A 57,290-nucleotide genomic window follows, 5' to 3' on the forward strand; every position below is an offset into this window, starting at 1 on the left:
CTTTATCAACGCCGGCGCGCTGGTGATCTGCGACATCAACCAGTCGCGCTTCGCCGCGCCGGCACTGTCGATGCGCGACTTCGTCCGGCGCCTGTCGGGCAACCCCGAGGTGATGGTGGACAACCAGGTCGCCGAGTCGGAATACCAGCACCGCGCGCGCAACGCCGCGGCGGCCTACCTGATGCAGTCGTTCGGCAATTTCCACAACGAGGTGGAGGCGGTGCTGCGCAGCTATTTCAGCTGCTGCGCGCTGCGCATGAGCTGCGTCGACCTGGCCCGCGCCTTCGGCTTCCTGGCCAACCAGGGCTTCTGCCGGCACAGCGGCGAGCAGGTGCTGTCGCCGCGGCAGAGCAAGCAGATCAACGCCATCATGGCCACCAGCGGGCTGTACGACGAGGCCGGCAACTTCGCCTACCGGATCGGCCTGCCGGGCAAGAGCGGGGTCGGCGGCGGCATAGTCGCGGTGGTGCCGGGGCGTTTCAGCGTCTGCGTGTGGTCGCCGGAACTCAACGCCGCCGGCAACTCGCTGGCCGGGATGAAAGCCCTGGAGCTGCTCAGCCAGCGCATCGGCTGGTCGGTGTTCTAAGCCTTACTGCACCAAGGCGCCCTGGTGCGCGCGGCGCACCCTGCGGCCGCGCGTCGCCACGGCGCGCTACAGCAGCTTGCGGTACTGGACGAAACCGGAGCGCTCGCCGATGCGTTCGTAGAGCAGCATGGCCTGGCTGTTGCTCTCGTGGGTCAGCCAGTGCACCCGCGAGCAGCCGGCTTCGCGCGCCTGCTGGTAGACGTGCTGGATCAGCTGGCGGCCGATGCCGCCGCTGCGCTGGCCCTTGGCGACGAACAGGTCCTGCAGGTAGCAGTAGTCACCGACCGTCCAGGTCGAGCGGTGGATCACCCAGTGCACCAGGCCGACCGCCTCATCGCCCTGCCAGGCCAGCGCCGCGCCCATCGGCTCGGCCGGATCGAGAAAGCGCTGCCAGGTCACGGCGCTGGTCTCGGCGGCGATCTCGGTCATGTAGAAACGCTGGTAGCCCTGCCACAGCGGCAGCCAGGCGGCGTGGTCGGCGGCGCTGACGGGACGGATCTCGAGGCTCATGGCTTCCCTCCTGGTTGGCGTGAGGCGTCAGTCGCTCATCTCACCACAGAGATCGCGCGCCAGCCAGTGCTCCACCTCGGCCGGCGCCAGCCCGGCACCGAGCAGGGCGAACAGCTTGCCCAGCGCCGCCTCGCGGGTCATGCCGCCGCAGGACACCAGACCGGCCTCGGCCAGGCGGCTGCCGGCGGCGTACACGCCGAACTCGACATGCCCCTGCGGGCACTGGCTGATCGCCGCCAGCACCACGCCGCGGGCGTGCGCCTCGTCCAGGACCGCCAGCAGCTCGGCGTCGCCGGCCGGGCCGGTGCCGCTGCCGTAGCATTCCAGCAGCAGCCCCTGCACGCCGCTGCCCAGCAGGGCGCGCAGATGGGCGGCCTGCAGCGCCGGGTGCAGGGGCAGCACGGCCAGATTGGTCGCCCGCCGCGGCTGGCGATAGTCGATGCGCGCGTCGATGGCGGCGCGCTCGGCCTGGCGCCGACGCGGCAGCACCTGGAAGGCGTCGAAGGCGTCGCTGCGCAGCTTGGAGCAGCGCGCGCCGTGCAGCAGCTGGCCGTTGAAGTACAGGTGCACGCCCGGCGCCACACCGCGCCGCAACGCGCGCATGGCACCGAACAGGTTGGGCCAGGCGTCGCCACCGGCCACGCCGGCCGGCTGCATGGCGCCGGTCAGCAGCACCGGCACGCCCAGGCCGAGCAGCAAGAAGCTCAGCGCCGCGGCGCTGTAGGCCAGGGTGTCGGTGCCGTGCAGCACCAGCACGGCATCATGGCCGTCGACCTCGACGGCGGCGACTATGGCGTCGCGCAGGGCCAGCCAGTGGCCCGGGTTCATGTTGGCGCTGTCGATCAGCGGCAGCAGCTCGCGAAACTGCCACTGCGGCAGCTCGCCCTGCGCCTCCTCGGCCTGCTGCGCACGCATCCGCGCCTCGAAGCCGGAGGCCGGCGCCAGGCCCGCTTCGCTCATCTGCATGCCAATGGTGCCGCCGGTGTACAGCACCAGCAGTTTCTCAGGGGTCGCCATGGACTCTCCTCGCAAATCATGGGCAAAAGAAAGGGGGCCTTGGCCCCCTCCTTCCTTGCTTGGGTCAACTCAACGCTGGTGCACCCGGTCGCCGATCTCGGCCGGGTCCGCGGCGACGGCGGGCTTGGCCGCCTGGCCGGTCCACACCGCCGGGTCGAGGTCCAGGTCGGCGAACTGCTTGGCGTCGAATACCGGCGACTCTACACCAGCCTTGATCTGGCTGTCGTAGTCGCGCATCAGGCGCAGGCCGACCTTGAACAGCAGCGCCAGGGCCACCAGGTTGCAGATGGCCAGCAGGCCCATGGTGACGTCGGCGAAGGCGAACACGGTGCCCAGGTCCTGCACCGAACCCCACAGCACCAGGCACACCACCAGCACGCGGTAGACGATGACCGGCATGCGCTTCTGGCTGAAGAAGCCGAGGGCGTTCTCGCCGAGGTAGTAGTTGTAGATCAGGGTGGTGAAGACGAACAGCAGCAGCGCCAGGCTGACGAACACCCGGCCCCACTCGCCGACCACGGCCGCCAGGGCAGTCTGGGTCAGGACCACGCCGGCCATTTCGCCGCCCGGCTGATAGACGCCGGAGAGCAGGATGATCAGCGCGGTGCTGGTGCACACCAGCAGGGTGTCGATGAACACGCTGAGCGACTGCACGATGCCCTGCGCGGCCGGATGCTTGACCTCGGCCACCGCGGCCACGTTCGGCGCGCTGCCGAGGCCCGCCTCGTTGGAGAACAGGCCGCGCTTGACGCCCATCATGATCGCCGCGCCGATGCCGCCGGCGAAGGCCGGCTCCAGGCCGAAGGCGCTCTTGACGATCAGGGCGAATACCGCCGGCACCTCGGGCAGGTTCAGGCCGATCACCACCAGCGCCATGCCGATGTAGGAGAAGGCCATCACCGGCACCAGCACGTCGGCCATGCTGGCGATGCGCTTGATGCCGCCGAAGATGATCAGGCCGATCACCGCGGTCAGGATCAGGCCGCTGACGATGGTGGGCAGGCCGAAGGTGTCGTGCAGCGAGCTGGCCACGGTGAAGGACTGCACGGCGTTGAAGCCGAAGCCGAAGGTCACCAGCAGCAGGATCGACACCACGATGCCCAGCCAGCGCTGGCCGAGGCCGTGCTGGATGTAGAAGGCCGGGCCGCCGCGGTAGCTGCCGTCGGCTTCACGGCGCTTGTACAGCTGCGCCAGGGAGCACTCGAAGTAGCTGGTGGCCATGCCGACCAGGGCCACGACCCACATCCAGAAGATCGCGCCGGGGCCGCCGAGCATGATCGCCACCGACACGCCGGCGATATTGCCGGCGCCGACGCGGCCGGCCACCGAGAGCATCAGTGCCTGGAACGAGCTGAGCTGGCCGGGCTGACGCTGGAAGGCCTCGGCGAAGATGCGGAACATGCTGCTGAAGTAGCGGAACTGGACGAAACGCGAGGCGACGGTGAAGTACAGGCCGAGACCGATCAGCATCACGATCAGCAGCTTGCTCCAGATAAGGTCGTTGAGAAGATCGAGCATGGGAGGCTTTCTCTCTTGTTGTTCTGAATGGGAATGCAGCCCCGCCGGGCGGCTGGCGAATGGTTGGCGATAGGGGCCTTGCCAGACAATTTCGCGGGTCGCGGCAACCTGACGCGAGTTGATGCTAGAATCGCGTCACTTGCATCAGCCGGTACGCCCCCATGTCCGATGCCCTCGGCGCCAACCTGAAACTGCTGTGCAGCCACTACCGCTCGATCGCCGAGGTGTGCCGCAAACTGTCGCTCAACCGCGCCCAGTTCAACCGCTACCTGGCCGGGCAGAGCCGGCCGACCGCGCACAACCTCAAGCGCATCTGCGACTTCTTCGGCGTCGAACCCTTCGAGCTGGCCATGCCGAGCGAGCAGTTCGCCCGCCTGGTCGGTGCACGCAGCCCCGACGCTCAGGCGCAGGCCGGCAGCGACCCGCTGCTGGAACTGTTCGAGCCGCTGCGCCAGCAGGCCAGCCCGATGGGCCGCTACTGCGGCTACTACTTCGAGTACTCCAACTGCATGTCGGTGCCGGGCCAGGTGCTGCTGTCGCTGGTGCACCTGCGCGAGGAGCGCGGCAACTACCTGTTCGAGCGCCAGGAACGCCAGGAGCGTCAGGAACGCACCCGCGGCGGCGCCGAGGACTGGGTGCGCTGCCGCTACCTGGGCGCGGCCTTCTACCTGCAGGACCGGCTGTTCCTCATCGACTACGAGTCGCTGACCGGCAACGAGATCAGCCAGACCATCCTCATCCCCAGCTTCAAGAGCCGCATCACCCGCCTCAACGGCATCAAGACCGGGGTGTCCAGCGGCGACCGGCGCACCCCAGCCTGCACCCGCGTGGTCTGGCAATACCTGGGCAACGAGATCAACCGGGTCAACGCCTACCGCCAGCTGATGCTCTACGCCCCGGACGACGCGCGGATCGACGATGACATCCGCCAGCGCCTGTCCGGCACCCAGCTGCACGACGGCCTGTTCGTGCTGGAATAGCGCGGCGCCATGCGGTGATGGCCAGGATCGGCCAGAGCAGTGCTCGGCTGGCGTGGATAAGGGGTGCGCACGCCGCACCCGGCAATGCGCCGGCAAAAAAAGGGATGGCCGAGGCCATCCCTGAGGAGCGAGGCTGGTGAGGCCTCCTATGAAAATCGTCGTTCAGGCCGCGTTGTCGCTGTTGTAGACGTCGCGATCCAGCTCCTGCTCGCTACTACCCACCAGGGTGGTGGTCATCAGGTCGCCGGCGACGTTGACCGTGGTGCGCGCCATGTCGAGGATGCGGTCGATACCGGCGATCAGCGCCACGCCTTCCAGCGGCAGGCCGACCGAGGTCAGCACCAGGCCGAGCATGATCAGGCCGGCGCCGGGCACGCCGGCGGTGCCGATCGAGGCCAGGGTAGCGGTGAGGATGATCATCAGGTACTGACCGGCATTCAGGTCGACGCCGAAGGCCTGGGCGATGAACAGCGCCAGCACGCCCTGGTAGATGGCGGTGCCGTCCATGTTGATGGTGGCGCCCACCGGCAGCACGAAGCCGGCAACGCCCTGCGACACACCGAGGTTCTTGCGCGCGCATTCGATGGACACCGGCAGGGTGCCGGCGCTGCTCGAGGTGCTGAAGGCCACCGCCAGCGCCGGGGCGATGCCCTGGAAGAAGCGCAGCGGGCTGAGGCGCGCCAGGCCGCCGATTAGGCCGCCGTAGACCAGCAGCATATGGGCGATGCTGGCCAGGTAGATCACCCCGATCACGCTCGCCAGCGGCAGCAGCACCTCGATGCCGTGGGCGGCGACCACGCCGGCGATCAGCGCGAACACGCCGATCGGCGCCAGGCGCATCACCAAGTCGGTGAGTTTGTAGAACACCTCGGCCAGGCTGTCGAACAGCTTGACCGCCGGCGCGGCCTTGTCGCCGATCAGGTTCATGCTCACGCCCAGGGCGATGGCGAACACGATGATCTGCAGGATGTTGCCCTCGGCGAAGGCGGTGACCGGGTTGGTCGGCACCAGGCCCACCAGGATCTGCACCAGCGAGGGCGCCTGCTTGGCCTCCTCGCTGCCGCTGGCGACCATGTGCATGCCCTCGCCGGGGCTGAACAGGGCGCCGAACGCCAGGCCGATGCTCACCGCGAAGGCGGTGGTGATCAGGTAGATGGCGATGGTCTTGACGCTGATGCGGCCGAGCTTGGCGCTGTCACTCATGGCGGTGATGCCCGCCACCAGGGAGACGAATACCAGCGGCACGATCAGCATCTTGATCGCGTTGAGAAACAGCGCGCCGATTGGCGCCAGCGCCTGGGCGCCGCTCTTGGACAGCATGCCGACAGCGACGCCGAGGGCCAGACCGACGAGGATCTGCTGCCACAGCGGCACGCGCGCAAGGAGGGAGAGGGAAGCGGTATTGCTCTGACTCATGGTTATCACCCGGATTGTCGTTGTTGTGGGGCCGTCTGCGCGGCCTTGAGCGGTGCCGCCCGGCAGGCTAGGGCGGAAAGCAACGCGCCGCACTCGAACGAGGGCGGCGCGGGTGTTGCCAGGAAGATCAGCCCTGCAGCGGAACCAGGCGCGGGGCGATCATGTTCTCGGGGCGCAGGATGTCGGCCAGGGTGGCCTCGTCCAGCAGCTGCTCCTCGCGCACCAGTTCCAGTACGCCACGCCCGCTGTCCAGGGCGACCTTGGCGATGCGGGTGGCGTTCTCGTAGCCGATGTAGGGGTTGAGCGCGGTGATCAGGCCGATGGAGTTCTCCATCAGCGCACGGCAATGCGCCTCGTTGGCGGTGATGCCGTCGATGCACAGCTCGCGCAGCATGTCCATGGCGCGGGTCAGCAGGCGGATCGAGTCGAAGATCTTGTAGGCGATCAGCGGCTCCATCACGTTGAGCTGCAGCTGGCCGCCCTCGGCCGCCATGGTCAGCGCCAGGTCGTTGCCGATCACCTCGAAGGCCACCTGGTTGACCGCCTCGGGGATCACCGGGTTGACCTTGCCCGGCATGATCGAGCTGCCCGGCTGACGCGGCGGCAGGTTGATCTCGTTGATCCCGGTGCGCGGGCCGCTGGACAGCAGGCGCAGGTCGTTGCAGATCTTCGACAGCTTGACCGCGGTGCGCTTGAGCATGCCGGAGAACAACACGAAGGCGCCCATGTCGCTGGTGGCCTCGATCAGGTCGGCCGCCGGCACCACCGGGTGGCCGCTGATGATGGCCAGGCGCTTGACCGCCAGGGCCTGGTATTTCGGGTCGGCGTTGATGCCGGTGCCGATGGCGGTGCCGCCCAGGTTGACCTCGGTGAGCAGGGTCGGCGCCAGCAGCTTGAGGTGCTGCAGGTCTTCGCCGAGGGTGGTGGCGAAGGCGCGGAATTCCTGGCCGAGGGTCATGGGTACGGCGTCCTGCAGCTGGGTGCGGCCCATCTTCAGCACGTGGCCGAACTCCAGGCCCTTGGCGGCGAAGGACTGGATCAGCTTGTCCAGCGCGCTGAGCAGGCTGTCGTGGCCGAGCAGCAGGCCGAGACGGATGGCGGTCGGGTAGGCGTCGTTGGTCGACTGCGCCATGTTCACGTCGTTGTTCGGGTGCAGGTGCTGGTACTGGCCCTTCTCAAAGCCCATGGCCTCCAGCGCGATGTTCGCGATGACTTCGTTCGCGTTCATATTGGTCGAGGTGCCGGCGCCGCCCTGGATCATGTCGACCACGAACTGCTCGTGGAACTCGCCCTGGATGATGCGTGCGCAGGCGGTGCTGATCGCCGTGTGCTTGGCGGCGGACAGGTGGCCCAGCTCGCGGTTGGCGTCGGCCGAGGCCTGCTTGACCATGGCCAGGCCGATCACCAGTTTCGGGTAGTGCGACAGCGGCACGCCGGACAGGCGGAAGTTCTGCACGGCGCGCAGGGTCTGGATGCCGTAATAGGCATCGGCGGGGACTTCGAGGGTGCCGAGCAGGTCTTTTTCGACGCGAACAGATGCAGCAGAGGACATGATGGGGATGGCTCTTGGGAAATGCGGCGAGTGCCGCGATGCCCATAGAATATGGGCTCAGCCACTAGCTCGGCCAATGCCGTTGCTTGCTGCCCTATGCACAATCGGCATAATGTCGGTGTGACTGCGGGATGGCGGCAAACGTAGGGTGGGTTAGCCGCATGCTGCCATTGGCGAACATCACCTCGTTCGAAACGCGGCGTAACCCAGCATCGGCGCAACGTGATCCATCGCCTGGTGGGTTACGCGACGCACCACGGCAGCTGCGTCTGCCGAACCGCGTTCAGCGTCGCTAACCCACCCTACGCCTCGTGCAAGCCTCGGAAGCCTACGATGAACCTGGAAACCAAATGGCTGGAGGACTTTATCGTCCTGGCCGCCACCCGCAGCTTCTCCCAGGCCGCGGAAAAGCGCTTCGTCACCCAGCCGGCCTTCAGCCGACGTATCCGCAGCCTGGAAGCGATGCTCGGCCTGACCCTGGTCGACCGCTCCTGCACGCCCGTCGAACTCACCGAAGCCGGCCGGCTGTTTCTGGTCACCGCGCGCAGCCTGGTCGAACAGCTCGGCGAAGTGGTGCGCCACCTGCACAACCTGGAAGGCCAGCAGGGCGAGATGCTGTCGATTGCCGCCGCCCACTCGCTGACCCTGGGCTTCTTCCCCGAATGGATCGCCCGCCTGCGCCGCGAAGGCCTGCCACTGACCACCCGACTGGTGGCGACCAACGTCGGTGAGGCGGTGCACTCGCTGCGTGAAGGCGCCTGCGACCTGATCCTCGCCTACTACGACCCGGACGCCGCGCTGCAGATGGATCCGCAGATCTTCCCCTCGCTGCACCTGGGCGCCACCTCGATGCTGCCGGTGTGCGCGGTGAACGAGGCCGGCGCGCCGCTGTTCGACCTCGACGGCGGGCAGAGCGTGCCGCTATTGGCCTACAGCGCCGGCGCCTTCCTCGGTCGTTCGGTCAACATGCTGCTGCGCCAGCGCGCGCTGCGCTCGACCACGGTGTACGAGACCGCCATGGCCGACAGCCTCAAGAGCATGGCCCTGCAGGGCATGGGCGTGGCCTGGGTGCCACGGCTGTCGGTCACCGCCGAACTGGCCCGTGGCGAACTGGCGATCTGCGGCGGCGAGCACTGGCAGATCCCGCTGGAAATCCGCCTGTATCGCTGCGCCCTGGTGCGCAAGGCCGCGGTGCGCCTGCTGTGGCGCAAACTGGAGACGACCGAGGCGGGCGGCTGAGCGCCACACCAGGCGACACACGTCGGACCAGCCGCGAGCGCAGAATTATCAGGCGAACCAGATCGCCGATAAATTGGCGATTTCAAAATTAGCGCGCTAAGTTAAGCGCCATTCGTCTGAATATTGACGAAACACATAACTAAGGGCGCCATCCGGGCACTGCTCGCGATTGCCTTACCCCTCTGATTCATAGGGCTTTTCCCTCGCAGGCGGCACCTTTGCCCGGCGTAGCGCGGCCAGCCGCTGGCGACGACTGACGGACGGCAGGGCTAGCAAAGCACCAAGCTGACCTAGACTCAGCATACTGGCTCGAGGGCTCCCAGCGCTTTGCTGAACTCATTGAAAATTATCCTTATTTTGCTTTTTCGATGGCTCTGCTCGGCTCGTGCACTCGTCCGTACCCCTGTCGCCTCAACGTTCCAATACAGGGGAAGCGAGGAAGGAAATGGCAAACGGTACAGAACCAATACGCGTGATGCTGACGGACTGCCGACCTCTCGTACTGATGGGGCTTCACGATGTGATCACGGCGCAAAGACCCCGGATGGACGTTTGCGGCCAGGCCACGACCTATGCCAGGGCGCTGGACCTTGCCGAGCAACTGGATCCTGACGTCATTTTTTTCAGCTTCTTCCCGGACGCCCTTGACCCGCTGCAGGTCATCGCTCAACTCGCCCACACCGGCGCTGCCGAGGTGCTGGTGCTCAAGGGGCTTTACGAGGCCATCCCAACCGCCCAGGCGATCAAGGCGGGCGCACGCGACATAGTGCTGGCCGATGATCCGCCGGAATCGATCATTCGCGCCATCACCCAGCTCCAGCATCGCGACAACCGGGCGCGCATCGACGGGCGTAACGGCCAAAGGGTACAGCTGCGCCTGCCGGCGAAATCCCCGCGCGAGCCGAGCAAACCGGTGCAGCTGACGCTGCGCGAGAGGGAGCTGATTCGCGCCATCGTCGACGAACCCTCGGCCAAGTACATCAGCATCGCCGGGCAACTGGGCATCAGCGAACACACCGTGCACAACCACCTGAGCAACATCTATCACAAGCTCAATCTGGTTAATCGCATCGACTTGCTGATGTACGCAATGAAACACGGCATCACCGGCAGCGAAGACCCGCACCAACCCAGCTGGGCGGAGTCCGACTGAACTTCACGTCAAAACCAGACGATCTGCCCCCCCGTTGCGGCGCCCAGGCCGTCACCCTGGCTGTCGCTGGCCGGCCGCAGGCTGCCGATCTGGTTGTTGCCTGCCGGGTGAACCTGCAGGCCAGCCGCCGCGCTCTTCAAGCCTGGTGCTATTCGCGCCTTCGGCGTGGATGCGCGTGCAGATTGCAGCTGGAGCGGCCAGCGGCAATGCGCGGGTGGCCTCCACCACCCGCACAGCCGTTTACCCGCGCGATCCCTCAGGCAATGACAATGTCGCTGGGCACAAGGTCGACGCCGACCCCGGCGACGCCGACCACGGTGATGATGGTTGTCTGTCCGCCCGTCTCGAGAACCGTGACGATGCTGTCATCGCCGGCGTTGTTGATGCTGATGTTGCCCGGTGGGACGCTCGGGTCGCCAATGAGCACCAGGGAGTCGCGCAGACCGGGGCTCGCATTCGCATCGAAGCCGGTGACCTGGTACAGGTTCTCCAGACCCGACAGATCGATGTTGAAGGCATCGCGCTCACCGTCCGTGCCCGCCAGCAAGAAGTTGAAGGCGGCGCTGGCCGGTTCGTTGGCGAACAGCTTGGCGTCGAAGCTGCTGGTTGCCGTGTCCCCATCGCCGTCCGTCAGCGTCGCGCTGAACGCCAGCTGGATATCGCTGGCCAGGTTCTCGCTCTCCTGGATGAACTCGATCACCGGGATCTTGATCACCCCCAGGCCCATCGTCAGCTGCACCGCGTCGATCAGCTTGCTGCCCTCCCGCTCGATGAGGAAGGATGTCTGGCCTCCGGCCTCTGCGGTCAGGTCGGCGGCTTCAACCTTGATCTGCGCCGAGCTCGATTCGTCGGCGTAGAAGATCCGGTAGTACAGCTCTTCCGTTGCCGGGTTGTAGCCCTGCACCGAGTTGTCGATGAACACCTTCAGGCCCGTCAACAAGGTCTCCGGGTTGATGACGAAGCTCTCGTCGCCGGCATTGATACCGGCCGTGCCGTTGCCGTCCAGGTTGTTGTTGCCGATGCCGATGCCGGAGGTGCTGACGTTCATGTTCGCAGTGCCGAGGAAGGCAAACCCGCCAGCTTCTACCTGCGCTTCGCTGAGGTCGGGCGCTCCCGGCCCGATGGCGGTCAATATGTCAGCGGCGGAGGTGGTGGCGTTGACACCAAAGAAGACAATCTCCTCGGATGGCGAAGGAATGGTCGGCGGATCCTGCTCCGGGATCAGCAAGGTGCGCACCGGGTCAGGCCCGCCCGCACCCAGCGCACCATCGGCACTGCTGCGGACGACGGTCGAACTGAAGCCTTGAACCAGATCCAGCGCGTAGGTGCCATCGGCAAAGGCAGTCAGCGTGTAATCGATGCTGGGATCATCCGCTACCCCGTTGTTGTTGAAATCACCGCTCAGGGTTCCGGCGAATTGGTAGGCGCCATCCGGTGAGGGCGACTGCTCGGTGAGCGTGCCGCTGCCGGTGGTGGTGGTGCCGTCGGGCCTGACCAGGGTGACACTCTCCAGCGTGATATCCAGCCCAGCGGCCCCCAGCCCGTCGGCTCCGGCAGCCATGCTCCAGAAGCCATATTGCGCAAGGGTGGTCCCGGTGCCGATCAGGTTGCCGAAGGCGAGCGATGGGCCGTCGTCCTTGAACTTGAAGGCATCGCCGATATCGCGCGTGGCCGTGGCGGTGTCGCCGTCGCCGTCGGTGGCGGTCGCCGTCAGGGTCACCAGGCTGGCGGCCAGGAGGCCGGCTGCCGAGGCGCCGGGCTCATCCGGATCGAGCGGATCGTCGTGCACGATCGAACGGCTCTGGGTCAGCGTCACCGCGCCCGTATTGGTCACCACCGAGATGGTGAAGGCCACGGCGCCGGCCGGGTTGGCCAGGTTGTCGGCAGTGCCGACCCGGCCGACCACCGCGCCGCCTTCCAGGAACAGGAAGATCTTGTCGCCGCTCAGGGTGTCGCGCAGACCGCTGTCCGCGCCGTTGTCCGCGCTTACGCCAAGGGCGTAGGTGATGGCATCGGCGTCCTCCACGTCATCGTCGTCGCTGTCCTTGAAGCCATCCTCGCCGAAGTCCGCCACGCCGAACAGGCCGGCGAAGCTCACCGGGCCGTCACTGTCCGGGATGTTGGTGTCGTCGGTGGTCAGGGTCGGCACCGCGACGAGATTGGTCGCGATCGACGGACCATCGTCCTTGAACTTGAAGGCATCGCCGATATCGCGCGTGGCCGTGGCGGTGTCGCCGTCGCCGTCGGTGGCGGTCGCCGTCAGGGTCACCAGGCTGGCGGCCATCAGGCCGGCCGCCGAGGTGCCGGGCTCATCCGGATCGAGCGGATCGTCGTGCACCACCGCGCGGCTCTGCGTCAGCGACACCTCACCCGTGTTGGCCAGCACCGAGATGCGCAAGGCTTCGGCCCCCGCCGCATCGGCGAGGCCGCCGGCGGTGCCCACCCGGCCGACCACCGCGCCGCCCTCCAGGAACAGGAAGATCTTGTCGCCGCTCAGGGTGTCGCGCAGACCGCTGTCCGCGCCGTTGTCCGCACTTACGCCAAGGGCGTAGGTGATGGCATCGGCGTCCTCCACGTCATCGTCGTCGCTGTCCTTGAAGCCGTCCTCGCCGAAGTCCGAGTTAAACAGGCCGGCGAAGCTCACCGGGCCGTCACTGTCCGGGATGTCGGTGTCGTCGGTGGTCAGGGTCGGCACAGCATCGAGATTGGTCGCGATCGACGGACCATCGTCCTTGAACTTGAAGGCATCGCCGATATCGCGCGTGGCCGTGGCGGTGTCGCCGTCGCCGTCGGTGGCGGTCGCCGTCAGGGTCACCAGGCTGGCGGCCAGGAGGCCGGCTGCCGAGGCGCCGGGCTCATCCGGATCGAGCGGATCGTCGTGCACGATCGAACGGCTCTGGGTCAGCGTCACCGCGCCCGTATTGGTCACCACCGAGATGGTGAAGGCCACGGCGCCGGCCGGGTTGGCCAGGTTGTCGGCAGTGCCGACCCGGCCGACCACCGCGCCGCCTTCCAGGAACAGGAAGATCTTGTCGCCGCTCAGGGTGTCGCGCAGACCGCTGTCCACGCCGTTGTCCGCGCTTACGCCAAGGGCGTAGGCGATGGCATCGGCGTCCTCCACGTCGTTGTTGTCGGCATCCTTGAAGCCGTCCTCGCCGAAGGCCGAGTTAAACAGGCCGGCGAAGCTGGTCGGGTCGGTGCTGTCCGGGATGTCTGTGTCGTCGGTGGTCAGGGTCGGCACCGCGAGGAGATTGGCCGCGATCGATGGGCCATCGTCCTCGAAGATCATCTTCGAGCCGATTTCCGCGGTCGCGGTGGTGACCTGCAGCAGCCTGAAGCCACCGATATCGAAGTCGGCGTGGTTGTTGCCCTTGGCGTCGACGGCCGCGCCGTTCTCGATCAGCACGCGGTTGTGATCGGAGCTTGTGGAGTATTCGATCTGGTAGCCGGCCTTGACCCCGGTGATGCTCGCCACCCCGCCAACAAGGCTGATGACAATGCCCGGATCGTTCACCGATCCGTCGGAGTTTTCGATCACCTGCCCGGTGCTGAGGTTGATAACGCGAACACTCTCGATCGTAACCGGCGTGTCGTTGCCATAGCCGTCGATAAAGTCGACCCCGGGCTCTGCCGCCGTGGTGAAGGCGCTGATCTTGACCTGTGCCGTCTTGCCGCTTTGCAGTTGGACCACGTCGAACTCGGCCGAACGCGCATTGAACATGGCGGTGAAGTCGATATTGGCTTCGAGATCGGCTTCATTCTGATCCAGGTTGGGAATGGTCACATCCTGCCGGGCGCCGGTGACGAAGGTAAAACGAATGCCTTCCTGCTCCACGATCATCTGGTTGTTAGTGCCGAAGGTGGTCGGGCCACCCGCCTGGCTGGTATTGATGGTGTCGCCGGTGTTGATGTTGACGCCGGTGGACTGATTGGCCGGGTTCTTGCCGGTGGCGATGATGGTGGGATCCGTGATCCGCAGGACACCAGCGACCTCGACCACCTCCGGGGTCGCCGTGGTGAACATCAGAAACAGGTTCTGCCCGGAGGGCGCGTTGGCCAGGCTGAACTGCAGGTCCTGGCTGGTGCCGATAAACACCTTGTTGAGCAGGTTGAGCGCGTCATCGTGATTGCTGGCATCCGCATGCTTGAGCGGTTGGTAGAGCACGGTCCAGATCTTGCCGCCGCTGACCGGCGTACCGGTTTCTTCGATATAGGCGGCGAACACTATGGCGCCGGACGGATCGGCCACGTCGTCGCCTGGCGCGTCGGTCGGCCCCTCGGCGCCCAGGCGGCCGAGCAGGATGTTGTTGTTCGCGCTATCGGTGTAGAGAAAGATTTTCCGGCCATCGAGGGTCAGCAGCCCGCTGTCAGTGTCTTCGAGCGGCGCACCATCGCCGTCGACGAAGCTGACATCGGTGATGCTGCCACCGGGAGCCGGGGTAATGGTGAACGCCTCGCTGCCGGTGTTGCCCGGCGCGCCGTTATAGCCGCTCAGCGCCGCCTCCATGGCAGGGCCGGCGCTCAGCGCGGTCAAGCGAGAGGTGAAATCCGCCGGCAGCGACGCCAGCAGGATGTCGTTGTCGTTGGCGTCCTCGGGCGCGCCCGGCGTAACGTTGGCATTCTGCAACCCGTCGCTTTCGTCCAGCGAAACCGTTACACCGGTCGCCACGACGCCCGCCTCGCTGTCGGTGAACGAGGCGGTCGCCAGCAGGTCGTCGGCGCTGCCGAACACACCATCGGCGCCGGCGGCAGTGGCGCTGAGCAGGAAGGTCGCGCCCAGCGAGTCGTCGGGGTTGACGTACCAGGAGGTGGTGACGCTGCCGTTGACCAGGCCGTCGAGATCGCCGGCGCCGCCATCGGTCACCAGCCAGGGCTCGTGCCCGGCGCCGCTGCCGCTGTCGAGCACGTCGTCGGGCGTGCCCCACAGGCCGTCCGCACCGGGGTCGATGGCGTGATCCACCTCGAACTGCAGCAGGCTGCCGACGGGGAAGCCGCTGGCGGTGAGAATCGCGGTGCTACCGGGCGCGTAATCGGCCAGGTCGCTGCCGACACTCGGCGCGTACAGGCTCGACTGGTCGCTCATGTACAGCGGAATCCTGCCCTCGCTGGCCATGACGCCCTGGGCGATGTGCAACAGCGCGGTATCGGGGCGGCCGTGCGCAGCGAGCAGCGCCGGCAGCTCGCTGACGAAAGCGGGAATCCTGCCAAGACTGGCGGCGATGCCCTGACTGATGGGCAGCTCGTCGTCATCGCTGTGATCGGCAGGCGTGCTCAGCGATGGGGGGGTCTTGCGAGTAGCCATGACGTTCTCCGAAACAGTGACGGTCATCGAGGCCTGACCGCTGGCCGGTATGCCATCACTATGCGGAGGCGCCGAGAGGCTGCCCATCGACCGATACTCCCAGCCGGACTAGGAGTTTCGGACTACGAGGATACGAAAACGGGACGTGCCGGCAACGCCGTGGCGCCGCAATCCCGTCGGCGAGGCAGACGCCATCGTTCGCCCGCTCGGTCAACCTGCTGCTGCGCCAGCGCGCTGCGCTCGACCACGGTGTACGAGACCGCCATGGCCGACAGCCTCAAGAGCATGGCCCTGCAGGGCATGGGCGTGGCCTGGGTGCCACGGCTGTCGGTCACCGCCGAACTGGCCCGTGGCGAACTGGCGATCTGCGGCGGCGAGCACTGGCAGATCCCGCTGGAAATCCGCCTGTACCGCTGCGCCCTGGTGCGCAAGGCCGCGGTGCGCCTGCTGTGGCGCAAGCTGGAGGGTGGTCTGGCCATGTAGGTGTTCGGGGAGAAGCGGATATTGGGTGCGCGCGGCGCACCCTACGCCGCCGTGCAGCTCGGGCTTGCCGCGGCGCCCAGTTGGCCATCCAGAAACTCCAGCACGCGCCGGGCATAGGCCTCCGGCTGGGCGACATAGGCCAGGGTATGGTCGGCGCCCGGCACCTGCCAGAACTCGCACTGGGTGGCGGCGGTCAGCGCCGCGTGCAGTTGCTGGCCGTCCGCGAGCGGGGTGTGGCGATCCTCCTCGCCGTAGATCAGCAGCAGCGGCGGGCGGCCGACCAGGCGCTGCGCGGCATACAGCGGGCGCAGGCGGCGTTCGCCGGCCGGATAGAGCAGGCGGCTGAGCTGGATGCCCAGGCGCGGCAGCGGGTAGGGCCGCCAGAAGTGCAGCAGGGTGGGGAAGGCCGACTCCAGCACCGCCGCCTTGAACGGATGCTGCGCCAGCGCCAGGGCGCACAGGCCCATGGCCGCGCCCATCGAGGCGCCGAGCAGCGCCACCGGCAGGTCCGGGTAGCGCGCCTGCAGCGCCTGGCCGGCGGCGAGCACATCGAGCGGGTAGTCCATGGTGGTGGAACTGCTCTCGCCGAAGCCGTTGAGGTCGAACAGCATCACGTGATAACCGGCCGCGCGCAGCAGCTCGGCATGCCCGTGCTTGAGCCAGAAGCCCTTGGCCGCGGTGCCCATCGGATGACACAGCAGCACCGCGCCGCGCACCTGCCCCGCGCGCGCCTCGCCCAGCAGCGCGGCCAGGTTGGCCCCCGATTCGCTGGCCAGCGACAGGCGCTGCCAACGTGCGGCATCGACCTGCTCGGGCCAGCGCCAGGGCTTCATGAAGCGCCCGAAAAAGGGTTTTTTGAAGAGCCGGTAGGCTGTATGTTTCATCGCCGCTGTTCTCCTGCCTGATGGGTCGCGGGCCGCCAGTGGCGCCCGGGTGAGGCCATGCTAGGAAGCGCAGCGGCGCCTCACCATGGGCAAAAACGACCAATAACAGGCGGATAATTCCGCCAGCGGGGCGGGAAGGATGAAGGTCACGGTGGTGATGGCCGAGCGCTGCTCGGCCACCAGCGTCTCGGCGGCGCTGGAGTTTCTCGAATGCGCCAACGTGCTGCAGCGCTTTCTCACCGGCGCCCCGGCGGCGACGCCGTTCGAGGTGCACAGCGCCTCCCTCGACGGCGCCCCGGTCGAGTGCACCGGTGGCCTGCGCCTGACCCCGCAGCGAGCGCTGAGCGAGGTGCCGCACAGCGATCTGGTGATAGTGCCCGGCTTCATGTTCAACATCCTCGCCGTGCTGCCGGCCCTGGAGCCGCTGAGCGCCTGGCTGCGCGAGCGTCATGCGCAGGGCAGCTACATCGCCAGCATGTGCACCGGCACCTTCGTCACCGCCCAGGCCGGCCTGCTCGACGGTCGCCGCGCCACCACCCACTGGATCTTCAGCGAGCAGTTCGCCCGGCGTTTTCCGCGGGTGCTGCTGCAGGCTGAACGCAGCGTCACCGACGACGGCCAGCTGCTGTGCTCGGCCGGCTCGACCACCGGCAGCGACCTGCTGCTGCACATCATCCGCCGCTTCGCCTCGCCGCAGCTGGCCATCGAGTGTTCGAAGAAGCTCCTGGTCGACAGCGCCGAGCGCCTGCAAACGCCTTACATGAGCGCCTCGTTCAACAAGGCGCACCAGGACGCCGAGGTGCTCAGGGTGCAGATCTGGCTGGAGAAGCACAGCGCCGAGCGCATCGTCCTCGACGAGGTCGCCGCGCGCTTCGCCCTGAGCCCGCGCAACCTGATCCGCCGCTTCAAGGACGCCACCGGGCAGACGCCGGTGCAGTACCTGCAGAGCCTGCGCCTGGAGCGGGCCAAGCACCTGCTGGAGGCCAGCCAGGAGCACTTCGAGCGCATCACCCAGCAGGTCGGCTACGAGGACGGCAGTTCCTTCCGCCGCCTGTTCAAGGAGCGCGTCGGCCTGTCGCCGGGCGCCTACCGGCGACGCTTCAACCGCCTGGCCTGAACGCCCCGCCAGCGGGGCGCCCGGTCGCCGCTCACTTGCCCGACTTGATCGAGGTCCAGGCCCGCGTACGCACCCGCTCGATCTTCTGCGGCAGCGGCTGCACCACGTACAGCGACTTCTGCAGCTCCGGCGTCGGCGTCAGGTCGGCGTCGGCGGCAATCGCCTTGCCCACCAGCTGCATGCCCGGCACGTTGGGGTTGGGGTAGCCGAGAAAATCGCTGATCGGCGCGATCACCTGGGGCTCGAGCAGGTGGTTGATAAAGGCATGGGCCTCGTCGACGTTCTGCGCGCTCTTGGGAATGGCCCAGGTGTCGAACCAGATCGGCGCGCCTTCTTTCGGCAGGCGCCAGTTGATCACCACGCCGTTGCCGGCTTCCTTGGCGCGGTTGGCGAACTGGTAGAAGCTGCCGGAGTAGCCGATGGCCACGCAGATGTCGCCGTTGGCGATGTCGGTCATGTACTTGGCGGAATGGAAGTAGGCCACGTAGGGGCGCACCTTGAGCAGCAGCTCGGTGACCTTGTCGTAGTCGGCCGGGTTGGCGCTGTTGGGGTCCAGGCCCAGGTAGTGCAGGGCGATGGGGATGATCTCGGTGGGCGAGTCGAGCATGGCCACGCCGCAGGATTTCAGCTTCTCCATGTACTCGGGCTTGAACACCAGGTCCCAGCTGTTGACCGGGGCGTCTTCGCCGAGCGCGGCCTTGACCTTGTCCGGGTTGTAGCCGAGCAGCACGGTGCCGTACATGTAGGGCACGCCGTACTGGTTGCCCGGGTCGTTCTTCTCCAGCAGGCCAAGCAGCACCGGGTCGAGGTTCTTCCAGTTGGGCAGCTTGGACTTGTCCAGCGGCATGAACACGCCGGCCCTGATCTGGGTTTCGAGGAACTGGTTGGACGGGATCACCAGGTCGTAGCCGGAGTTGCCGGTGAGCAGCTTGGCCTCCAGCGCCTCGTTGGTCTCGAAGGTGTCCCAGGTCAGCTGGATGCCGGACGCTTTCTGGAAGTCCTTGGGCACCGACGGCAGGATGTAGTCGGCCCAGTTGTACACGCGCAGCTCCTTGGCCTGCAGCGCGCCGCTGAGCAGGGTGGCGCCGCACAGGGCCGCGCCGAGCAGGTGTTTGATCGTTGTCATCGTATTCACCCTTGCAGACGTTATGAAATAGAGAGGGTGGACCTGGCGCCGCCTTGCCCACCCTTGGGCGGACAGGCCGCCCTAGGCGCCCTCGAAGCCTTCCAGCACGTTGACCGCGTTGACGCCGATGGCCTCCACCGCGTAGCCGCCCTCCATGACGAACAGTGTGGGCAGGCCGAGCGCGGCGATGCGCCGGCCCATGGCCAGGTAGTCCGGGCTGTCCAGCTTGAACTGCGAGATCGGGTCTTCCAGGTAGGTGTCGACGCCGAGCGACACCACCAGCACCTCGGCACCGTACTCGGCGATGCGCCGGCAAGCCTGCTCCAGCGCCTGGTTCCACACCTCCCAGGAACTGCCCATGGGCAGCGGGTAGTTGTGGTTGCAGCCCTCGCCGGCGCCCTCGCCGTGCTCGTCGGCGTAACCGAGGAAGAACGGGAATTCCTCGGCCGGGTCGCCGTGGATGGAGGCGAACAGCACGTCGCCGCGGCGGTAGAAGATGTCCTGGGTACCGTTGCCGTGGTGGTAGTCGACGTCGAGTATGGCCACCTTGCTGCGGCCCTGGTCGATAAAGGCCTGGGCGGCGATGGCGGCGTTGTTCAGGTAACAGTAGCCGCCCATCAGGTCGCCGGCGGCGTGGTGGCCCGGCGGCCGGCACAGGGCGAAGGCGCTGCGCGCGCCGTTGGCGATCTCGGCCTGGGCACTGAGCGCCACCTGCGCGGCGCTGTAGGCGGCCTGCCAGGTGCCGGCGGTGATCGGCGCGCCGCCGTCGAAGCTGTAGTAGCCGAGCTGGCCGTGCAGGTCGTTGGGGGTGATCCGGCGCAGGGTGCGCGCCGGCCAGGTGAAGGGCAGCAGGTCGCCCTGGCCGCCCTGTTCCTGCCAGCGCGCCCAGGCACCCTGGAAGAAGTCCAGGTAGGCCTTGCTGTGGATGCGCTCGATGGGCGCCAGGCCGAAGTCCTTGGGCGCGCGGACGTCGCCGAGCTGGCGTGCCTTGACCCGTTGCAGGATATGGTCGGCGCGCTGCGGCTTCTCGAAGCAGGGCATCAGTTGCCCGTCGATCAGCTCGCATTTGCCGTGGTGCAGGTGGTGGTCGTCGCTGTAGTAGGTGAGCATGCGAGGCGGCTCCGGGCTTGTTGTTGTGCCGCAATTGTTCGCCCGCCGCGCCCCGGCGGAAAACGCTGGCAACGGCCAAAAGGGGATCGAAATGGCCAAACTGCGCTGGCCCTGCCGTCGTAGCCCGGATGCAATCCGGGAATGCCTGACACCCTGTCCCGGATTGCGGCCAGGGTGCGCCATGCGCGCCGATTGGTTCCAGGTGGATGACGCTCTTCTCATCCACCTTCCTTCACATGGCCCTGGTGGATGGATAAAGCGCCATCCACCCTACGCGCGAAAGCGACTCGGCGGCACGCCGCTCCAGCGCTGGAAGGCATGACGAAAGCTGGCGGTCTCGCTGAAGCCGAGCGCCTCGGCGATGCGGTACACCGGCCAGTCCTGCTGGCCGAGCAGGGCCTTGGCGCGCTCGAAGCGCAGCTCGTCGAGCAGGCCCTGGTAGCTGGTGCCCAGCTCCTGCAGGTGGCGGCGCAGGGTGCGCGGCGAGCAGTGTAGCTGCTGCGCCAGCGCCTCCAGCCCCGGCGGCGCGGCCAGCTGCGCGGCGAGCGCCTGGCGCACCCGCTCCAGCCAGGCCTGACGGCTGGTGAATTCGGCGTTCTGCCGGCGGCAGCGCTCGACCACCTCGCAGTGGGTCACCGGGTCGGCCAGCGGCAGGCGCCGAGTCAGCAGTTCGGCGGGAAAGGCGAAGGCATTGCGCGCGGCGTCGAAGCCCAGCGGGCAGTCGAAGCTCAGCTCGTAGCGCGCCACATAGGCCGGCCTGGCATGGCGGAACTCGGCGCGGGCCAGCGGCAGCGGCCGGCCGAGCAGCTCGTCGCCGATCAGCTTGAGCGAGGCCAGGCACATCTCCACGTTGAACACCTCCAGTTCGGCGGCGTCGCGGTAGTCGCCGGCACTGACCCAGGCCAGGCCGTCCGCCACCTGCAGTTGCAGGTCGAAGTAGGTGCCGAGCAGCGCCGGGTACTGCAGCAGCAGGCGCCAGGCGTCACCAAAGGTGGCAGCCGAGAGCGCGGCGTAACCGAGCAGGCCGTAGGACGACACATGCAGGCTGCGCCCCAGCTCCAGGCCGAGGTCGGCGCGCAGGGCCAGGGCATTGGCGCACACCTGCAGCTCCTGCACCCGGGTGATGCGCGCCTCGCCATTGCCCGGCTCGTCCGCGGCGATGCCGCTGCCTGCGAGCAGCCGGGGGATCAGCTCGGGCTGCGCGGCGAAGCGTTGCAGGATCAGGGCGACCACGTGCAGGGTGGTCAGGTGGGCGTGCAGCATGGGGGTTTCCGTCTTCGCAGGTCAGCGAAAGAACGCAAGAAGCATGCCGCGGTACGGCGGGCCCTGCCCGCCAGTGGCGATCAGCGGTTGCGCAGAATCGCGTTGATGAAGTCGCCCTGGTTCGGCTCGTCCTTGCGCGTGGTGAACAGCAGCTGGCCGTTTTCCTCGCGCAGCTTCATCGCCTCGCCGAAGCGGCACTCGACGCCCTTGATACTGCGCGCCTCGGCCTTGTACGGCGCGGCGCGCTCGCACAGGTAGGCGATTTGCCTGACCACCTCGCCGCAGAAGTGCGGCACGCTCAGGCTCATCAGCCGCTCGTCGTCGATGGCGTTCCAGTCCACCCGGGTCGCCAGCGGCGTGTCGCAGGCCTGCGAGGCCTCGCGGTCCATCTGCTGCAGGCGCTGGCTGTAGTCCTGCAGGCGCTTCTTGCGGTCGAAGGCGGCGAAGCGCGCCTGCAGTCCGGCCCTTTCCTGGCGCTGGTAGAGCGCCAGCAGCTCGTCGAGGTTCAGCGCCTGGGTCTGCGCCTGGTCGTAGCCCAGCTCGAAACCCGGGGTGTCCGGCAGGTTGAGCTGGTAGCTCTCGCCGCCCCAAGCACGGCGGCGGTTGAGCAGGTTGTAGTCGCGGCCGTCGAGGCGGATGGCGTAGTCGCGCTGCTCGTGGCCCAGCTCGCGCACCTGGGTGAGGAACACCACCTCGTCGAGCGGATGATTGATGCCCCTGACCTGTACCAGGGCCTGCCGGCCGTCGGCGCTGGGGGCGAGGATCAGGCTGACGCCCTGGCCGGCGTCGAACGCCTGCGGGTGCTTGGCCAGCTCCAGGGCGGCGACCTGCAGCGAGCACAGAGCCAGGGCGACGAACGAAACAGGCTGCTTCATGGCGATACGTCCTTGTACGGGTGAAGAGTGCGCAGTATAGACCGCGGCGCCGCCGCGGTCGGCGCAGGCTAGAACTGCAGCACCACCCGCCCCTCGATCTGGCCGCCGCGCATGCGCGCGAAGATGGCGTTGATATCGTCCAGCCTGTCAGCCTGCACCGTGGCCTTGACCAGGCCCTCGCCGGCAAAGTCCAGCGCCTCCTGCAGATCGGCCCGGGTGCCGACGATGGAACCAGTGATGCTGATGGCCTTGAGCACCACGTCGAAGATCGGCGCGGGGAAGTCGCCCGGCGGGGCACGCCGGCATTGCTGCAGAGCAAGGTTCGGGTGGCTTTCCCCCGCTGCCACAGCTTGCATGACAAACGGTCATGGCCAGTGCCCGCCAGCCGCGGCTTTGCGTTATACTGCGCGGCCTTCGGCCGGCTGCACCCGGCCACCTGTCGCTCACAAGCCACGCCGGTTCTCCCGCGTGGCTTGTTGGTTTTTGACGCGCCCACCGGCGCCGATAGTTAACGCGCCGCAAGGCGCCGATATTTGCCGCGCCGCAAGGCGCCCGATAGAGAGGCACGACGATGAGCGCACTGGTTGGCGTGATCATGGGCTCCAAGTCCGATTGGTCCACCCTTAGCCACACCGCCGAGATGCTGGACAAGCTGGGCATCCCTTACGAGGTCAAGGTGGTCTCCGCCCACCGCACCCCGGACCTGCTGTTCCAGTACGCCGAACAGGCCGAGGAACGCGGCATCCAGGTGATCATCGCCGGCGCCGGCGGCGCCGCCCACCTGCCGGGCATGTGCGCGGCCAAGACCCACCTGCCGGTGCTCGGCGTGCCGGTGCAGTCGTCGATGCTCTCGGGCGTCGACTCGCTGCTGTCGATCGTGCAGATGCCGGCCGGCATCCCGGTCGCCACCCTGGCCATCGGCAAGGCCGGCGCGGTCAACGCCGCCCTGCTCGCCGCCAGCATCCTCGGCCACCAGCACCCGCAGTTCCACGCGGCGCTCAAGCAGTTCCGCGACGAGCAGACCGAGACCGTGCTGAGCAACCCGGACCCGCGCGAGGCCTGATGCGATGAAGATCGGAGTAATAGGCGGCGGCCAGCTGGGCCGCATGCTGGCCCTGGCCGGCACCCCGCTGGGGATGAACTTCGCCTTCCTCGACCCGGCGCCGGACGCCTGCGCCCAGGCCCTCGGCGAACATATCCGCGCCGACTACGGCGACCAGGATCACCTGCGCCAGCTGGCCGACGAGGTCGACCTGGTCACCTTCGAGTTCGAGAGCGTGCCGGCCGAGACCGTGGCCTTCCTCTCCCAGTTCGTGCCGGTCTACCCCTCGGCCGAAGCGCTGCGCATCGCCCGCGACCGCTGGTTCGAAAAATCCATGTTCAAGGACCTGGGCATCCCCACGCCGGACTTCGCCGATATCCAGTCGCAGGCCGACCTCGATGCCGCCGTGGCCGCCATCGGTCTGCCGGCGGTGCTCAAGACCCGCACCCTGGGCTACGACGGCAAGGGCCAGAAGGTCCTGCGCAAGCCCGAGGACGTGGTCGGCGCCTTCGCCGAACTGGGCAGCGTGCCGTGCATCCTCGAGGGCTTCGTGCCCTTCACCGGCGAGGTGTCGCTGATCGCCGTGCGCGCCCGCGACGGCGAGACGCGCTTCTACCCGCTGGTGCACAACCGCCACGACAGCGGCATCCTCGCCCTCTCCGTGGCCAGCAGCGCGCATCCGCTGCAGGCGTTGGCCGAGGACTACGTCGGCCGCGTGCTGGAGAAACTCGACTACGTCGGCGTGCTGGCCTTCGAGTTCTTCGAGGTGGACGGCGGCCTCAAGGCCAACGAGATCGCCCCGCGCGTGCACAACTCCGGGCACTGGACCATCGAAGGCGCCGAGTGCAGCCAGTTCGAGAACCACCTGCGTGCCGTCGCCGGCCTGCCGCTGGGCTCCACCGCCAAGCTGGGCGAGAGCGCCATGCTCAACTTTATCGGCACGGTACCGGCGGTAAGCGACGTGGTGGCGATCAAGGACTGCCATCTGCACCACTACGGCAAGGCGTTCAAGGTCGGCCGCAAGGTTGGCCACGCCACCCTGCGCAGCGCCGACCGCGCCAGTCTCGATGCCGGCATCGCGGCCGTCGAAGCGCTGATCGCCAAGGGCTGAAACGGCGATTGGCGACTAAGCTCTTGGACGACGGCCGTCGTCCAAGAGCCCCCTCCATGAAGCGCCTGCTCGCCCTGCTGCCCCTGCTGTTCGCCATGACCGGCGTCGCTGCACAGGAGGTGCTGCGCGTCGATTTCCGCGAACGCCCGCCGGAGATGCGCGCCGTCGACGGCCTGCCCAGCGGACCGCTGATCAGCGTGCTGGAAACCGCCGCACAACGCCTCGGCGTGCGCCTGCACTGGCGCCAGGCGCCCTTCCTGCGCAGCCTCGACGACCTGCGCTCGGGGCGCGTCGACCTGGTGCCGCGGGTGCTGCTCACCGAGCAGCGCCGCGCCTATATCCACTACCTGCCGAGCATTGGCAGCCAGCGCCTGAACGTGCGCTTTATCGTCCGCCCGGGACGCGAAGCCGAACTGGCGCGCTACGCCGACCTGTACCAGCAGAACCTGGGGGTCAAACGCGGCACCGCCTATTTCGAGCCGTTCGACAGCGACGACCGACTCGGTCGCGTCTACGCCAGCGACGACGCGCAGCTCGCGGCGATGTTCCGCGCCGGCCGCCTGGACGCCCTGGCCATTCTCGACCCGGCGGCCATCGAGGCGCAGTTCGCCGCGATGAAGTTCCGCGACTACAGCTACGCGCAGTACGCCCACGAACAGCTGCTCGGCAACCACTTCGGTGCCTCGCTCAAGCGCTACCACAGCGACCACCGCGCCCTCTACGAACGCCTGGGCGAGGAACTCCAGCGCATGCGCGAGCAGGGCGAAGTCAGCCTGATCTACCACCGTTACGGCGTACCGGCACCGGACATGGCGAACTGACAGCGCCTCGCGCCTGTCTCATGCAACGTCTGCCGCACGCGCGGCGCCCCTCAAGGAGAAACGCCACATGGGTATCATCGGCACCATCTTCATCGGCCTGATCGTCGGCCTGATCGCTCGCTTCCTCAAGCCGGGCGACGACAGCATGGGCTGGATCATGACCATCCTGCTCGGCATCGGCGGCTCCATCGCCGCCACCTACGGCGGCCAGGCGCTGGGCATTTACCAGGCCGGCCAGGCGGCCGGTTTCGTCGGCGCGGTGATCGGCGCCGTCGTTCTGCTGATAATCTACGGCGCCATCAAGAAGGGCTAAGCGCTCCTCTGCAGGAGCCGGTTGGCCGGCGATGTTGCCGTCAACAATCGCCCGCTTGGCCGGCTCTGGCTTTTCCGCCGTCACGAGACTCCACCCACCATGCGCCACCTGCTGCTCGCCCTACTGCTGTTCACCGGCCTGGCCCACGCCGAACTGCCGGAAACCGACTGGCTCGACCTGATGCCTCCCGAGGACCGCCAGGCTCTCGAAGAAATGCCCGAACTCCAGCACCAGGGCCCGGAGGGCGACAGCACCTTCTACGCCCCGGGCGGCCTGCGCCAGCAGGAGCAGAACCTGCCGGCGGTGATGTACTCGAGCAAAACCGTGGCCGAGCTGGACGGCAAGGCCCTGCGCCTGGGCGGCTACCCGGTGCCGCTGGAAAACGACGAGCAGGGCAACAGCACCCTGTTCTTCCTCGTGCCCTACCCCGGCGCCTGCATCCATGTCCCGCCACCGCCGCCCAACCAGCTGGTGCTGGTGCGCTACCCCAAGGGCATCCCGCTCGAGGACATCTATGCCCCGCTGTGGGTCAGCGGCACGCTGAAGGTGGAACAGGTCAGCAACGACCTGGCCGACGCGGCCTACGCCATGGACGCGGGCGAAGTACGCCTGGTGACCGACGAAGACCTCTACTGATCGCCCCGGAGCCCGCGCATGCGAGCCGTCGCAAACCGCGCAGTGGGCTCGCCTGACTGTCACGGACAGGGTGTCGGCCTCCCATGCGGCTCGGCCTCCGTTGCGCGTCGTCGATTCGCCATGCAACCGCCATCACTCGGTCATCCTGCCGACATACGCCTGTCCCATCCTGCTCCCTCCAACCAGACAGGGAGCCTTCCATGCACAAGTCAGTTCTTGCCGCCGGCCTGCTCGCCTGCGGCCTGGCCCAAGCCGCCGCCTCGCCCAAAGCCATCCAGCTGACGCCGCTCGGCAGTTACACCAGCGGCCTGTTCGGCCAGTCGGCAGCGGAGATCGTCGCCCACGACCCGGCCAGCCAGCGGCTGTTCGTGGTCAACGCCGCCAGCGGCCTGATCGACGTGCTGGACATACGCGAGCCGAGCCGGCCCACATTACTGTTCAACCTCGACCTGTCTGCCCATGGCGGGGCGGTGAACAGCGTCGCGGTGCGCGACGGGCTGATCGCCGCAGCGGTGGAGAACCGGGTGAAGACCGAGCCCGGTCGCGCCGTGTTCCTCAACCGCGACGGCCAGGTACTGGCCTCGGTGCAGGTCGGTGCCCTGCCGGACATGCTCGTCTTCACTCCGGACGGCAAACACCTGCTGGTAGCCAACGAGGGCGAACCGAGCGACGACTACCTGACCGATCCGGAAGGCTCGGTGAGCATCGTCGAGCTGCCGAAGGACATCGCCAAACTGACCCAGGCCCAGGTCCGTACCGCCGACTTCCGCGCCTTCTCCCGCGCCGACCTGGACCCGTCGGTGCGCATCTTCGGCCCCAATGCCAGTGTCGCCCAGGACCTGGAGCCGGAGTACATCAGCGTCGCCCACGACTCCAGAACCGCCTGGGTGACCCTGCAGGAAAACAACGCGGTGGCCGTGCTGGATATCAAGCGCGGTCAGTTCAAGGCCATTCACGGGCTTGGCCTGAAAGATCACAGTCTGACCGGTAACGAGCTGGACGCCAGCGACCGCGACAACCAGATCAATATCCGCACCTGGCCGGTGCTGGGCATGTACCAGCCCGACGCCATCGCCAGCTACCAGCACCGCGGGCGCACCTACCTGGTCACCGCCAACGAGGGCGACGCGCGCGACTACCCCGGATTCAGCGAAGAGGTACGCCTGGGCAGCACCAACTACCCGCTCAGTCCGCTGCACTTCCCGGATGCCGCCAACCTCAAGCAGAACGCCAACCTTGGCCGCCTGACCGTCTCCAGCGCCAGCGGCTACAACCCGGACAGCGGCTACTACGAAGCCATCCACGCCTTTGGTGGGCGCTCCTTCTCGATCTGGAGCGAAGACCTCACCCAGGTCTACGACAGCGGCGCCGACTTCGAGCGCATCACCGCCGCGGCCAATCCGCAGTTCTTCAACTCCGACCACGCCAGCAACAGCTTCGACAACCGCAGCGACAACAAGGGCCCGGAGCCGGAGGGCGTGACCCTGGCCAAGCTGTGGGGCAAGACCTACGCCTTCATCGGCCTGGAGCGCATCGGTGGAGTGATGGTCTACGACATCAGCCAGCCGCAGGCGCCGCAGTTCGTGCAGTACTTCAACAATCGCGACTTCGCCACCACCCCGGGCAGCGCCGCCGCGGGCGACCTGGGTCCCGAGGGGCTGATGGTGATCGAAGCCGAGCACAGCCCGATCGGCGTGCCCCTGCTGGTGGTGGGCAACGAAGTCAGCGGCACCACCAGTTTGTTCCGTATCGATCGCCAGCATCGCTGAACGGGGCCGGCGGGCACACAAAGGCCGGTCGCGCGACCGGCCTTTGCACTGACGAGCAGAAAGGGGGACGGTTCTCGTTGAGTCCGTCCCCTTTTTCTGTGGAATCAATCCCGCCCGGGCGCACTTGCCCTGGTTGCAGTTGGAGGATGGGCGATTGGTGGAGCAGAAGATGTGCAAGGAGGTGGAAGTGTTGAGGGGCGCGCTGGAAACGGTAGAAGCGGAAACCTGCAAACCAAAAGCAGCGGAGCAATGATGCTCCGCTGCCTTTGCTCCTAACCGGCGAACTCCTTGGCCATCCCTTTGGCCTGATCCCTTTTACCCGTCCTCCTTTCTGGAGGGTCGTTTCAGTTGGCCTCAATGCCTAGCAACAGATCCGTGGGTGTCAGGCGTTTCAGTGTATGCGTGACAGGATCCATCTCCACATCCAGTGCCAGTGGCGTGATGCCATCCGCGTCATACACCAAATAGGCGTTGCCGCTGCTCATCTCATAGGTTTTCGCACCTGCAGTCGCTATGGTCTTTGGGGTCGCAGACATCAGCTCCTCGACCGAGCTGTAGCGCAGTGCCACATCAACCTCGCCCAGTCGATCGAGGCGCGCTTCGACCGTTTGAGGGGGCTCGGCCATCACGGACTGTAGGGATACTGTATTGGATGCTTCGATCCACTTATCCGAGTAGGCGAAAATCAGATCTTCGTACTTGCTCGTCAGTGGTTTATCCAAATTGCACACAGCCTTGCGAATGGACATGCCATTCTGCCCATTGCGGATATTGCCGTACACGCAGTTAATGAATGGGTCTTTTCCCTTCAGGGTGAGGGTATAAAATACTTCGAAATAGGTATTTGATCCGGCGTTTTCGTAAGCTAGCGCGGGCTCATTATTGAACGAGACTAGCATTCTGGAGGTCTGTCCTGCGTAGCCCACTATATCGGCGAATACTTTGACGTCATTTTCCAAACTGATCGTCAACTCACTAGTGCATATATTCGCCTGGTAGGTTTCCGTAACGCCTTTTCTAAAAAAGGTGAGGGTGTTCCTCTGCGCTTGTACGGCAGTAGCCAGCGCAAGTGTTAACAATAGCGTGGCGGGTAGAATTTGCTTCATGGGCGAAGGTTCCTGGGCTGCAGATACCTCTTTGAGAATGGCTTCGAATTTCTGTGCCCCCTGCGATAAGGCTCACTGATCGCTACTACTCCTAAAGTGCAATATATACCCTTTTGGATCATTTTTTGCCTAAGAGCCGTAAATCAGACAAACATAACCTCCAGCACCTAGATAATAGCCTTAAAAAATATTTCCTTCTCTTTATACTTTTTTATCATGCACTGTAGATTATTTGCACGTTCTGCTCTGGCACCTATAGATTCCAGAGTTTCAGCGCGACAAATCTTTTCGATAAATTCATCCCATATGGTATCGGCTGCCTCCAGTCGCTCCATCTGCTCTTCACGGTTTATTATCGCCCCCCTGCGCAAACTCAACAGCATCACTGTAGGTCAGTGCAGATAATTCTCGCTGCATCTCTAGCTCAAACTGTAGTCGCGCCTCTATCTCTTGCTGTTGTTCTAACTCCTCTTCTAGTCCAGCATGAGCCAATCCAATGAAAAGTAACGCAACGACTATAGCCCTACCAACCACATGCACACTCCTTTCTCTAGCTGAGCCTATCTAGCGGCACGGAGTACATTGCCATCCATAATGCCTGCCCCGTATTGCTCACTCCAAGTCAAGCAAACTTCCTTGAACAGTTTCTGGAATGCAGGCTATATAGGTTAAGTACTTAGATTTTTTTTTAACCAAGACCCCATGCTTGGGCTCCTGCGTCGCTGCCACTCTATTAATCTTTGTCATCACTCCGTACGTATAGGCGCCATTTGAAAAAGTTATAGAATTCGAAAGCTCATTCCCAGAAACACTGCCTATGGCGATCTCTACATCTGCCATTGATCGTGTCAATTTAAGTTCTGGCGGATAACCGCTCCTACCAAATGAGTACGTCACCATGCCTCTATCTTTGTACACCTCAATATTCTTATTATTTTTTGTTTCGCACATAAATACGAGCGTATGGCTTTCCGAACCATTTACCACTAACGGAAAACACACAACAAAGGCCAAGACAAAAAATATACGCATCATCCAATCCCCCAGGATCTCAAAAGCCAGTTATCTCAGAATGCAAGTATGTTTTAGGCGAGATAGCATCAAGATAAGACATGTCACTCGAACACCTTTGCACTCCATAACCTATTAAAATTAGCCCTTCTTTCTGGATAACTATCAGTGTCCCTGTTGACGATTTCCGTTATAGAGTCCACAGCCTTCGACCCGGCACCTGTATCTGCAAGATCGTATAGTTTGTTTGACACCCAGAAATTCGCCGCAGATCTAACAGCGTATTTCATAGTTAGCAATATATCCGGACTCTCTACAAAATCCACATTGTCTTCTGGCCAATTATCTATTAGCCGGCTATGCCATCTCGTTAAAGCCTCGTAATTGTATCTACCTGTTAACTGCTTTAAGCCTCGCCCCCTGTATCGCCAACCATCTCCACTGGCATAGTCTCCATTGCCGAGATCAGCTCTTCCCCCATATGCACCATTGGCAATAGCCTCAAAATCGACCTGGGTCATTCTGGTACCATCTGCTTTTATTCCGCGCCGCGTCTCATACCCATGTCGCCTAGCCACCTCAGGATTCCTCCTAAAATACCTAAACATTTGAGTTAGTGATTCCGCCTTATAGATAAATCCCTCTTCAACACTCAATTGCGGCCCAGTCTCTTGCAATATTTGAGCAAAAAAATGGGTTCGCCTTAATGGAGTATCTAGCTTGTAAAGGGAAATATGCCTATTTAGTTCAGCCGCTATTTCAAGCAGATCATTATTTCTATCCGATCCTAAATCTGGGTAGACCGCCATCATTACGTCAAGTGTAAAACTAAAGCAACTTTCATCTTGAAAGCCACCGACTACCTGTAGGGGGCATACATGCCACGCATTGCCATCCGCACTAATTCCATGCTGCCCCGCTAGCTCTTTCCACCAGCTCAGCTTTTCGATCCTCTGCTTTTCAACTTCCCAGATCGGATTCGGCTTACCTGGTTCTTCCGCCAGCAATGGATCTAGCTCATCCCATTTGCCCTTGTTCCAGAACCACTCGCTTTCGTACTTGGTGATCAACTGCCCGAGTACTTGTGCGTGCCAAGGCTTGGCCAGCGCCGCTCGGATTTCATCGCTGGTCAGTACGCCATCTTTATCGGTATCGACGATATCGTAGAGTCGAGCGAGCGTTACGATGGGACCGCCATCGGCCTTGCTGATCTGGGCGCGATAGTTGTGCTGTTCGTCCTCGCTCAGCATGCCTCTGGCGTTGAAGGTGTAGGCCAGTTTCTCCAGGGGCGTTCCAGTGTCCTCAAGCCATTGGAAGTCCTGCCATTCCCAGGGGCTATGCCGGGTGGTGATCAGTTCCTGCTCGGCGAGCCAACCGTCGATAGGGTTGCCGTTTTCGTCAGCGAACAATCCCTCCAGCCGCCACCAGTAGGTTGTGTTGGGCGTGGGGCTACCTTCCACAGGGGTTTTGACTTGGATCTTATTCGCCGCTGGAAGGCCATCCAGCAGCGCCTGGGGAACGATCAGGTCGACGCCGATCTGGCTGCCGCTGTCGCTTAGCTTGGGCGGATTGTCCGCATTGATATCATCGCGATGGGCAATCAATTTGCTCGCGCCCTTATAGACCTTGAGCAGGGTTTTCTGCTCGTCGGGCAAGCGATTGGCCCAGGCGCGGCTCTGCGCGATAAAACCGGGCACATCGTCGCAACTGAAGACCTCCAGATGAACGAGAGGATGAGCGGAGCCGTTGTGGTTCTGATAAGTCCCGGGGTGACCAATCAGCTCACCTGCCTTGATCGGAATACCTGCATCCAGAACCACTACCTGGCCCAGCTCTTTGGGTTCACTCCGAGCTTGCAAAAACTTGGAGGAAATATAGCCGGGAAGATTACCTTCGTTATCGGCCGTGAGGGCTGGATTTGTCGTGCCGTTGATAAGGCTGGCGAGCTTAACGAACTCACCTTCTGCCGCGCTCACCGTGATTTCTGCCCCCTTAGACAGTTCAGATAATCTAGGGGAGTTGACATCAGGATTCGCACGGACGCCCAAGCCTCCACTTTGGGTATTGACGATATGACTCTTGACCTCCCAGAACGCAGGCCGTGGCAGATCTGCTTTGGCCTGATAGCCGGCCCAATCCTGTAAATGCATATACAGGCTGTAGAGGGTCAGGCTCGGAGGCATTTGCTCATCGGCTGCGTCGCCCTCGACTTTCTTGGGCTGTGGCGGCTGAAGTATGTGTTTGACCAGAACGAACCCCGTGGAAAAGGGCGCTCGCTTGATTCTGGGAACCTCATCGGTGAACTCGCTGACCGGATAGCGCTCGTCGATACGGTAGGCAATCACCTCGCCATCGGCGATGCAGCGCACGCTCGATTGATCGAATACGGCTGCAGTTCCTTCGTCGAAATGCACGCCGCCATGCCATAAGCCATTCTCGCCGGTTGGGTAGTAACCGCCCTTGGCCTTGGCCATATGGGTAAGAAGCTGCAGCGAATTACTGTTCGTTTCCTTGCTGGGGAATGGATACGCCCAATTGATCGGTTTGCTTTCGGCCATCTGCACTGTGTCCTGTACCTTGACTGCCGGCTCTCTAACGCCCGGCTTTTATCCCTGTCTTAACCGGAGAAATTGAGCGAGCGTTTACGCTTGCTCGGCACCTTGACCAACTCACCCGGCTGCGCCTGCTCCAACAAACTCCCCGCCTTGTCGCTATCGGCCATGCCCGGTAGCACCGGCGGCTTGATCTTAAGCCCCGAGCCCTTGCCCGGCGCGCCTCCGGCGTTGAGGCGGGCTAGCGGGCCGGAGATGGTGATGCCGCCGGGGTCGAGTTTGATGAAGCTGCCGCCGGCCTTGATGGTCAGTTCGATGCCGGCTTCGATGACCATCTTCTGTCCGGCCTTCAGATGAATCTCGCGGCCGGCCTTGGTCAGTTGTGCGGTGCCCAGCTTGATGTGCTGGTCGGTGGCCACCGTCAGGTGATCCTGGGGTTTGACCTCCACCTTGCGGTCGGCGGTGACGGTTAGGTGTTCTTCGGCCAGCAGTTCGGTGTAGCTGTTCTTCTCCACGGTATCGTGGCGTTCGTTGCCGACGCGGATCTTCTGGTCGTGCTCGATGTTCTCGTCCCAGTCGCGCTGGGCGTGGATGTAGATCTGCTCGGCGCCCTTGCGATCCTCGATGCGCAGTTCGTTGTAGCCGCCACCGCCGGGGCTGCTCAGGGTCTTGAATACGCTGCGGGTCTTGTTCGCGGGCAGGTCGTAGGGCACCACGTGTTCGGCGTGGTACAGGCAGCCGGTGACCAAGGGCTGATCGGGGTCGCCTTCGAGGAAGGTGACCAGCACTTCCATGCCGATACGCGGGATGGTGATGGCGCCGTAGCGATCGCCGGCCCAGCTGGAGCTGACGCGCAGCCAGCAGCTGGTCTTCTCGTCGGCCTGACCTTCCCGGTCCCAGAAGAACTGCACCTTCACTCGACCATATTCGTCGCAGTGGATTTCTTCGCCGGCAGGTCCCGTGACCACGGCGGTCTGGCTGCCCAGCACCTTGGGTTTGGGGTGAGCGAGTTGCGGGCGGTAGGGTACGTCCCAGGGGGTGGCGAGGAAGCGGTTGCGGTAGCCTTGGGTGAAGTTCGAGTCGTCTGAAGTACCCTCACCCCAGCCCTCTCCCAGAGGGAGAGGGGGCTGTCCGCGGTGGGCAGGGGATGAGGTGATCGACTCTTCCAGCACCTGCGGTTGCTTGCCCTGGTGCAGCACTTCGGTGAGCAGCCAGAGGTCGTTCCATTCGCGGCGCGGGTGTTCGGAGATTTCCAGCAGATGCCCGGTGACCAGCCACGGCTGGTCGCTCTGGCCCTGCAGTTGCTGATAGTCGGCGCGGTGGCGTTCCAGGGCGCGCTTGGCCAGGTGCTTGCCGCGGGTGCGGTCGGTGTAGCGGCCGGGGTAGTCGTAATCTTCCAGATCGGGCAGGCCGTCGTTCTCGCCGGCCTGCTCGCCCTGGTAGGTCGCCTCCAGCAGCAGGCGCGGCTGCTCGAAGTCGTAGTCGCGGCGGGCGGTGCTGCGGGTGCGGGTTTCCAGGCGCAGGGCCAGGCGCTTGATCACCGGATCGTCGGCGGTCATGCCGCTGTCCTGGATATAGGGCGTGGGCTGGCCGAGCTTGGCGAAGGCGGTCTGGTCGTCGCCGAAGGTCAGCACATGGCCGCTTGCGCTGTGCTGGAAGTGGTAGTGGATGCCTTCCTCCTCGCACAGGCGCTGAACGAAGTGCAGGTCGCTCTCGTCGTACTGCACGCAGTACTCGCGCTGCGGGTAGACGGTGGGGCCGAGCTGGAAGTGGTAGCGGCCCTCCACGATGCCGTGTTCTTCCAGCACCTGAGCGACGATCTGCGGCACCGTCAGGTGCTGGAAGATGCGCTGGTTAGTGCGGTGCGCCAGGTAGGCGAGCTGCGGCACGATGGCCAGGCGATAGCGGGTCAGGCGTTTGCCGGACTCGCCCTGCTCGACCCGGTGGATCAGGCCGTGGATGCCGTCGCCATTGGGGCTGAAGGCAAGGAAGGCGCGCTGATGCAGCAGACTGGTCAGATCGAGATCCGGGCGTTCGCTGATCAGCTCGACGTCGAAGCGATAGGGCTGGCTGATGGCCTCACGGCCGTTGAATTCGAGCACCTGCAGATCGTGCTCGACGCCTTCGATGGTCAGGCTGAAATGGGTTTCATTGGCCGGGTTGAACATGTACGTATCCTTTCGAGTGAGTCCTTTTTCAACAGCCTGTTATGCCTTGCCCAGCCAGCGGCGCAAACGCGAAGCCGGTGGCCGGCGAAACGCGTCGAGCAGCTCGCTGCAGTCGATCTGCCGCTGGCTTTCGTCGAAGGCCAGCGCGGTGCGCAGGGCCTGCCAGCAGTGCAGCGGCACCTGCGCCGGGCGTTGCAACTGCCTGTCCAGCTCCATGCTCTTGGCCTGCTTGGCGCTGAGGCGGCGGAACGGGTGTTGCCCGCTGGCCAGCTCGACCAACACGCAGGCCAACGCATAGACATCGGCAGCCGCCGACAGCGGTGCACCTTCGAGCAACTCCAGCGCGGCGTAGCGCGGTGTCCAGGCGGCGATGCGGCTGCGGCACAGGCGCGGCAGACCGGGCAGCAGGCCCTCCACCGGCTGGCCGAGACCATAGTCGAACAGGCGCAGGCCGTCTTCGGCCAGCATCACATTGCTGGGCTTGAGATCGCCATGCAGCACGCCCAGCTGGTGCGAATAGCACAGGGCTTCGAGCAGCGGGATGGCGATGCCACGCAGCTCGTCCCAGGGCAGGCCCTCGGGGCGTTCGCACAGCAGCTGATCGAGGGTCAGGCCGCGCAGCAATTCCAGGGTGATGAAGGCGCGCTGGCTGGGAATGTCCACCTCGAAACCGAACAGACGCACCACGTTGGGGTGGCTGAGCCGCGCGGTAAGGGCGAACTCGCTGTAGAGCAGGGCGTTGGCGTCCGGGTATTCGGCGAAGTCGTCGCTCAGGGTCTTCAGCGCGACATAGGGCTCGGGGTCGCCGAACTGTTCGCGCAGCAGATCGCGCGCGCGGTATACCGCGCCCATGCCGCCGACGCCGAGCAGACGCTCGATCCGGTAGCGGCCGCCGAGCACTTCCGGCAGCTCGCCGGGAGCCTGGCGCGGCGTTTCGCGCACAGGCTCCTTGGCCGCGGTGGCGGCCAGGGCGAAGTAGGTGAGGTCGCTGGCTTCGGCGGCTTCGATCATTGGCGGATCACCACGGCACTGAGGTTGTCACGGGCCGGGCCGTCGAGCACGCGCTGGAACAGGCGCTCCACGGCCAGGTGCGGCGAAGGCAGGTTGAGGCAGGCGCCCAGCTCGTCGGCGGTAACGCCCTGGTAGAGGCCGTCGCTGCACAGCAGGAAGACGTCGCCGGGCAGCACGTCGAGTTCGAGGATGTCCAGCTGCAGGGTCTCGCTGGCGCCGATGGCGCGGGTCAGGGCATGCGCCGCCGGCTGGCGCGCGGCCTCCTGCGGCGTCAGGCCCTGTTCGTCGATCAGTTGCTGCACCAGCGAATGGTCGCGGCTGAGCTGATACAGACGCGCGCCGCGCCACAGGTAGCAGCGGCTGTCGCCGGCCCAGACGCAGGCGGCGCGGTCGCCGTCGAGCAACAGGGCGACTACGGTGCTGCCGATCACCGTGTCCGGGCGGTCGGCGGTAACGGTCAGCTCCTGGCCGAGCCGATGGTTGAGCCGGTGCAGCGCCTGGCGCAACTCCACCAGCCGCTGGGCGAGGCTACCTTCCGGCAGCTCGGCCAGATGCTCAACGATCAGACGGCTGGCCAGGGCACCGTTCTGATGCCCGCCCATACCGTCGGCCACCACCCACAGGCCCTGCTCGGGCAGGGCAAGGAAGGCGTCCTCGTTGCGTGCGCGCACCTTGCCGGTGTCGGTGCGTGCGGCGCTGCGCCAGGCGCTGGCGACTGCAGTCATCAGAGCGTCGCCGGCAGCTTGAAGCTGCGCAGCAGGCCGATGTCGAACGGGTTCGGCGAACGCTGGCTGTGCAGCAGGTAGTTGGCGTGCAGACCACCGAGGTTGGCCTTGAGGATCAGCACGTCACGACCGCTGTGGTAGTCCACGTCCATCAGGTCGAGCAGGCGGAACAGCGACCAGGGGCCGGTGTTCTTCTCGATGCCGACGCGGCGACCGCCGAGTTCCTCGACCACCAGGCTGGTGCGGTCTTCCTCGCTCGCTGCCGGCCAGCGGAAGGCGGTGGCGACGATCGGACCGTGACGGTATTCCAGCTGCTGCTTGCCGAAGCGGAAGTCCGCGCGGCTCAGGCTGGAGTCCAGCGAGTAGGGCTCGAGCTTGAACAGCACCTGCGGCTCGGCCGGGTTCTCGGCGAAGAAGCTGCGGCGGATCACCTGGGCGCGGCTCATCTGCAGGAGGAACTCGCGCGACAGCGGCAGGCCGCGGCCATCGACGCGGCGCAGGCGATACTCGTCGGCGCTGCCGCTGACGAAGGGGCGCAGGTACTGGTCGAAGAAGCGCTCGGCGATGCCCTGGGCCTTGAAGAACTCGCGGAAATCCGCCACTGCCACGTCGCTCTCGCTGTGCGCGCTGAACGGGTAACGCTGCTTCAGCGAGTTGTCGTAGGCGGCGTACAGCTCGCTCTGATAGCGCTGGTTGAGGAAGTGGTAGGCATCATTGAGCACCAGGGTCCAGCTGTCCTCGGCCAGCAGCGCCAGCCAGTTGCCCACCGGCTGCGGCAGGCGCGCGGCGGCGCTGCGTACCTGGTTGATCGCATCGCGCTTGCCGGCCATGCGCGCCTTGGCCATCTCGAACGCGGCCTGGTCGCTGGCACCGGCATTGGCCAGGCTGGCCAGCTGGCGCTGCAGTTCGTCCAATGCCTGCAGGCTGGCGGCCAGTTCGACGCCAGCACCGCCGTTGTCGTCGAGCAGCTTGTGCAGCACCTCGAAGCGGCGCTCCAGGGTCTTGCGCGCGGTGTCCGGGGTGTTCTTGGCCAGGGCCTGCTGCGCCTGTTCGGCGGCGGCACTGGCCAGCTTGGCGGCCTTGCCCAGCTTGCCCTTGGCGCCCTCCAGCGCTTCGGCGGCGGCACCAGCGTCGTCGGCGGCCTCGGCCAGGCCCTTGAAGCGGGTGTTGTCGCGCACTTCCACCAGTAGTTGCAGCAGCGGCGAGTTGGCCGCGGTCAGGCCGCCGAGCAGGGCGGCGCCTCGGCCGGCACTGCCGATCGGCTCCAGGCTGAGCTGGGCGATGGCCTCGCCCCAGTAGTTGCCGTAATCGCGGAAGTACAGCTGCTCCAGCTCCACCATCAGGCGGCCGAGGTCGCCGGCGCTGAGGCTCTCGCCCTCGCCCAGCACCCAGTTGTCGCGCAGGATCTCGCGCACCAGGTTGCCGCCCTGGGCGGTGAAGGTCTTGCTGTAGCCGGCCTGGGTGTAGAAGCCGGGGATGGCGTAGTCGCTGCCATTGATCAGCCCGGCCTGCGGCCCGAGCTTCTGGCTCAGGCGGTAGTCCGGCAGGCTGCGCGCCTGTTCACGCAGCATGCGATAGACCACATTGGCCAGCGACTCGCTGCGCAGCACCTGGCGCGCCTGGGCGACCAGCTGGGCGTTGAGCGCATAGGGCGCGAAGGACTCGTCGAGCAGACGGGCGAAATGGGTGTTGAGGCCATGTTGCGCCGGGCTGTTGCCGGCATAGCGCAGCGACCAGTCGGCGGCTACCCACTCCTTGAGGAAGGCGGCGTCGCGGCGCTCTTCCAGGTTGAGCATCAGGTAGGCGCGCAGGCTGCCGAGCAGGCGCTCGCGGTCGCCGAGGTTGGCGCGGATCTGCGCCTCCAGCTGCCGCGCCACGCGCGGCAGCAGCAGGGTTTCCAGCTCGGCGCGGTAGGTCGAATAAACGGCCGGATTGACCGCCTCGCCCTGGAACAGGCCGGTACGCTGCAGGTAGGACACCTCGCCCTTGGGCGGGAACACCAGGGTGGCGGCGTAGCTGCTGTCCAGCGCCTTGAGGGTCTGCAGGGCGTCGTCCTGCGGGTTGATCGCCTGGTGCTCGCGGGTGAGCTTCTGAGCGATCTCGCGCAGCTGTTCCAGACGCCCGTGGTTGGCCGAGAAGCCGCTGGCCCAGAGCACGCCGAACAGCGCCAGCACGGCGAAGGCGGTGGCGTACATGGCACGCTGGCCCCAGTCGATGCGGCGCACTTCCTTCTGGTCGAGCCCGGCCAGGTCGGCCTCGGGGAAGATCACCCGGCTGAGCAGGTGGTTGATGAAGCGTGCACGGCCCGAGCGGAAGGTAGGCAGCGCGCTGCCGGCCAGGCCGAGGTTGCGGCCGATGCCGGCGGTCAGCGGGTCGAGCTGTTCGTTGAGCTGCGGCGCGCTGGTCAGGTAGAAACCGCGCAGCTTGCTGGCGCGCTGGTAGCGGTTGCCGGCGAAGGCCAGTTCGATGAACAGGCACAGGCGCTCGCCGATCTGGCCGAGCTGGTGCGGGAAGTCGAGGATGCGGCCACGGCGCTGGGTATCGCGCTCCTGGTGCATGCGCAGGATCACCTGGCTGTTGAGGCGGCGCAGCAGTTCTTCGAACTCCTGGCGCACCACGGCCACGTCGCTGGCGTTCTGCTCCTTGCGGAAGCTGGCGCCGAGCACCTGCTCGCTCTCCTCGCGCGACAGCTGGTCGAAGAACTCGTCGAAGCCCAGCACCTTGTCGGCCTTGCTCAGCACCAGGTAGACCGGCACGTCGGCGCCCAGGCGCTGATGGATCTCGTGCAGGCGCTGGCGGGTCTGGCGGGCCAGGGTTTCCAGCTCCACCTCGCTGCCGCCCTGCAGCTGCTCGACCGGAATGCTCACCAGCACGCCGTTGAGCGGGCGCGCGCGGCGCTGGCGCAGCAGGCCGAGCAGGGTGCCCCAGGCGCGGCCGTCGACCTGCGCGTCGGGCTGGGTCAGGTAGCGCCCGGCGGTGTCGATCAGCACGGCGTGATCGGCGAAGTACCAATCGGCATAACGGGTGCCGGAGACGTCCTTGGTCAGGCGCTGGCTGTCGCCACGGTTGAGCGGGAAGTCCAGGCCGGAGAAGTCCAGCAGGCTGGTCTTGCCGCTGCCCTGCGGGCCGAGCAGCAGGTACCAGGGCAGATCGTTGCGCCACTTCTCGCTGCGCCCGCGGTACAGGCTGGAGCGCTTGAGGGTGCGCAGGGCGTCCTTGAAGCGGTGGCGCAGCTCATTCTGCTCCTCGCCGATCTGCTCCTCGCGGCGCAGGCGCTCCTGCGCCTCGGCGTCGTTCTCCTCGGCCTTCTTGCGTGCGGTGGCGCGCCAGCTGGCGAACACCATGGCCAGGCCCCAGAGCAGGAACAGCAGGCTGATGGTCAGCAGGCGGCTGGTGGCCGACTCCCAGAACTTGTAGTCGTCGACCGCCAGCAGCGGGCCGACGAACCACACCAGCAGGGCGAGGACCAGCACCAGCAGCAGGCTCCAGACCCAGGTCTTGCGGAAAAAGGCGCCAAGTTTGGCGAAGAGGCTCTTCATTTCACGTCATCCATGCTGACACCCGAGGCCGGGTCGAGTTGCTGATACGGCTTGAGGACGGTGTCGCGCTGCTCGCCGAGCACCCAGGCGAAACCGGCGTACATCATCACCAGGCACATCAGGGTGAACAGCGCCACCAACCACCACGGCACGATGCGCACCAGGCGCCGGCGGGTGTCCTTCAGGCCCTGCCAGTGCGGCGAGACTTCGCGCGGCACGTCGCCGCGCAGCTGACGGATCTGCCGGTAGAGGCTGTCGCGCACCGCTTCCAGCTCGAGCATGCCGCGCGGCAGCACGCGGTACTTGCCCTCGAAACCGAGCGACAGGCACAGGTACATCAGCTCCAGCATCGGCAGGTGCTTGACCGGGTTGCGCGACAGGCGCTCGAGCAGCTGGAAGAACTTCTCGCCGCCGAAGGTCTCGTTGTGGAAGGAGGACAGCAGGCTCATCTGCGACCACTGGCTCTCGTTGCCCCAGGGCGTGGTCACCACGGCCTCGTCGACCACGGTGCACAGCACGTAACGCGCGGCCATCACCTGGCTGCTTTCCGCGCCGTCGTGCAGGGCGCGGTGTTCGAACAGCTTGATCTCGCGGGTCAGGCGCTGGTTGAGGGCGTCCAGGTCCTCGCTTTCGAAGCTGTGCTTGAGCCGCACCACTTCCGAGAGCAGCGCGGAGGCCGCCGCCACCAGCGGGTTGAGGCTGATGTTGAAGCTCTCCGCCGGGCGCAGGCGCGCGGCGAAGATCATGCGTTCTTCCAGCTGCTCGAATTTCGGCGGCGCGCTGAAGTCGGTCAGCGGGCTTTCGGCGCGGGCTTCGCCCTTGCGGTTGAGGATGACCGTCTTGTCATCCTGGCCGTATTCCATTTCCTTGGTGGTCATCGTCAGTTCCTGATCGCCCAGAATTTCAGCTCAAGCCCGGAGAACTCGCCGGACACGTGGAAGGCGAAGCCGCCGGAGCGTTCCAGCTGCGCCAGTTCCTCGGAGCTGAGCTCCAAGGCGAAGTAGGTCTTGCCCGAATGGAAGGGAATCTGCCGTGGTGCCACCGGCAGCGGTTTGACCTTGATCCCCGGCAGGTGCAGGTTGACCAGCTGGCGGATGCGCTCCACCGGGCCGACCTTGAGGTGTGCCGGCAGGCGCTGGCGCAGCTCCTCGGAGTCGCACTGGGCGCTGGCGGCGAGCACGAAGCTGGAGGTGCCGAGCAGCTTGTGGTCGTGCAGCGGCGACACCTGAATGCCGTACTGGCGCTGCTGCAGGAGCATCTCGATGGCGTGCTGTTCGAGCACCATCGACAGCACCTGGCGAATGGCGTCCATCAGCTTGCGGAAGCTCATGCCCTGGTCGCTGTGCAGGTAGCGGCCTTCCAGGCGCGGGCGCTTGGTCTCGCTGGAGAAGGTCGCCAGCTCGCCGAGCAGGCCGACCAGTTCGCGGTAGATCTGCTCCGGGTGCACCTGCTCGACGCCCAGGTGGTGACGCAGGATCGGCTCGTAGCGGTTGATCAGCTGCAGCATCATGAAGTCGCCGACCTCGGCACCGCCCACCTTGCCGGTGGCGCGGATGCGCTCGGCGAGGATGTCGCCGCGGTGGGCGAGCATGCTGATCACTTCCTTGAGGCAGCTCAGCAGGTAGCCGGAGGCCTGGAAGTTGACGTAGGTCGGGCTGAACTCGGGGTCGAGGCTGATCACCCCGTCCGGCGTGGTGTCGAGCACCTCGCACAGCTTGAGCTTCACATAGGCCTGGTCGCTCTGCTGCTCGCCGAGCAGCAGGCGGAAATCCGGGCGGCCGGTGCTGACCTGACTGTGGCTGCTGTCGCCGGCGTTGCAGTCGGCGACTTCCTCGTCGAAGGCGACATAGCGCGCCAGCACGTCCTTCTGCTCCGGGCGGCGGCTCTCGATATGGTTGCCGGTGACCAGCGGCAGCGCCAGGTACACCGGGGTGTTGCCGGTGTTCGGCGGCACGTCCAGGCCCAGCGGCTCGCGCTCGGCGCCGAGGTCGAAGAGGCTGCCGTCGGGCAGCACGCCGCTGGCCTTGCTCACCACCAGCTTGCCCATGTTGAGGAACTGGCGGTCGATCTCCAGCTCGAAGAAGCCCCAGGCGTAGCTGGCCAGCTTCTGCGTGCGCACCTTGAGCTGGTGCTCGAAGTAACGATCGTTCTGCTGGAAGTGCTGCGGGCGCAGCAGCATGCCCTCCTGCCAGATGACTTTATGCTGACTCATCGGCTTTGCTCCTGCTCGGCATCGAGATTGCGAATGCCGCGCTCGTCGAGGCGCAGGCGCGCCTGGTTGCGCTGCTGCGCGTCGATGGCGATGACGTAGCGCCAGTTGGCTTCCGGCAGGTCGCGGTAGGCGGCGAGCACGCCGACGTAGCGGCTGCCCTCCTGCACCGACACCTTGAGTTCACGGGTCTCGCCCGGGCGCAGCTCCAGTTCCTCGAGGGTCACCAGGTCGGGCGCCAGGGCCTCCTTGGGCCGCTGGTAGAGGGAGAAGAAATCGGCGTTCTCGAAGGCCACCGGGTGCTTGAGCTCCATCAGGCGCAGCACGATGGGCGAGGGGCGGCCGTTGAGATCGGGGTTGAGCTGGTCGCTGCCGGCCAGGCTCAGGTCCAGCTTGGTCATGCTCGAATAGGGCGACAGCGCGGCGCAGCCGGCCAGGCTCAGCAGCGCGGCGATGAAGGCGAGGGAAAGCAGGCGAGGCATGGGCATCATCCTTGAAGGTCGGTATTGAGGGTGGCGATCAGGCGGACCTGCTCTTCGTAGGCGCTGGCGAAATCGCGGGTGAACAGGCGGTCGCTCCAATCGTCGTTCTGCTGCAGGTCCGCATGCAGACGACGGTAGGCGCGCCAGCGGCTGCCGGCAGTGGCGAGCAGCGGCTTGCGGCCGTTGCGTTCGAAGCGCATGGCCAGCTGCTCCGGGGCGAACTGCTCGAACATGCCCTTGACCGCCGCGCGGCTGGCGGCGAGCAGCGCCACCTGGTGCGCCTGCAGGTCGCGAAAGCCACGGCTGATGGCCTGTTCGGCGGGCAGTTGACCGGGTTTGCCGCCACGCAGCAGGGCGCTCAGCGTCTCTCCGGCGTCCAGACCCTGCTTGAGCGGGTTATTGCCGGCGCCCTGCACGGTGGTCAGGGCCAGACGCAGCTCGTTCTTCAGCTCGCCGCGCGTACGCAGGGCCTGCTGCAGGCTGCCGACGCTCTGCCTGAGCAGCTTGGCGGCATTGAGCGCCAGGGCTTCGCGGGCCTCAATGTCGAGATCGTCGAGGCGCACGCCGAGGGCATCGGCGAACTTCTCCCAGAAACTCGGCGGCAGGCGCTCGGGCTCCGGAGCGGGTTTCGGCTGCGGCGCCGGCGTCGGCATCACCAGCTCGGGCACCAGCAGGTTTTCCTCGTCGATCTGCGCATAGTCGCGCTGTTGCGCCTGGGCGGTGCTGGGGCGCAGTACGGCGGTCAGATCGTCCACCTCGGCGTAGACGCGCTCCTGCTGCTCCAGCGCGGTGAGCGGGTCGAGATCGAGGAAGGCGTCGTCGGGGATGATGCTGCCGGCCGCCTGCGGCAGGCCGATATCGCCTTCGAACATGGCCGGGTCGCGCACCAGCCGCGCGCGAATCTCGAAGTCGCCCAGGCAGTACACGCTGCCGTGCTCGATGCGCTGCGGGCGGCCCTTGGCCAGGCTGGCGCCACTGTCCTTGAGGGCGATGCCGTTGCTGCTGGTGTCGGTGAGAAAGAACGCGCCATCGCGATAGCTGACCTCGGCGTGGCGGCTGGAGAGGATGCGCTTGCGATCGGGGATCACCCAGTCGCAATCCTCGGCACGGCCGATCACGCCGCCGGCCTGTTTGAAGGTCTTGGTGGTCAGCAGCCCCGGCACGAACTGCTGTGCGCTGACCATCTCGAATACCAGTTCCATGGTGACTGTGCTCCTCGCGGTCAGTGGCCGCGCTTCTCGGCTTGCGGATCGCCCAGCGGGCGGTATTGGTCGTCGCTGAACTTGTAGTTGCCGGTGCAGCCGGCCAGGACGATGGCCAGGGCCAGCAGGGCGGCGGTCCGGTAGCGATGCAGCATGGAATGCGCTCCTTGGAGAGAGGTGAAGGTGAACATGTCAGGCCGCTCCGGCCATATGCGTGGCAGCGGAACGTTTCAACACGGGAGGACCGTAGCGATTGGCCTGGCGTTGTCCGGGCCAGATCAGCAGCAGCGGCCAGATCAGATTGATCAGCAGCACCCAGTAGCCGCTCCGGCCCAGGTCATGCAGGCGACGAATACCTGCAGTCAGCATGGCCACCCACCAATAGATGAGACCGAAAACGACAAGAGCCGAGAGCACGTACTGCACCCACAACGGAGAGTTCTTGTCGCTGAAGGCCATAGCTAGGAAAAGTGGCCAGGCGCTCCACACATGGAGCAGCAGATATTTAATTCGCCCAATTCGTCCGCTGGAGATCATTGGCTCCAGCACGAATGACGCTACACGGCCCAGTAAATTCTTCATGGCTTCTCCCATCACACTTCGCTCGGGCTGATCTTCAGCCGTTGCATGCGGTACAGCAGGGTGCGCCGGGGCAGGCCCAGCTCGTTGGCGGCATTGGTCTGGTTGCCGCGGTTCTTGCGCAGGCAGTCGAGCAGCAGGTTGCGTTCGAGCCGGTCCATGCGCTCGCGCAGGCTTAGCGGCGCGCTATCGGGGTTCTGCGTGTGTTCCAGGTTGAAGTGCTCGGGCAGCAGCTCGCCGCCCTCGCACAGCAGCACCGCGCGCTCGACCAGGCCCTTGAGCTCGCGCACGTTGCCGGGGAAGGCGTAGCCGGCCAGGTGCTCCAGGGCGGCATCGCTCCAGCGGCAGGCGTCGCGCTGCAGCAGGCCACTGGCGGTGCTGGCGAAGTGGCGGGCGAGCAGCAGGATGTCTTCGTCGCGCTCGCGCAGCGGCGGCAGCTCGATGGGGAAATGCGACAGGCGATAGAACAGGTCTTCGCGGAAGCGGCCTTCCTCGACACGCTTGCGCAGTTCCTGGTGGGTGGCGGCGACGATGCGCACGTCGACCTTGTGCGTCTCGCTGCAGCCCAGGGGGCGCACTTCGCCTTCCTGCAGCACGCGCAGCAGCTTGGCTTGCAGGGTCAGCGGCATGTCGCCGATCTCGTCGAGGAACAGGGTGCCGCCATCGGCGGCATCGAACAGGCCCGGCTTGTCACGGTCGGCACCGGTGAAGGCGCCGCGGCGGTAGCCGAACAGCTCGCTCTCCAGCAGGTTCTCCGGCAGCGCCGCACAGTTCTGCACGATGAACGCCTTGCTGCGCCGCGCGCCGCAATCGTGGATGGCGCGGGCGACCAGCTCCTTGCCGGTGCCGGTCTCGCCGGTGAGCAACACACTGACCGGGCTGTGCAGCACCTTGCCGATCAGCTGGTAGACGCGGCGCATGGCCTGGCTCTGGCCGAGCAGGCCGTAGCCGCTGGCACAGGGTGTACCCGGAGCGGGCGAGGCCGGTTCAGGGGTCTCTGGAGCACGCAGGCGCTGCAGCAGTTGCAGCTGGGCCAGGGCGAAACTGCCGAGTTGGGCGAAGGAGGCGGTGAAACCCTGCAGGCTGCGCCGCTCATGGCTGGCCACCAGCAGCAGGCCGCGGGTATGGCCGGCGCCGTCGTGCAGCGGCAGGCACAACAGGCTGCGCCAGGCGCCCTTGCCCTCCGGCAGGCAGGCGATGCTGTGCAGGGCGCTGTCCAGCTCATCGATGCACAGCACCTGGTTCTGGCACAGGCAGTACTGCAGCAGCTGTTCGCCGTCGTAGTCGCTGGGCAGGCTGGCCGCCTCGCGCGGTTGCAGCAGGCCGTCGAGCCACTCCGCGCTCATCATCAGGCGGGTATTGGTGTGATCCAGCAGATACAGCTGGCCCAGCGCGCAGTCGGCCAGCTCGGCGGCAGCGCGCACCAGCTCGGCGAGCAGGCGCTCGCCGCTGGCGGCGCCAGCCAGCGTGGCGTAGCGGCCGAGCAGGGCTTCGGCGTAACGCAGCGGTTGCGGGACTTCGGCGAACATCGGCAGCACCTCAGGCGAACTCGCAGGTCACCGCCGAATCGGCGTCCAGGGTGGCGTGCACGCGCTGCAGGCTTTCGCCGGCGGCCATGGCATCGAGCAGGCGGTCGACCACCAGCGGCTGCAGGTGTTGGTCGATCAGGTGGTCGATCAGGCGAGCGCCGCTGTCGCCGTGGGTGCAGCGCTCGGCCAGGTGCTCGACCAGGCCGTCGCAGTGGCTGAAGGCGAGCTGGCGACGGGCCAGGCGCTCGCCGAAACGGGCCAGCTTGAGACCGACCAGCTGACGCAGCAGGTCGCCGTCCATGGGGTAGTAGGGCACCACGCGCATACGCCCGAGCAGGGCCGGCTTGAAGTGCTGGGTCAGTTGCGGGCGGATGGCCAGTTCCAGATCCTCGGCCCCCGGGCGCTCACCGCCGGCGCAGAGGCTGGCGATGCGCTCGCTGGCGAGGTTGCTGGTCATCAGGATCAGGCCGTTGCGGAAGTTGATCTCGCGCCCTTCGCCGTCGTTGGCCACGCCCTTGTCGAAGATCTGGTAGAAGACGTTCATCACGTCCGGGTCGGCCTTCTCCACCTCGTCGAGGAGGATCACCGAGTAGGGCTTCTGCCGCACCGCTTCGGTGAGCATGCCGCCTTCACCGTAACCGACGTAGCCGGGCGGCGCGCCGATCAGACGCGAGACGGTGTGTTTTTCCTGGAACTCGGACATGTTGATCACGGTGAGGAAGCGTTCACCGCCATACAGCAGGTCGGCCAGGGCCAGGGCGGTTTCGGTCTTGCCGACGCCGCTGGGGCCGACCAGGAGGAACACGCCCACCGGGGCATCGGCCCGGTTGAGGCCGGCGGCGGTGGCGCGCATGGCCTTGTCCAGCGCCTGGATCGCCTGCTCCTGACCGCGCACGCGCTGGCGCAGGTCATCGGCGAAGGTAATCACCTTGGTGTTGTGCTCGCGCGCCAGCTGACTCAGCGGCACACCAGTCCAGTGGCTGATCACCTCGGCCACCAGGCGCGGGCAGACCTCGAAACTGACCAGGCGCTCGCTGGCCTGGGCGGCAGCCAGCTCGGCCTGGATGGCGCGCAGTTCGGCTTCCAGCTCTTCCAGGCTCGGGCGTGGTTCGTCGCTGGCGTCCTCGTCGTTACCCAGACGCGCGGCGGCGCATTGCTTGCGCTGCTCCAGCAGGCGTTCGGCCAGGTCACGCTGCACGGCCCAGCGGGTTTCCACCTGCTCCAGCTCGGCGCGGGCGGCGACCAGACGGTTTTCCAGGGTATCTAGCGCTTCGCCGTCGATAGCCAGACCGGCGTCCAGGTCACGGCGCATGGCCTCCCCCTGGCGCTCGCCCTCGGCGATCTCGCCGCGCAGGCGCTCCAGCGCCTCGGGCGCGGCGGCCAGGCTGATGCGCACGCGGGCGCAGGCAGTGTCGAGCACGTCCACCGCCTTGTCCGGCAACTGGCGACCAGCCAGGTAGCGCGCCGACAGCTCGGCGGCGGCGACCACGGCGTCGTCGCGCAGGTAGATGCCGTGGCTCTTCTCGTACACCGGCGCCAGGCCGCGCAGGATGGTCACCGCCTCGTCGACGGTCGGCTCATGCAGCTGCACCGGCTGGAAGCGGCGGGCCAGGGCCGGGTCCTTCTCGAAGTATTTCTTGTATTCGCTCCAGGTGGTGGCGGCGATGGTACGCAGCTCGCCACGGGCCAGCGCCGGCTTGAGCAGGTTGGCGGCATCGCCGCTGCCGGCCTGGCCACCGGCGCCGATCAGGGTATGGGCCTCGTCGATAAACAGGATGATCGGCTTGGGCGAGGCCTTGACCTCGTCGATCACGCCCTGCAGGCGGCGCTCGAACTCGCCCTTGACGCTGGCGCCGGCCTGCAGCAGGCCGAGGTCCAGGCACAGCAGCTCGACGCCCTTGAGCACCTGCGGCACCTCGCCGGTGGCGATGCGCAGGGCCAGGCCCTCGACGATGGCGGTCTTGCCCACGCCGGCCTCGCCGACCACGATGGGGTTGTTCTTGCGCCGGCGGGCGAGGATATCGACCATCTGGCGGATCGCGCCGTCGCGGCACAGCACCGGGTCGAGCTTGCCGTCGCGGGCCTGCTGGGTGAAGTTGTGGGTAAAGCGCGCCAGGTTCGACTCGCCCGGCGCCGCCGCTTTGCCGCCCGCGGCCTGCGGCTGCTGGCTGAGGGCGAAGTCGCGCAGACGCTCGGCATTGAGCTTGCTCAGCAGCGTCTGATAACGGCTGCCGGCGTAGCGCATGGGGTTGCGCAGCAGGGCGAGGATCAGCGCGGCCTGGTCGATCTGGCTGGCGCCCAGCTCCAGGTTGGCCACCAGCAGGGCGTCCTGCAGCCACTGCACCAGCTCGGCAGAAAATACCGGGTTGCGCGACTCGCTGTGCTCGCCGCGCGGCTGCAGCGCCTGGGCCAGCTCGCCGGCATCGATCTCGGCATCCTGCAGGGCACGCGCCAGCAGGCTTTCCGGGCGCTCGAGGAGGCCCAGCAGCAGATCCTCGACGAGGATCTTGTTGCCGCCGCGTACCACGCAGCGTTCGGCGGCCATCTCCAGGTCGCGCTTGCTCGCGGCGTCCAGGGCTTGAACCAGTTGTTGCAGGTCGACGTTGATCATTTCATCTGTCCTTAATGAATCTTGCTACCCAGGGTGACCAGACCGTCGGCGTTCTCACGGCCGAGCCAGGTGGTCCAGCCCAGCAGGCAGGGGTTGCCTTCACCGATGCGCAGGTCGCGGATTTCGTCCTGACGCAGCTCCAGGCGGATGTCGTAGTCCAGCGGATCGCGCAGGGTGAAGCGCACTAGCGCGCAGAGCGGCTGGTAACCCGTGCCGATCGGCAGGAACTCGTGAAAGCGCGTCCAGCCCAGCTGGCGCACGTGGATGCGGAACTTGCCGCCGCGGTCGCGGACGCGTTCGCCAAGCACGGTGTCTTCGCCGAGCAGGCTGTTGGCGCGGCCGAGGCGGTTGCGCTGTTCTTCCAGCACCACCACCTGGCGTTCCAGGCACTGTTCGATGAACAGCTCGGCATGTTTGAAGTAGTAACGCAGCACCGACTCGATCAGCGCCGCCGAGTGGGCGCGCAGGCTGAGCAGGCCGAGGTAGGGCAGCAGGCGCTTCCAGTTCAGCTCCTGGGCCTGGCGGATCTGCTCGCTGCCCAGGCCGATCAGGGCGAACAGCTGCGCGGAGAAGGCGTCCATCGCCCCGCTCTGGAAGCTGGCGCGGTAGCGGTACTTCTGCCAGATCGGCAGCAGCAGGCGCTGCAGACGGTTGTTGAACAGGTCGAGGAAATCGCGGGTCGGGTTGCCGTCCTCGCTGTCGCCCAGGGCCTGCTCGCTGTAGAAGGCCGGCAACGGCGAGCCGCCGCCGAACAGGCCGACCAGGTTGACGCGCATGCGCGCGCGCAGCTCGCCGTGCTCCTCGAAGAACTGCACGCGATCGATATCGCTGCCGGGGAAGCCCAGGCTCGGGTTGGCCTGGAATTCCAGGTACTCGTAGAGGCGCTCGTCATCCAGTTGCGGATGAGCGACCTTGAGGCGCTCCAGCACCAGCTGTACGGCCTGGAACAGGCTGTACTCGCGGATGCCTTTGCTCAATCGAGTTAGAGCAGGGGCTGTTGCCCCATACGTGGCGTCCATTTGTACAACTCTCCCTGTGTGCTCTGAACGTGCAGCTCGTGGTAGCTGTTGAGGCTGGCGTAGAGGGCGAAAAACTCATTGAGTACCGAAGCGAAGAGGAACAGGTCGCCCTCGCCCAGGTAGCCGTCCGGGTTCATGGTCAGTTCGGTGCGCACGCCGCGCACCGGCAGGCCGCGATGCAGGCGGTCGACATGGCGGTGGCCGATGCTCTTGAGGCCGCCGAGCAGACGCTTGCTGACGCGCTCGGCGTGCTGGTCGTAGTAGCGCGGCAGGTCGTAGGTCTCGAGGATCACCTTGAGCGCCTCGACGTTGGCCAGCGACAGGTAGTTCAGCGACATGTTGGAAATCAGCTTCCACAGGAAGTCGCGGTGCAGCGGCGGCGCGTAGCAGGGGGTGACCGCGCTGATGTTGCGGAAGCTGAGAAAATCCGGGGTGTCCTCGCTGGGCAGGCAGATATCGCCCAGGCTCAGCTGACGCGGCAGGTTCTGGTTGGTGCAGGTCAGCTCGATGGACAGCGTCTCGTGCTGGTCGAGGTTGCGCAGGCCGAAGCTGAGCCAGGTCTCCAGGCCGTCGCCGAGCATCGACGGCTGCTGGCGCACGCTGTAGTGCGGACGCGCCACCGGCACGTCGAAGCTGGGGTCGTGCTCGAACGACTCGAACGGCACGTACTCCTCGTAGCCCATGCCGCCCGGCTTCCAGCCGGTGACGCGGTCCACCGAGAACACGCCGCAATGCTGCGCGTCGAATTCGGCCGGCAGCAGCAGGTACTGGTCCTGCTTGCCGTCGAGGCGGATCGGGATGGCGTCGTGCTGGAACAGGTTGACCACCGGCGTGCAGTACAGGCGCACGTTTTCCAGGGTCGGGCGGATGCGCTGCACCCCGGCCTTGTGGATATCGAAGCGCAGCTCCAGACCGCGCGCCTGCTTGAGCAGATCCTCGGGCAGGCCATGGATGGCATCCAGGCCGAGCAGGTCGACGAAGAGGAACTTGTCCTGGAAGGCGAAGTATTCCTGCAGGTAGCGGTAGCCGCGGAAGGTGTTGAGCGGATAGGGGATCAGCGCCTCGTCTTCGGCGAAGCCCACCGGCTGCACCTGCTCGGGCTTGAGCTGCAGGGTGCCGAGAGTCTGGCCGAAGGCATCCTGCATGGGCTTGCCGGCCGCATCGAGCAGCACCAGCTGGATGCCGCCGAGGTTGCGCAGCAGCGCCAGGTAGAGCATCTGGCCGATATAGCGCTCGCCGGCCAGGTGCAGACGCAGCTTGTTCAGGCCGATCTCGCCGAGATGGCCGTCGGCGCTCATGCCCAGACGCAGGCTGAGCAGCGCGCCGTCGCCCTTGACCGAGTAGTCCAGGCCGTTCAGCGCCAGCGGCAGCACCTCGGTGGGGTAGCAGGTGCGAAAGCGGCAGGTGACGCCTTCGATGGCCTTGGCTTCCACCGGCGTGCCGCGCTTGACCGGCAACGCCGGGCCGGGGCGGGTCAGCGGGTCGAACTGCAGCATGCTGAAGGCCGGCAGCGGACGCATGTAGTTCGGCCACAGCAGGTGCATCAGCGAGTGGGTCAGCTCCGGCAGCTCGTCGTCGAGCTTCTGCCGCAGGCGCCCGGTGAGGAAGGCGAAGCCTTCGAGCAGGCGCTCGACATCCGGATCACGCCCGGCCTGGCCAAGGAACGGCGCCAATGCCGGGCTGCGCTCGGCAAAGCGCTTGCCCAGTTGGCGCAGGGCGGTGAGTTCGCTTTGGTAGTAGTGGTTAAAAGACATGCTGTTTGCTCATCCCTGGGCGTGTTGACGTTATGGACACAGAGAGGTGTCGTTGATCGTCCATATCGTTATGGCATTGCCTTTTTGTTCGATTGGCGAGCGCTTCAGATGAGCAAGCAGGCGCTGCTTGTCGAGCGATACCGACTTGCCATGTGCCGCGATATCCAGGCGATAAGTGCCTGGTACGCTGTCTTCCAGTGTTTCGTTGAACACGATGTAGGACAGCACCTCGATGGAGTCGTCAGCGGCCAGCCGCTGTCCAGCAGGGAATGAGCCTTTTCCGTTGGAGTAGTCATGGGTGGAAACTTCGACCGTGTAGCCACACACATTTTCGAAGTTGGCGATAAAGACGCTTTTCTGCTGGCTGCTGCAGCCAGCAAGCAGAATCGAAAGTAGACACAGCACGTGCTTAGTCATCGAATTTCACCCGGGTAAGCCACAACAGGCCCTTGACGTCGTTCTCCGAGGCGATGGAACGCTGCCAATAGTCCTGGTAGTTGCGTGGGCTGTGGGAGTGGTAATGCATAAGGTCTATCTCCCCTGCCGCTGGAATGGGGTGATTGTCCACAGGCGCCTGAGTGAGGATCGTGGAGGTCGACTTGTGGCTCCACGAGTACGCAGGTATCAAGCCACCATCGCCGTACTCGTTGAGGATGAGGTGACCCACCTCATGCGCAGCGGTGTGCGCGAAATCCTCATCGGCAAAATTGGCGGGATAGTTGGCAGCCGCCCACATGCCCAAGTTGTGGTAAATCTTTTTGAACATCGCGAAGCTAGTGGAACGACCGAAGTCATCACCGATTGAAGCAATGAGCGGGAAATTCTTGGCGCTGGGCTTGGCATTCACATCAGCGATGACCTTCACCTGAAACGCGCCTTTGGCTGTCTGAATCGGCTTGTCGATGCCGCCTGCACGACTGCCCTCACGCGACCAGTAGTATTCGACCCCCGCCTTGGCCAATACCTTCAGTTCATCGAATGTGCGGGCCGTCAATTGGTTGTTCCTGCCGGATACACCACCATCAGAGAAGCTGGGGCGCAGGGTGATCTCGACGGAGCCAGCGTTGCGATCAACGCGGGCATCGACCCACGGTGCGGCTGCAGCGCTATTGTCCAGCCGCAGCTCCGATACCTGCTCTTCAGCACCTTTCTTCACGGTCAGACGCACAAGCAGGTTGGGGCTTTTCAAAACACGAGTATCGAGAACGCCAGATCGGTCGTAGCCGTCCCACTGCCACTGGTGCTCACCTGTCGGAAGCAGCGCCGCTGTATCCGCTTCGCTATGGAGCAGCGTCTCGCCATCGTATACCTCCAGGGTCAGGCTATCGGCCGGATGTTTGCGGTTACGGATCTGGAAATCGATGGTCTCTCGATTGTTCGTTGTGCCTTGTCCAATTTCCTCGTAATCGGGAATCCGCAGAGGCGTGAGCACACGATTGCCTCCACGCTGCAAAGCAATGGTGTAATCCAGCGCGCGCTCTTCGGCCGCTTGAGCCGGAGGCACCAGAACATTGATGACGCTAGCTGCAGCAGCCACCAGCGACAGCGGCGCAACCGGGCTGAACGCCGCCCCACCGCCACTCGCGCCAATCAACACGGTGCCGGAGCCAGCCACCACGGTATTGCCATGACTACCCACCGAGCCCACCACCGCCGCCGGCTTGCCATTGATCAGCACGGTGGGAATCACCGCGCCGGCCATGGCGCCGCCGCAGGCGGAGGCGTCGCCCATGCGCGCGGCGGGCAGACTGTCGAACAGCACGTCGGGCGAGCCGGCGGCGATCGGGTTGGTGCCGTGGCCGGGAATCGGGCAGGCGGTGGGATCGCCGAGGCGGGCTGCGGGTTTACCGGACATGTGAGGCTCCTGGGTTGACCTTGACCTGACCGCTACCGTCCAGGCTCGCGGAGAAACTGACCTGACGCCTGACGCCATCCATCTCCAGCATCGCGTCGATGGCGAAGGCCTGGCGCAGCGGATCATGGGTGCGCGGCAGTGAAATCACGCGCACCTGGGTCAGACGGGGTTCGTACGCTTCGATAAAGCGTTCGATGGCGATACGCGCCTGCTGCAGCGAGTCGTGCAGCGACAGGCGCATATCGTTCAAATCGGGCAACCCGTAGTCGGGCAGCGTCTGCACGCTGCCCGCACGGGTGCTGAGCATCTTGGCCAGATGGGCAGCCACCGAGGCCATGGCGGCGACCTCGCGGCTCCAGCCGGCACGTTGGCCGGCCTCGCCACCGAGGCGCTCGAACAGGCTGCCGTAGGCCATGGCTGCTTACTCCTTGTCCAGCTTGCCGACCAGCGACAGGGTGAAGTCGGCACCCATGTACTTGAAGTGCGGACGCACGTTCAGGCTGACGCGGTACCAGCCCGGCTCGCCTTCGACATCGCTGACGATGACCTGGGCGGCGCGCAGCGGACGACGGCTACGCACTTCGGAGCTGGGGTTCTCCTGGTCGGCCACGTACTGGCGGATCCACTTGTTCAGTTCCAGCTCGAGGTCGGTACGCTCCTTCCAGGCGCCGATCTGCTCACGCTGCAGCACTTTCAGGTAGTGGGCCAGACGGTTGACGATGAACATGTACGGCAGCTGGGTGCCCAGCTTGTAGTTCAGCTCGGCGGTCTTGCCTTCTTCGCTGATGCCGAAGAACTTCGGCTTCTGCGCCGAGTTGGCGGAGAAGAACGCGGCGTTGTCGCTGCCCTTGCGCATGGTCAGGGCGATAAAGCCTTCCTCGGCCAGTTCGTACTCGCGACGGTCGGAAACCAGCACCTCGGTGGGGATCTTGGTCTCGATCTCGCCCATGCTCTCGAAGTGGTGCAGCGGCAGGTCTTCCACCGCGCCACCGCTCTGCGGGCCGATGATGTTCGGGCACCAGCGGAACTTGGCGAAGCTGTCGGTCAGACGGCTGGCGAAGGCGTAGGCGGTGTTGCCCCACAGGTAGTGCTCGTGGCTGTTGGCCACGTTTTCCTTGTAGACGAAGGTCTTCACCGGGTTGTCTTCCGGATCGTACGGGTTGCGCAGCAGGAAGCGCGGTACGGTCAGGCCGACGTAGCGGGCGTCTTCCTGCTCGCGGAAGCTCTGCCACTTGGTGAATTGCGGGCCTTCGAAGTGGTCTTTCAGGTCCTTCAGGTCCGGCAGGCCGGTGAAGGTTTCCAGGCCGAAGAATTTCGGGCCGGCCGAGGCGATGAACGGGGCGTGGGACATGCAGGCCACCGAGGCGACGTACTGCAGGGTCTTGACGTCCGGAGCGCTCGGGTCGAAGTAGTAGTTGGCGATCAGGGCGCCGACCGGCTGGCCACCGAACTGGCCGTACTCGGCGGTGTAGATGTGCTTGTACAGGCCGGACTGAACGATTTCCGGGCTGTCTTCGAAGTCATCGAGCAGGTCCTGCTTGGAGGCGTTGAGGATCTCCAGCTTGATGTTCTCGCGGAAGTTGGTGCGGTCCACCAGCAGCTTGAGGCCGCGCCAGGAGGATTCCAGGGCCTGGAAGTCCGGGTGGTGGAGGATCTCGTCCATCTGCCGGCTGAGCTTGGCGTCGATCTCCGCGATCATGCGGTCGACCATGGCCTTCTTCACCGGCTCGTTTTCGTTCTGCGGCTTGAGCAGCTCTTCGATGAAGGCCGAGACGCCGCGCTTGGCGATGTCGTAGGCCTCGTCGTCCGGAGTCAGCTTGGTTTCCGCGATGATGCGGTCGAGGATGCCGAGGTCGGCGGCGCTGTGGCTGCTTTCTACGGCTGCGCTAGTCGTGCTCATGAATATGCGTCCTTGTCAGTGAGAATCAGGAATCCAGCTTGTCTTGGGCGGCCAGGCCCAGTTCGCCGAGCACGCGATCGCGCGAGTCGTCGTCGGAGAGCACGCTCTCGATCGCCTTGCGGAAGGCCGGGGCGTTGCCCAGCGGGCCTTTGAGGGCGACCAGGGCGTCGCGCAGTTCCATCAGCTTCTTCAGCTCCGGTACCTGCTCGACCAGGTTGGCGGGGTTGAAGTCCTTCATGGAGTTGATGCGCAGCTGCACGGCCAGCTCGTCATCGGTCTGCTCGTCCTGCAGACGGTTCGGCACGGCGAAGGTCAGGTTCAGTTCCTGCTTGGCCAGCACTTCGTCGAAGCTGTTCTTGTCGATGCTGATGGGCTTGCGGTCTTCGATCTTGCGATCGTCGGCACGCTGGGTGAAATCGCCGAGCACCATGAGCTTCAGGGGCAGTTCGATTTCTTCCTGGGCGCCACCGGTGGCGGGTTTGAAGGTGACGTTGATGCGTTCCTTGGGGGCTACCGAGCCTTCTTTGGCCATGGCTGTTCTCCTTTGCGTTGATGGCCCGGAGGCCTTGATTGGCGTGTTGGCGCCTTACTCCAGCACCACCTCGAGGTCGAGGTGGCACAACCTGCGATAGATCTCGTCCTTGCTGTCGCGCACCGCATGGTTCTGCGGCAGCAGCTCGCAGCAGTGGTGCAGCAGGCGCAGCACATCCAGGGCGAGATCGGGTTCCCACTCGCCGAGGCCCGAGGCCTGCAGCGTCTGGTCGAGCGATTCGAGTTGGGTCTTGGCCAGGTCGTACTTCTTCGCGGCGAAGCACAGGCGGGCCAGGGTCAGTTGCCAGAAGAAGTGTTCGCGGCCGCCACGGGCGCGCGACATGCCCTGCTTGAGCTGCTGCACGGCGGCCTTCAGGCCGTCCTTGCGCAGGCCGGGCAGCACCTGCTGCAGCGCCTCTTCCCAGGGCGGCGTGACGCCCTGCTCGCTGGCGGCAGGCTTCTTTTCCACTTCCGGGGCCTGCAGGTGCGGCAGCACATGAGCGCCGATCCAGGCACGGGTCTCGGCATCGGCGAAGGGCACGCCGTCGTGGAAGCGCAGCTCGTCGAGGCCGGGCACGCGCTGCAGGAACAGGGCGAGCTGGATTTCCACTTCGCGCATGGCCTGCTCGGCCTTGAGCTCCTGCAGGCATTCCCAGACCAGGCGCTGGCCGTCGAGCCAGAACGGCGCGCGGGCGATGCTGGCTTCCAGATCGGCGAGCAGGTCGGCGTAGGCGCCCTGGGCGAAGCGTTCCTTGTACGAGGCCAGCTTGTCGGCCGGCAGGCCGCGCAGGGCGGTGATCTGTTCGGCGTTGCGCTCGGGCAGCGACTCGATGGGCAGCCACAGCAGAGTGCGTGCCAGGCGCAGCGGCTTGAGGTCGGTGGCCTTGTTCTTCAGCCACCAGGCGCACAACGGGCGGGCGGCGTCCTGCTGGCTGCGCAGGGCCTTGTGGGCATCCTTCTCGCTTTCGATGGGGCCGCTGCCGGTGATGATCTGGGTGGCGACCTGCTTGACCTGGGCGATGGCGGCGCCGACTGCGCCCGGCTCGGCCTGGCCCTGGCTGGCGCGGTTGATCTGCTCGTCCAGGCGGCGGCACAGCGGCAGCAGCAGCGGCGAGTCCTCGCCGAGGTGGCTCGACAGGGCGGCTTCCAGACCATGCAGGTGTTCGGCCAGACGGCGAAACAGTGGCAGCTGCTCGCTGATCGGCACGTGTTCGGCCAGCGCCTGTTCCAGGCGCGGCAGCAGCCAGTTGATGGCGGCGGTGCGGGTCCGCGCCTTGCGCGGGTGCAGCTCGTGCCAGTGGTGTTCGCAGAGGTAGTGCAGCAGGTTCAGACCGGCCTGCAGGCCGGCGAAGGATTCGCGCTGGAACAGGCCCCAGGTCAGCCAGGTGGCGGCGCGCAGATCCTTGGATTGGGTGGTCAGCAGGTTCTCGCTGCCCTCGCGCACCTTCTGCCAGTCGATGGCGCCGGTTTCATGCAGCGAGGAGGCCTTGCCCAGCTCGGTTTCCAGCATTTCGTATTCGCTGGAATAACGCACATCTTCGCCGGCGAAGTTCCCTTCATTAATAGGGGTTTTGGCCAGATTGAGATAATGCGCAGTGAGCTTGCTGGAGTAGGTCATTCCATGACTCAAATAATTAAGTGGGCAACTTCCACGGCCGTGCAAATGGCCATCCGGCCTTTGCCA

At 65.6% G+C, this 57,290-nt stretch carries 45 protein-coding genes and 2 pseudogenes (1 of these 47 cut by a window edge); 12 read left to right on the plus strand and 35 right to left on the minus strand.

Going from position 1 to position 57,290, the window contains the following annotated elements; translation table 11 throughout:
- Positions 1–586: the 3' portion of a glutaminase B gene (glsB, locus tag ACIGFL_RS18100; protein ID WP_397498057.1), read on the plus strand. The gene continues 323 nt to the left of window position 1, outside the view; only the last 586 of its 909 coding nucleotides appear in the window; the start codon falls outside the window, past its left edge; the stop codon is at positions 584–586.
- A gap of 66 nt (positions 587–652) precedes the next feature.
- On the opposite strand, the gene ACIGFL_RS18105 is transcribed toward glsB, so the two are convergent.
- The 3 genes from ACIGFL_RS18105 to ACIGFL_RS18115 all read right to left on the minus strand — a co-directional run bounded on the left by ACIGFL_RS18105 (position 653) and on the right by ACIGFL_RS18115 (position 3,631).
- Positions 653–1,096 (minus strand): GNAT family N-acetyltransferase, encoded by a 444-nt coding sequence (locus tag ACIGFL_RS18105; protein WP_021443188.1) that lies wholly within the window; start codon positions 1,094–1,096, stop codon positions 653–655.
- Between the two features lie 27 nt (positions 1,097–1,123).
- Positions 1,124–2,113: an asparaginase gene (locus ACIGFL_RS18110; RefSeq protein WP_397498058.1), complete on the minus strand. Its 990-nt coding sequence runs from the start codon at positions 2,111–2,113 to the stop codon at positions 1,124–1,126.
- A gap of 69 nt (positions 2,114–2,182) precedes the next feature.
- Entirely contained in the window at positions 2,183–3,631 is a 1,449-nt protein-coding gene (locus tag ACIGFL_RS18115; protein ID WP_397498059.1) for an alanine/glycine:cation symporter family protein, read from the minus strand.
- 161 nt (positions 3,632–3,792) lie between these two features.
- Between ACIGFL_RS18115 and ACIGFL_RS18120 the strand changes: the two genes are divergently transcribed.
- Complete coding sequence (locus ACIGFL_RS18120) at positions 3,793–4,611, plus strand: helix-turn-helix transcriptional regulator (RefSeq protein ID WP_021442070.1); 819 nt, start codon at positions 3,793–3,795, stop codon at positions 4,609–4,611.
- Positions 4,612–4,773: 162 nt separating this feature from the next.
- Here ACIGFL_RS18120 and ACIGFL_RS18125 read toward each other — a convergent pair whose 3' ends face one another.
- Together ACIGFL_RS18125 and ACIGFL_RS18130 are read right to left on the minus strand one after the other, a co-directional pair.
- Positions 4,774–6,027 carry a dicarboxylate/amino acid:cation symporter gene (locus ACIGFL_RS18125; RefSeq protein WP_031302621.1) on the minus strand — a complete coding sequence of 418 codons (1,254 nt, stop codon included), beginning with the start codon at positions 6,025–6,027 and terminating at the stop codon, positions 4,774–4,776.
- Positions 6,028–6,154: 127 nt separating this feature from the next.
- On the minus strand, positions 6,155–7,579 hold the full coding sequence (locus tag ACIGFL_RS18130) for an aspartate ammonia-lyase (RefSeq protein ID WP_021442072.1): 1,425 nt from the start codon (positions 7,577–7,579) through the stop codon (positions 6,155–6,157).
- A 333-nt stretch (positions 7,580–7,912) separates the two neighbouring features.
- On the opposite strand from ACIGFL_RS18130, the gene ACIGFL_RS18135 reads away from it, so the two are divergent.
- Positions 7,913–8,818: a LysR substrate-binding domain-containing protein gene (locus ACIGFL_RS18135; RefSeq protein WP_397498060.1), complete on the plus strand. Its 906-nt coding sequence runs from the start codon at positions 7,913–7,915 to the stop codon at positions 8,816–8,818.
- A 475-nt stretch (positions 8,819–9,293) separates the two neighbouring features.
- Entirely contained in the window at positions 9,294–9,971 is a 678-nt protein-coding gene (locus ACIGFL_RS18140) for a LuxR C-terminal-related transcriptional regulator (protein ID WP_397498192.1), read from the plus strand.
- A 256-nt stretch (positions 9,972–10,227) separates the two neighbouring features.
- Here ACIGFL_RS18140 and ACIGFL_RS18145 read toward each other — a convergent pair whose 3' ends face one another.
- Positions 10,228–15,273, minus strand: coding sequence for a DUF5801 repeats-in-toxin domain-containing protein (locus ACIGFL_RS18145; RefSeq protein WP_397498061.1), 5,046 nt, complete (start codon positions 15,271–15,273; stop codon positions 10,228–10,230).
- A gap of 203 nt (positions 15,274–15,476) precedes the next feature.
- Here ACIGFL_RS18145 and ACIGFL_RS18150 point away from each other — a divergent pair.
- Positions 15,477–15,756 (plus strand): annotated as a pseudogene (locus ACIGFL_RS18150) (LysR substrate-binding domain-containing protein); the annotation flags it as partial.
- Between the two features lie 41 nt (positions 15,757–15,797).
- Here the strand turns inward: ACIGFL_RS18150 and ACIGFL_RS18155 are convergent.
- On the minus strand, positions 15,798–16,640 hold the full coding sequence (locus tag ACIGFL_RS18155) for an alpha/beta hydrolase family protein (RefSeq protein WP_397498062.1): 843 nt from the start codon (positions 16,638–16,640) through the stop codon (positions 15,798–15,800).
- A gap of 139 nt (positions 16,641–16,779) precedes the next feature.
- Between ACIGFL_RS18155 and ACIGFL_RS18160 the strand changes: the two genes are divergently transcribed.
- Entirely contained in the window at positions 16,780–17,757 is a 978-nt protein-coding gene (locus ACIGFL_RS18160; protein WP_397498063.1) for a GlxA family transcriptional regulator, read from the plus strand.
- 31 nt (positions 17,758–17,788) lie between these two features.
- On the opposite strand, the gene ACIGFL_RS18165 is transcribed toward ACIGFL_RS18160, so the two are convergent.
- From ACIGFL_RS18165 to ACIGFL_RS18185, 5 genes and pseudogenes are all read right to left on the minus strand, one after another.
- Entirely contained in the window at positions 17,789–18,883 is a 1,095-nt protein-coding gene (locus tag ACIGFL_RS18165) for a polyamine ABC transporter substrate-binding protein (protein WP_397498064.1), read from the minus strand.
- Between the two features lie 81 nt (positions 18,884–18,964).
- A complete protein-coding gene (locus ACIGFL_RS18170) occupies positions 18,965–19,993 on the minus strand; it encodes a histone deacetylase family protein (protein ID WP_397498065.1) in 1,029 nt (342 codons plus the stop codon).
- Positions 19,994–20,263: 270 nt separating this feature from the next.
- Positions 20,264–21,256 (minus strand): AraC family transcriptional regulator, encoded by a 993-nt coding sequence (locus tag ACIGFL_RS18175; protein WP_397498066.1) that lies wholly within the window; start codon positions 21,254–21,256, stop codon positions 20,264–20,266.
- Between the two features lie 80 nt (positions 21,257–21,336).
- Positions 21,337–22,131: a hypothetical protein gene (locus ACIGFL_RS18180; protein WP_397498067.1), complete on the minus strand. Its 795-nt coding sequence runs from the start codon at positions 22,129–22,131 to the stop codon at positions 21,337–21,339.
- Between the two features lie 68 nt (positions 22,132–22,199).
- Positions 22,200–22,424: pseudogene (locus ACIGFL_RS18185) on the minus strand (zinc-dependent alcohol dehydrogenase); the annotation flags it as partial.
- Between the two features lie 278 nt (positions 22,425–22,702).
- On the opposite strand from ACIGFL_RS18185, the gene purE reads away from it, so the two are divergent.
- The 6 genes from purE (at position 22,703) to ACIGFL_RS18215 (ending at position 27,823) form a co-directional block, all read left to right on the plus strand.
- Complete coding sequence (gene purE, locus ACIGFL_RS18190) at positions 22,703–23,194, plus strand: 5-(carboxyamino)imidazole ribonucleotide mutase (protein ID WP_021444079.1); 492 nt, start codon at positions 22,703–22,705, stop codon at positions 23,192–23,194.
- A 4-nt stretch (positions 23,195–23,198) separates the two neighbouring features.
- Positions 23,199–24,284: a 5-(carboxyamino)imidazole ribonucleotide synthase gene (locus ACIGFL_RS18195; RefSeq protein ID WP_397498068.1), complete on the plus strand. Its 1,086-nt coding sequence runs from the start codon at positions 23,199–23,201 to the stop codon at positions 24,282–24,284.
- A 56-nt stretch (positions 24,285–24,340) separates the two neighbouring features.
- A complete protein-coding gene (locus ACIGFL_RS18200) occupies positions 24,341–25,105 on the plus strand; it encodes a substrate-binding periplasmic protein (protein WP_397498069.1) in 765 nt (254 codons plus the stop codon).
- A 67-nt stretch (positions 25,106–25,172) separates the two neighbouring features.
- Entirely contained in the window at positions 25,173–25,418 is a 246-nt protein-coding gene (locus ACIGFL_RS18205) for a GlsB/YeaQ/YmgE family stress response membrane protein (protein ID WP_021444076.1), read from the plus strand.
- A gap of 99 nt (positions 25,419–25,517) precedes the next feature.
- Positions 25,518–26,054, plus strand: coding sequence for a DUF3299 domain-containing protein (locus ACIGFL_RS18210; protein WP_122109515.1), 537 nt, complete (start codon positions 25,518–25,520; stop codon positions 26,052–26,054).
- Between the two features lie 200 nt (positions 26,055–26,254).
- Positions 26,255–27,823: a choice-of-anchor I family protein gene (locus ACIGFL_RS18215; RefSeq protein WP_397498070.1), complete on the plus strand. Its 1,569-nt coding sequence runs from the start codon at positions 26,255–26,257 to the stop codon at positions 27,821–27,823.
- Positions 27,824–28,167: 344 nt separating this feature from the next.
- On the opposite strand, the gene ACIGFL_RS18220 is transcribed toward ACIGFL_RS18215, so the two are convergent.
- The 23 genes from ACIGFL_RS18220 to tssA form a co-directional block, all read right to left on the minus strand.
- Complete coding sequence (locus ACIGFL_RS18220; protein WP_397498071.1) at positions 28,168–28,929, minus strand: hypothetical protein; 762 nt, start codon at positions 28,927–28,929, stop codon at positions 28,168–28,170.
- Between the two features lie 612 nt (positions 28,930–29,541).
- Positions 29,542–29,964: a hypothetical protein gene (locus tag ACIGFL_RS18225; RefSeq protein ID WP_397498072.1), complete on the minus strand. Its 423-nt coding sequence runs from the start codon at positions 29,962–29,964 to the stop codon at positions 29,542–29,544.
- Positions 29,965–30,044: 80 nt separating this feature from the next.
- Positions 30,045–32,498 (minus strand): hypothetical protein, encoded by a 2,454-nt coding sequence (locus ACIGFL_RS18230; protein ID WP_397498073.1) that lies wholly within the window; start codon positions 32,496–32,498, stop codon positions 30,045–30,047.
- Positions 32,499–32,557: 59 nt separating this feature from the next.
- Positions 32,558–34,660, minus strand: a complete 2,103-nt coding sequence (gene tssI / locus ACIGFL_RS18235) for a type VI secretion system tip protein TssI/VgrG (RefSeq protein ID WP_397498074.1) — start codon at positions 34,658–34,660, stop codon at positions 32,558–32,560.
- 39 nt (positions 34,661–34,699) lie between these two features.
- Positions 34,700–35,671, minus strand: coding sequence for a serine/threonine-protein kinase (locus ACIGFL_RS18240; RefSeq protein ID WP_273266172.1), 972 nt, complete (start codon positions 35,669–35,671; stop codon positions 34,700–34,702).
- The gene (locus tag ACIGFL_RS18245; protein WP_397498075.1) at positions 35,668–36,396 is read right to left on the minus strand and encodes a PP2C family protein-serine/threonine phosphatase; all 729 of its coding nucleotides are present in this window, start codon (positions 36,394–36,396) and stop codon (positions 35,668–35,670) included. The genes ACIGFL_RS18240 and ACIGFL_RS18245 overlap by 4 nt, the downstream gene beginning before the upstream one ends.
- Complete coding sequence (tssM, locus tag ACIGFL_RS18250; RefSeq protein WP_397498076.1) at positions 36,396–39,935, minus strand: type VI secretion system membrane subunit TssM; 3,540 nt, start codon at positions 39,933–39,935, stop codon at positions 36,396–36,398. Before tssM ends, ACIGFL_RS18245 begins: the two co-directional genes overlap by 1 nt.
- On the minus strand, positions 39,932–40,813 hold the full coding sequence (gene icmH / locus ACIGFL_RS18255) for a type IVB secretion system protein IcmH/DotU (protein WP_021487505.1): 882 nt from the start codon (positions 40,811–40,813) through the stop codon (positions 39,932–39,934). The genes tssM and icmH overlap by 4 nt, the downstream gene beginning before the upstream one ends.
- Positions 40,814–40,815: 2 nt before the next feature.
- Positions 40,816–42,147 carry a type VI secretion system baseplate subunit TssK gene (tssK, locus tag ACIGFL_RS18260; protein ID WP_397498077.1) on the minus strand — a complete coding sequence of 444 codons (1,332 nt, stop codon included), beginning with the start codon at positions 42,145–42,147 and terminating at the stop codon, positions 40,816–40,818.
- Entirely contained in the window at positions 42,144–42,626 is a 483-nt protein-coding gene (gene tssJ, locus ACIGFL_RS18265; protein WP_122109526.1) for a type VI secretion system lipoprotein TssJ, read from the minus strand. Before tssJ ends, tssK begins: the two co-directional genes overlap by 4 nt.
- A 5-nt stretch (positions 42,627–42,631) precedes the next feature.
- Positions 42,632–43,828, minus strand: coding sequence for a type VI secretion system-associated FHA domain protein TagH (gene tagH, locus ACIGFL_RS18270; protein ID WP_397498078.1), 1,197 nt, complete (start codon positions 43,826–43,828; stop codon positions 42,632–42,634).
- A 20-nt stretch (positions 43,829–43,848) separates the two neighbouring features.
- Positions 43,849–43,983: a hypothetical protein gene (locus ACIGFL_RS18275; RefSeq protein WP_021444061.1), complete on the minus strand. Its 135-nt coding sequence runs from the start codon at positions 43,981–43,983 to the stop codon at positions 43,849–43,851.
- Positions 43,984–44,020: 37 nt separating this feature from the next.
- The gene (locus ACIGFL_RS18280; protein WP_397498079.1) at positions 44,021–44,410 is read right to left on the minus strand and encodes a DUF805 domain-containing protein; all 390 of its coding nucleotides are present in this window, start codon (positions 44,408–44,410) and stop codon (positions 44,021–44,023) included.
- 11 nt (positions 44,411–44,421) lie between these two features.
- Complete coding sequence (locus ACIGFL_RS18285; RefSeq protein ID WP_397498080.1) at positions 44,422–45,936, minus strand: sigma 54-interacting transcriptional regulator; 1,515 nt, start codon at positions 45,934–45,936, stop codon at positions 44,422–44,424.
- A gap of 10 nt (positions 45,937–45,946) precedes the next feature.
- Positions 45,947–48,547, minus strand: coding sequence for a type VI secretion system ATPase TssH (gene tssH / locus ACIGFL_RS18290; protein ID WP_397498081.1), 2,601 nt, complete (start codon positions 48,545–48,547; stop codon positions 45,947–45,949).
- 11 nt (positions 48,548–48,558) lie between these two features.
- Positions 48,559–49,566 carry a type VI secretion system baseplate subunit TssG gene (tssG, locus tag ACIGFL_RS18295; RefSeq protein WP_397498082.1) on the minus strand — a complete coding sequence of 336 codons (1,008 nt, stop codon included), beginning with the start codon at positions 49,564–49,566 and terminating at the stop codon, positions 48,559–48,561.
- Positions 49,530–51,320 carry a type VI secretion system baseplate subunit TssF gene (gene tssF / locus ACIGFL_RS18300; RefSeq protein ID WP_003242068.1) on the minus strand — a complete coding sequence of 597 codons (1,791 nt, stop codon included), beginning with the start codon at positions 51,318–51,320 and terminating at the stop codon, positions 49,530–49,532. Before tssF ends, tssG begins: the two co-directional genes overlap by 37 nt.
- 30 nt (positions 51,321–51,350) lie before the next feature.
- Complete coding sequence (locus ACIGFL_RS18305) at positions 51,351–51,737, minus strand: hypothetical protein (protein ID WP_129483200.1); 387 nt, start codon at positions 51,735–51,737, stop codon at positions 51,351–51,353.
- Positions 51,730–53,175 (minus strand): PAAR domain-containing protein, encoded by a 1,446-nt coding sequence (locus ACIGFL_RS18310; RefSeq protein WP_273264163.1) that lies wholly within the window; start codon positions 53,173–53,175, stop codon positions 51,730–51,732. Before ACIGFL_RS18310 ends, ACIGFL_RS18305 begins: the two co-directional genes overlap by 8 nt.
- Positions 53,165–53,590: a type VI secretion system baseplate subunit TssE gene (gene tssE, locus ACIGFL_RS18315; RefSeq protein ID WP_003242065.1), complete on the minus strand. Its 426-nt coding sequence runs from the start codon at positions 53,588–53,590 to the stop codon at positions 53,165–53,167. Before tssE ends, ACIGFL_RS18310 begins: the two co-directional genes overlap by 11 nt.
- Positions 53,591–53,596: 6 nt before the next feature.
- Positions 53,597–55,075 carry a type VI secretion system contractile sheath large subunit gene (gene tssC, locus ACIGFL_RS18320; protein ID WP_397498083.1) on the minus strand — a complete coding sequence of 493 codons (1,479 nt, stop codon included), beginning with the start codon at positions 55,073–55,075 and terminating at the stop codon, positions 53,597–53,599.
- Positions 55,076–55,100: 25 nt separating this feature from the next.
- Positions 55,101–55,607: a type VI secretion system contractile sheath small subunit gene (gene tssB, locus ACIGFL_RS18325; protein ID WP_397498084.1), complete on the minus strand. Its 507-nt coding sequence runs from the start codon at positions 55,605–55,607 to the stop codon at positions 55,101–55,103.
- A 54-nt stretch (positions 55,608–55,661) separates the two neighbouring features.
- The gene (gene tssA / locus ACIGFL_RS18330; RefSeq protein ID WP_397498085.1) at positions 55,662–57,224 is read right to left on the minus strand and encodes a type VI secretion system protein TssA; all 1,563 of its coding nucleotides are present in this window, start codon (positions 57,222–57,224) and stop codon (positions 55,662–55,664) included.
- Positions 57,225–57,290 lie beyond the last annotated feature (66 nt).

This window comes from Pseudomonas sp. NPDC077649 (assembly GCF_044542855.1).
In the GTDB taxonomy this organism is placed as follows: domain Bacteria; phylum Pseudomonadota; class Gammaproteobacteria; order Pseudomonadales; family Pseudomonadaceae; genus Aquipseudomonas.

Bases quoted from the DNA above. Each gene is read 5' to 3' on its own strand.
- ACIGFL_RS18105 (WP_021443188.1), bottom strand. From the start codon at position 1,096: ATGAGCCTCGAGATCCGTCCCGTCAGCGCCGCCGACCACGCCGCCTGG.
- ACIGFL_RS18110 (WP_397498058.1), bottom strand. From the start codon at position 2,113: ATGGCGACCCCTGAGAAACTGCTGGTGCTGTACACCGGCGGCACCATT.
- ACIGFL_RS18115 (WP_397498059.1), bottom strand. From the start codon at position 3,631: ATGCTCGATCTTCTCAACGACCTTATCTGGAGCAAGCTGCTGATCGTG.
- ACIGFL_RS18120 (WP_021442070.1), top strand. From the start codon at position 3,793: ATGTCCGATGCCCTCGGCGCCAACCTGAAACTGCTGTGCAGCCACTAC.
- ACIGFL_RS18125 (WP_031302621.1), bottom strand. From the start codon at position 6,027: ATGAGTCAGAGCAATACCGCTTCCCTCTCCCTCCTTGCGCGCGTGCCG.
- ACIGFL_RS18130 (WP_021442072.1), bottom strand. From the start codon at position 7,579: ATGTCCTCTGCTGCATCTGTTCGCGTCGAAAAAGACCTGCTCGGCACC.
- ACIGFL_RS18135 (WP_397498060.1), top strand. From the start codon at position 7,913: ATGAACCTGGAAACCAAATGGCTGGAGGACTTTATCGTCCTGGCCGCC.
- ACIGFL_RS18140 (WP_397498192.1), top strand. From the start codon at position 9,294: ATGCTGACGGACTGCCGACCTCTCGTACTGATGGGGCTTCACGATGTG.
- ACIGFL_RS18145 (WP_397498061.1), bottom strand. From the start codon at position 15,273: ATGGCTACTCGCAAGACCCCCCCATCGCTGAGCACGCCTGCCGATCAC.
- ACIGFL_RS18155 (WP_397498062.1), bottom strand. From the start codon at position 16,640: ATGAAACATACAGCCTACCGGCTCTTCAAAAAACCCTTTTTCGGGCGC.
- ACIGFL_RS18160 (WP_397498063.1), top strand. From the start codon at position 16,780: ATGAAGGTCACGGTGGTGATGGCCGAGCGCTGCTCGGCCACCAGCGTC.
- ACIGFL_RS18165 (WP_397498064.1), bottom strand. From the start codon at position 18,883: ATGACAACGATCAAACACCTGCTCGGCGCGGCCCTGTGCGGCGCCACC.
- ACIGFL_RS18170 (WP_397498065.1), bottom strand. From the start codon at position 19,993: ATGCTCACCTACTACAGCGACGACCACCACCTGCACCACGGCAAATGC.
- ACIGFL_RS18175 (WP_397498066.1), bottom strand. From the start codon at position 21,256: ATGCTGCACGCCCACCTGACCACCCTGCACGTGGTCGCCCTGATCCTG.
- ACIGFL_RS18180 (WP_397498067.1), bottom strand. From the start codon at position 22,131: ATGAAGCAGCCTGTTTCGTTCGTCGCCCTGGCTCTGTGCTCGCTGCAG.
- purE (WP_021444079.1), top strand. From the start codon at position 22,703: ATGAGCGCACTGGTTGGCGTGATCATGGGCTCCAAGTCCGATTGGTCC.
- ACIGFL_RS18195 (WP_397498068.1), top strand. From the start codon at position 23,199: ATGAAGATCGGAGTAATAGGCGGCGGCCAGCTGGGCCGCATGCTGGCC.
- ACIGFL_RS18200 (WP_397498069.1), top strand. From the start codon at position 24,341: ATGAAGCGCCTGCTCGCCCTGCTGCCCCTGCTGTTCGCCATGACCGGC.
- ACIGFL_RS18205 (WP_021444076.1), top strand. From the start codon at position 25,173: ATGGGTATCATCGGCACCATCTTCATCGGCCTGATCGTCGGCCTGATC.
- ACIGFL_RS18210 (WP_122109515.1), top strand. From the start codon at position 25,518: ATGCGCCACCTGCTGCTCGCCCTACTGCTGTTCACCGGCCTGGCCCAC.
- ACIGFL_RS18215 (WP_397498070.1), top strand. From the start codon at position 26,255: ATGCACAAGTCAGTTCTTGCCGCCGGCCTGCTCGCCTGCGGCCTGGCC.
- ACIGFL_RS18220 (WP_397498071.1), bottom strand. From the start codon at position 28,929: ATGAAGCAAATTCTACCCGCCACGCTATTGTTAACACTTGCGCTGGCT.
- ACIGFL_RS18225 (WP_397498072.1), bottom strand. From the start codon at position 29,964: ATGATGCGTATATTTTTTGTCTTGGCCTTTGTTGTGTGTTTTCCGTTA.
- ACIGFL_RS18230 (WP_397498073.1), bottom strand. From the start codon at position 32,498: ATGGCCGAAAGCAAACCGATCAATTGGGCGTATCCATTCCCCAGCAAG.
- tssI (WP_397498074.1), bottom strand. From the start codon at position 34,660: ATGTTCAACCCGGCCAATGAAACCCATTTCAGCCTGACCATCGAAGGC.
- ACIGFL_RS18240 (WP_273266172.1), bottom strand. From the start codon at position 35,671: ATGATCGAAGCCGCCGAAGCCAGCGACCTCACCTACTTCGCCCTGGCC.
- ACIGFL_RS18245 (WP_397498075.1), bottom strand. From the start codon at position 36,396: ATGACTGCAGTCGCCAGCGCCTGGCGCAGCGCCGCACGCACCGACACC.
- tssM (WP_397498076.1), bottom strand. From the start codon at position 39,935: ATGAAGAGCCTCTTCGCCAAACTTGGCGCCTTTTTCCGCAAGACCTGG.
- icmH (WP_021487505.1), bottom strand. From the start codon at position 40,813: ATGACCACCAAGGAAATGGAATACGGCCAGGATGACAAGACGGTCATC.
- tssK (WP_397498077.1), bottom strand. From the start codon at position 42,147: ATGAGTCAGCATAAAGTCATCTGGCAGGAGGGCATGCTGCTGCGCCCG.
- tssJ (WP_122109526.1), bottom strand. From the start codon at position 42,626: ATGCCTCGCCTGCTTTCCCTCGCCTTCATCGCCGCGCTGCTGAGCCTG.
- tagH (WP_397498078.1), bottom strand. From the start codon at position 43,828: ATGGAACTGGTATTCGAGATGGTCAGCGCACAGCAGTTCGTGCCGGGG.
- ACIGFL_RS18275 (WP_021444061.1), bottom strand. From the start codon at position 43,983: ATGCTGCATCGCTACCGGACCGCCGCCCTGCTGGCCCTGGCCATCGTC.
- ACIGFL_RS18280 (WP_397498079.1), bottom strand. From the start codon at position 44,410: ATGAAGAATTTACTGGGCCGTGTAGCGTCATTCGTGCTGGAGCCAATG.
- ACIGFL_RS18285 (WP_397498080.1), bottom strand. From the start codon at position 45,936: ATGTTCGCCGAAGTCCCGCAACCGCTGCGTTACGCCGAAGCCCTGCTC.
- tssH (WP_397498081.1), bottom strand. From the start codon at position 48,547: ATGATCAACGTCGACCTGCAACAACTGGTTCAAGCCCTGGACGCCGCG.
- tssG (WP_397498082.1), bottom strand. From the start codon at position 49,566: ATGGACGCCACGTATGGGGCAACAGCCCCTGCTCTAACTCGATTGAGC.
- tssF (WP_003242068.1), bottom strand. From the start codon at position 51,320: ATGTCTTTTAACCACTACTACCAAAGCGAACTCACCGCCCTGCGCCAA.
- ACIGFL_RS18305 (WP_129483200.1), bottom strand. From the start codon at position 51,737: ATGACTAAGCACGTGCTGTGTCTACTTTCGATTCTGCTTGCTGGCTGC.
- ACIGFL_RS18310 (WP_273264163.1), bottom strand. From the start codon at position 53,175: ATGTCCGGTAAACCCGCAGCCCGCCTCGGCGATCCCACCGCCTGCCCG.
- tssE (WP_003242065.1), bottom strand. From the start codon at position 53,590: ATGGCCTACGGCAGCCTGTTCGAGCGCCTCGGTGGCGAGGCCGGCCAA.
- tssC (WP_397498083.1), bottom strand. From the start codon at position 55,075: ATGAGCACGACTAGCGCAGCCGTAGAAAGCAGCCACAGCGCCGCCGAC.
- tssB (WP_397498084.1), bottom strand. From the start codon at position 55,607: ATGGCCAAAGAAGGCTCGGTAGCCCCCAAGGAACGCATCAACGTCACC.
- tssA (WP_397498085.1), bottom strand. From the start codon at position 57,224: ATGACCTACTCCAGCAAGCTCACTGCGCATTATCTCAATCTGGCCAAA.